Source organism: Paenibacillus protaetiae (genome assembly GCF_004135365.1).
GTDB lineage: Bacteria > Bacillota > Bacilli > Paenibacillales > Paenibacillaceae > Paenibacillus_AP > Paenibacillus_AP protaetiae.
Window position 1 is genome coordinate 2,340,001 of record NZ_CP035492.1, and the last position, 57,671, is coordinate 2,397,671.

Here is a 57,671-nt window from a genome sequence, read left to right on the forward strand (position 1 = left end):
TTTTTGCTTGCCAATATATCGAGCAGCAGTGCACAACATGATTTCATTTTATTCATCACCGAAAATTCGCAGGCCAGCATAACCAGTTCCACTCTAAGCTGCAACGACTCCGGACTTGCGGTGAGCTCTTCATACAACTTGTAGATGCCGGGATGCACCCTGCGCAATTGAACCCATAACGCATCGTCCGCTGTTAATCCCTCTTCAATCAGTATAAGATGCGCCCAATGATGCAAGGCATGAACCACATGTGCGTGCGCATCTAAAATGTGATGTTCCCCCAAATGATGTTTGGCCAGCAAATATTCCGATAAAAAGCCGGAAAACCGAGAAAGGAGCCTCCGCTCCTTCAAACAGTCTGCATTTATTGTTAATTGCTTTTGTGCGTTATGAATAAAACCTTCCGCGTCCAACCATATCTCCCCCTGAACTAGCCATTGAATAAAATCGCGATTTTCTCCTGTAAGTAGCTGATGCTGTATGCTTGCCCAGACAACCGATCGGATCAAAATGCGCTTCCCATTTATCATGACTAGCTCAGTAGCTAAAGCTGAATCGTTGTCTTCCTTTATAACAAGCAAAATTGAATCAAAACCGTTTATAGCGGTGGTACTCTGAGACTTCGGATGCTCCCAAAAAACAAGACCGATACAAACCGGGTAAGCCTTAAATCTGCTGATCAAATAATCCCTTGTTTGTTCCATGGTGCCTCCATATAGCTTTCAGTCCAAGCATTAAGCTATAATAATGATCTGTGGGATATGTTTTCGACAATAGCATATGAATTTCCTGCTTGTACAGGAGAAATACCGCCTCAACCAATTACTGCCATACATATGGAAAGGACTGGGACGAAGTGAACAAATTCTTTTTTAAATCGGCGAAGATTAACGAATTTCGTTTGTGGGGTTTAGTGTTTACTCTCATTGGAATGGGCGTTATGATTCTAGGAACAGCAGGCATTGTTTTTTGGGGGCAGGCAGGCAAAATTATGGCCGCCATCTTTATGGTTATCGGCATGATATCCCTGCTTATCAGCGTAGCCGTCTACTTCTGGGCCGGAATGATGTCCACAAGCGCCACGATGCTGGAATGCCCGGAATGCGGCAAGCCAACCAAAATGCTTGGCCAAACCGACCGTTGCATGTTCTGCAAAACGATATTGACGCTTGACCCTGCACAGGCAACCCACGGGCATACCCATACGACAACCAAGTAACTACATAAGATTATAAAAAAGAGGCCGTTCCGGAAAGAACGGCCTCTTTTTTTCTGTTCATCGGTTTATTGTGAACCGAGCAGCGCCGGCAGTCCGTCAATGCTCCGCATACCGCCTTCATTTCAAATCCCCCGATCGCTATATAGAAGGAGTACAAATGCTGCATGCAAAATGATGTATCCTTACGGATTATGAAGGGCTTGATTAATGGTATTCCAAATCGACTGCGTCTGGAAGTTTCTCTGCCAAGTGGCTACTCCGGCGATTCCGTATTTATGGGCGATCGCTATGCGTGCCTTGATGGAAGTATCATCTTCAATCCAAATCCGGTTTAACGAACCGTTTTCCGTGTATTCCACATAGTTTTGGCCGGTTTCTTCATTAAAAACGGGCTTAAGCTTTTTGTCGGCGATAATGTTTTTCACTTTATCCATGCCTGCCGGCTTGGATGAAACTTTAATACCGCCTTTAGCATCTTTGACTTCTGTCCAAATCCGGGTATATAGCGGCATGCTTAAAATCAGTTTGTCCGGCGGCACTTCATCTTCTTGAATAATCCGCGCTAATGATTGCTCCGTCCAGCTCAGCGATGCAACTGATCCTGAAGTTGGACTGGATGCCCAATGTTCATCGTAGGCCATCACCATCATATAATCCACCGCTTTGCCGAGCGCCTTCCGGTCAAGGAACAGCGACCACATTTCGCTGGTTGATTTCGGCGTAACATCAATAGAAACGACAAGGCCTTGCTCATGAAGCAGCGGGGTTAGCTCTTTTACAAACTGAACCAGATTGGCTTTATCCGCAGTAGCGACGTTCTCAAAATCAATGTTGATCCCTTGTAAATCATACAGCTGAGCGAACGCAATGAGCTGCTGGATCATTGAAAATCGGGTATCGGCATTCGCCAGCGCTGCAGTGGTCCTGGCCGGTTCAAAGCCGTTGCTGAACAAAGCCCACACCTGCATCCCTTGACTGTGCGCCCAGCGCACATACGCCGGATCAGCTTTGCCTTTGATCGTTCCTTTGCCGTCCTGAAGCTCAAACCAGGTTGGGCTGACAACATTCACGCCTTCCAGCTTGCCGATTTTGTTCGGGTCAGGTTTTACGTCGTAAACGGCTTCCCAAGTCAAATTAATCGGTTTGCCGGCTGTTTTCCAAGCAACAAACGGTTTATCTTTCTGAGGAGCGGCAACCTGCTCGATCCGGGTCAATACCGCGTCCGGCTTGGCCATATATCCGGGATGCCCGTCGGGGCCTTGTACGTAAAGCCAGCCTTGTTTTTCACCCCATATCCGGACTGTTTCGCCTTGCGGAACCTTCTCCACCATCGGCTTGCGGATACTCGGACCGGTCCGGATAGCCGATCCTTTGGTTTTGCCCGCTTCGGCAAGCTGAACGCTTTGCCCCGCAAGCAGCAGCGTTACAACCCCTGTATGCTCGGCATATTCGGCTTTGACGCCATATAGCTCTTGCACAGGAGTAATCGGCACATAAACTATTCCGTCTTTTTTCTCAGCGGCAACCGTCAGCTTGTACGGCTTCTGATTAATCGTTGCAGTCAGCGACTCTGTCCGCAAATGAAGCACCTTGCTCGCTGTCGTCATCACGATGGAACCGGTAGCTTCTTCATAGTAGATAGGCTTGTCCGGCCCCAGCACGGTATTCAGCACATCAATCGGGAGCAGAATCTCCTCATTCTCCAGCAGCGCGCCTTCCGAAGCGGTTTCCCCTTGAACCATAATGGGATGCTGAAAACCATATTGAGGAAAAATTAGCTGCCCATTCGGAATAAACTTCAAATATCCAAACCAGCAAACAGCAAGCAGCATGCCGACCATAAAGAAAAAAGCAAAATACCTCCCGGTTCGTCTGCGCCTTCGGCGTGGCGGCATCCGGGTGTACATCGTCTCCAATCCTTCACTCTCCCGTATGTTTACTTGTTCGATCAAATTCTGCTTGCGCAACGCCCATAATGAAAAACGCGCAGACTAGCGATGATGACTTGATCGCTTTCCTGCGCGTTTACTTCAGGTTACCGCCATATCCTTAATGCTGGTGTACACCGCTGCAGGATTTGCACAAACCGTATATTTCCATGCGATGCCCTTGTACAACAAAACCGGTTTCGGCTGACGCCGCATACTCCACTTCAACAAGCGGCGGATAATCAAAATCAACAATGGACCCGCATTTTTTGCAGATCGCGTGATAGTGATTCGTTAAATCAGCATCAAACCGGCTGGAATCATCTCCAAACGTCAATTCTCTAACTAGTCCCGCATCTACAAATAACCTCAGGTTATTATAAATAGTTGCCACGCTCATACTCGGAAAATTAGGCGACAGTGCTTTATATATTTCATCTGCTGTCGGATGTGTCATCGAGTCCATCAAATAGCTTAAGATGGCGTGACGTTGCGGGGTCATTCGGACGCCACTCATTTTCAATTGCTCCAATGCTTCGTTAACGTTGGCTCCCATTCCCCTCACGCCTTTCCAAATATTATTTAAGAATTGTTCTAATTTAGTTCTCATTTACTATTGTACGTGTTTTCAAAAGAATTTGTCAATGAAAGCGCCTCACTTCTACTATACGACTTTTAGGAGCCGCTCATGTTATATTGTTTTGTCCACGATTTCCGGCCCTGTTACTCTAGGCTAACGCGGCTAACGCCTTCCAGCTGCTTGATTTCGTCTAATACAACCCAATCCCCATCCGGCTTCGGGCTGCGTATATAAAATTGCAGCATCATCTGGGCGGGGCTGTCCCGCTCCGAATCATCTTCAATAATAAGCTTTTTTACAATAATTTGCCGGTCGCTTAGCATGGCATGAATTGTTTTTAAAATAAACGGCCGGTCCGTTAATTGAACCTTCAGCAGCTTCTCCGTACGGGAAGCGATATACTTGCGCTCCAGCTTATTAAAGGTGTACAACACAAGCAGCATGATCAGCGTCACAGAAATAGAGGCGAAATAAAAACCTGCGCCGGTCGATAAACCGATTGCCGCAACGACCCACAGCGAAGCGGCTGTGGTCAAACCGGTAATTGACTTCCCTGTAAATAAAATGGTGCCAGCACCTAAAAAACCGACTCCTGTCACAACGGCAGACGCCAGTCGGGCAGGATCTACACGAACATTCGTCTCGTTCACAAACTCCGAGAATCCGTACATAGAAAGCAGCATCAGCAAACAGGAGCCGAGGCAAACCAAAATATTGGTGCGCAGGCCGGCTGCATGATTGGACTGCTCCCGTTCAAATCCGATTAATCCGCCCAATACGACGGCAAGCAAGAGGCGCAATAAAATATGCCAGTCACTGATTTGCCATGGCGTAGCAGTCATAACGTCCATTGTTACCGCTCATCCGCCCCTTCATCCAAATGATCATTGTTACATCATATGCAGGCGATGATCGCAATCGCCCTTTATTTGCATTAACGAAAATAAAAAAATAGCGCGGGCTTGTCCAATTTCAGTTAGCCGGCCTGTAAAAAAAGCCGCTCAGAACTGTTCTGACCGGCCATATACATCAAAAGCCTCCCGGGTGGGAGGCTTCAGATCCTTTCGCCGGCTGTCCAGGCCGGCTTCATACGCAGCTGTAGTAAACTAAGCGTTTAGTATAGCTGCATGCGTTATGGATGACAAGGCGATAAGCAGGGATGCTGCCGCTACGGCGTTCAGCCGTTCAGCTTATCCATGAGCAGCTTATTAACGATAGCCGGATTGGCTTTGCCGCGTGTTTCTTTCATGATTTGGCCAACGAGGAATCCAATCGCCTTTTCTTTGCCGGCACGGTAATCTTCCACCGATTGCGGGTTCGCTTCGACGATTTTGTCGACGATGGCAAGAATTGCGCCTTCATCGCTGATTTGCACGAGGCCTTGCTCTTCGACGATTTGCTGCGGGCGTTTGCCGGATTCCAGCATCGCTTTGAATACCGTCTTCGCAATTTTGCTGCTGATTGTGCCTTTCTCAAGCAAGCCAATCATTTCGCCGAGGCCTTGGCCGGTCAGCTTCACTTCCGCCAGCTCCAGACCGTTTGTGTTCAGATAGCCGAGCAGGTCGCCCATGATCCAGTTGGAGACGGCTTTGGCGTCCTTCGTGTAGTTCAAGCTTTCCTCGAACAGGTCCGCCAGCTTGATGGACGAAGTGATGACTTCGGCATCGTAGGACGGCAGCCCGTATTCGGAAGTATAACGCGCTTTGCGGGCGTCCGGAAGCTCCGGAATTGATGCGCGCACGCGTTCTTTCCATTCTGCATCAATATGCAGCTGAACAAGGTCAGGGTCCGGGAAGTAGCGGTAATCATGCGCTTCTTCTTTGCCGCGCATCGAGAACGTTTTGCCTTGGGCTTCGTCCCAGCGGCGCGTCTCCTGCACGACTTCTCCGCCTTCGTCCAAAATTTGCGCCTGGCGGAACTGCTCGTACTCCAAGCCGCGCTGTACGCCGCGGAAGGAGTTCATGTTTTTCAGCTCGGCGCGGATGCCGAACTTCTCCTGGCCCCAAGGGCGCAGGCTGATGTTGGCGTCGCAGCGCAAGCTGCCTTCTTCCATTTTGACATCGGAAACGTCGCAATAGAGCATGATCGCTTTCAGCTTCTCAAGGTATGCCTTCGCTTCCTCCGGCGTACGGATGTCCGGCTCGGACACGATCTCGACAAGCGGCGTCCCGACACGGTTAAAGTCAACAAGCGATGCGTATCCGCCGTCTACGTGCGTCAGCTTACCCGCATCTTCTTCGAGGTGAAGGCGCGTAATGCCAATCCGCTTCGTCTGGCCGTTCACTTCGATGTCGATATAGCCGTTCTCGCCGATCGGCTTGTCGTATTGCGAGATTTGATATGCTTTTGGCGAATCGGGGTAAAAATAGTTTTTGCGGTCGAACTTCGTAACATCCGCAATTTCACAGTTCAAAGCCATAGCCGCTTTCATGGCAAATTCTACGGCTTGCTTGTTTAATACCGGCAGGACGCCGGGATGCCCAAGGCAGATCGGGCATGTATGCGTATTAGCCGGCGCGCCGAAGGACGTCGAGCAGCCGCAAAAGATTTTGCTTTTGGTATGCAGCTCCACGTGCACTTCGAGGCCAACTACGGTTTCGTATTTGGTCGCTTCAGACATTGCTATCGTTCCTTTCGTTCGCTTCGCTTTGTAGGGGACTACGCCATAGGCCTTCTACAGCTGCGGGCGCTGCTTATGGTAATCGGTATGCTGCTCGAAAGCATGCGCCGCGCGCAGCACGGTCCGTTCGTCGAACGCTTTGCCGATAATTTGAAGACCGATCGGCAAGCCGTCCGCAAAGCCGCAAGGGACGCTGATCGCCGGAACGCCTGCAAGGCTGACCGGAATCGTACAAATATCGTTCAAGTACATCGTAAGCGGATCGCCCACTTGCTCGCCGATACGGAATGCCGGCGTCGGAGCCGTTGGCCCGATCAGCACGTCATATTGCTGGAACGCCTGGTCAAAGTCCTGCTTGATGAGCGTGCGGACTTTTTGCGCTTTCAAGTAATAAGCATCGTAATAACCCGAGCTAAGCGCATAAGTGCCAAGCATGATCCGGCGTTTTACTTCCGGGCCAAAGCCTTGACTGCGCGATTTGCGGTACAGGTCAATCAGGTTGTCCGGATTTTCAGCGCGAACGCCGTAACGTACGCCGTCAAAGCGCGCAAGGTTGGACGATGCTTCCGAGGAAGCAAGCAAGTAGTAAGTTGCAATCGCATAGTCGGTATGCGGCAGCGATACTTCCTCCCAAGTTGCGCCAAGGCTTTCGTATACTTGAAGCGCAGCCATGACGGATTCTTTGACGCGCGGGTCGATGCCTTGCCCCAAATATTCCTTCGGCACGCCGATGCGCAGCCCTTTGACGTCGCCGGTCAATGCGCTTGTGTAATCCGGGATGTCCACGTTCGCAGAAGTGGAATCCATGTTGTCGTAGCCGGCAATCGCTTGCAGCACATAAGCGGAATCCTCGACGTTTTTGGTGAGTGGTCCGATCTGGTCCAGCGAGGACGCAAACGCAACCAGGCCAAAACGGGATACAAGGCCGTAGGTCGGTTTCAAGCCAACAATGCCGCAATAAGCGGCCGGCTGGCGAATCGAGCCGCCGGTATCCGAGCCTAGCGAGAAATACACTTGTCCCGCTGCAACGGATGCAGCGGAGCCGCCGCTGGAGCCGCCCGGTACATGCTCCGTGTTCCACGGGTTGCGGGTTGGGTAAAAGCTGGAGTTTTCGTTCGAGCCGCCCATGGCGAACTCGTCCATGTTGAGCTTGCCGATCGTGACCGACTGGGCCGCGTTCAGCTTGCGGACAGCCGTCGCGTTATAAATCGGGTTATAGTTGCTCAGAAACTGGCTTGCACACGTTGTAAGCAAGCCTTCCGTTACAATGTTGTCTTTGATGCCGGCCGGCAGGCCAAACAGCAGGCCGCGCTCCGCGCCGTCCTGAAGCTGCTTGTCCAGCTCTTCTGCTTGTGCGCGCGCACCGTCTTCATTTAAAGTCAAAAACGCCTTAATGGAAGGCTCCGTTTCCGCGATACGGCGGTATGAAGCATCCACCAATTCTTGTACCGACAGCTCTTTGCTGTTCAGCTTGTTATGTACTTCCTGAAGGCGCATATCAAACAATGCCAACAGAAGCCCCTCCCTTCCTTCGTTCCAATCCGTTATTCGAGTACCGCAGGCACTTTAATCTGGCCATCTTCATCATCCGGCGCATTCAGAAGCACCTTGTCGATCGGCAATGACGGACGAACCTCGTCCTCGCGCATCACGTTGATGACCGGCAGCACATGGCTGGTTGGTTCAATATTATCGGTTTGAAGCTCATTCAGCTTCTCCGCATATTTTAAAATCGCATTTAGTTGTCCGTTGAACGTCTCTTTCTCTTCTTCCGTCAGTTCAAGCCGAGCGAGCTTCGCAACATGCTCTACGTCCTGCATCGAAATGCTCATTTGCATAAACCTCCTTCATCATGCCAAAAATCATTCTTCCTATTATAGCGTAGAAGCTATGCTTATGACAAAGACAATTGTTCGCCAATCGCCAGTACTTGTCCGCGCATGCCGCGCTCTTTCAGTTTGTTTACAAAGCTTTCCGCATCCTGGCGGATAACGTCAAACGTATCGTAATGAACCGGCACGACCAGCTTCGCTTGATACCACTCCGCAGCCTGCAGCGCATCTTCCGGACCCATTGTAAATTTGTCGCCGATTGGCAGGAATACAACGTCGATGTCGTTGCGGTCGCCGATCATTTTCATATCCCCGTAAAGCGCCGTATCGCCGGTATGCAAAATCGTCAGCCCTTCCGCTTTTACCAGGTAGCCGCCGGGCTGCCCGCCATAAATGACGCTGCCGTCCTCAAGCGTAATGCCGGAGCTGTGAAAAGCCTGTACCATTTTCACTTGTGCAAAACCAAGGTCGACCGTACCGCCTGTATTGATCTGAACCGTCTGCAGCCCTTTTTTCTCAAAATGGCCCGCAAGCTCAACCGCCGCTACAATCGGGGCATTGTTCTGCTTGGCAATCGGCTCGGCATCCAAAATATGGTCCATGTGCGCATGTGTAAGCAGCACGTAGTCCGCTTGAATATCTTCGGGTTTCGCAACCGCCTGCGGATTGCCGCGAAGGAACGGGTCAATGACAAGCGCCTTGTCGCCGATTTGAATATGAATGCTGGAATGGCCGTGATATGTAATTTTCATTTAGAACTTCCTCCTTATATTCCGCTCCGGTATCGTGGAGAACGGTAATGATCTCATTGCTTTATTGTACCTTTTTTTCATGCTCAACACCAAGCGCATCCGCCAGCGTTTTCCTTCGTATACAGATTGCCGGGATGCAAACAATACGAACAGGCTGGCCGCAGCTTCAATTCTATACATGAGCACGAATGAAAGGAGGCTGAACATCTTGTCCAAACAGCAGGGACATGGCCGTAAAAATACGCAAAGCAAAACATCGGACAAAAAAAGCAACGGCTCAGGCAACAACCATTAATCTTCGCTCCCTCATCCACAGCAGTGCCTGGCAGGCCAGCTGTGGATAAAATAAAAAGGGCGGCCCGTTACCGCGGGCGCCCTTGCCATATCGCTTATATCCAAGCTTTCAAGTTAATTTGGCGGATAAAATCTTCCCGGCTTTGCCCTTCTTTGCTGCTGCTTTCAGCTTCCGGCTCTTCTTCCGTCTCCCCGTTCATAATCCGGTTAAACAGTTCTTCATTATAAGTTGCCAGCGCGTAATCAATAAGCGCTTCACGTTCAATCCGGTCGACCTCCTGCTGAATAAGCAGATGCTCAAGTTCGATATCATCCTCCGGAACAAGAAAATTCCGATTCGCTCCCGGAATACGCACAACATAATCAAATACGTTATCCTGATTGCGGTCATAAGCAATTATATAGCCATATTCCCCTACGGGAAGATTTTGTTCATATTGGTCTGCCACAATGACGATCTTAGACCCTAGCTTCAGCATGTCTATTCACTCCTGTCTGTCAGCCGCTATTCTATTAATCTTATCCTACTAAAAAATGATAGCGGTGTCCATTCCAAGCGGCGCTCGTCAGATTGGATACCGATAAATCGAGTATCCGTATACCATTCTTATGTATGGAAGGAGAGGAATAGTACGGCTTCAGATCATCCATTTGCGAACAGCTTAAATCGCCAAAACCAGCTCGGCTACTCCTTTTATTTCCCATGAAATGGGGTCCAGTACATGAAACGCCCGCGGATATGTCACCTTGGCAATCATGACAACGCCCGGATGTTTAAGCACAGTCTCATAATGGTACGTTTCATTAGTATAGAAATAAGGAAACGCATTGTCTTCATTAATAACGTCAAACAAAAGCACCTGAACAGCTTCCTTGAACGGAGATCCCGGAAGCGGTTCCCCCGTCTCGTCCAGCATTAAATTGCTTTGCAAATAAGCCTTTGCATATGCATAAGCCGCTTCCGGATCAATACGGGCATATCCGTCTCCCAGCGCTTCAAGATCAATTTGCTGAGCGCCTGCATGGGTAGCCCGGTTAACCGCAGATTTGCTTTGATTCAGCAGCTGAAGCGCCTGTTCCTCATCAGTTTGCAATGCGATCAGCGTTATCCAAAGCCCGGACATTACAATTAGGATCAACAGCTTAGCCATTAAGCACACCCTCGCATCTTAACGTACATACTCGCTCATTCGGATGCCGAAAGCATGAAGCTTCGCGCCTTTCTGAGGTTTATCAAACCCGATCAGCTGGTCAATCCGCAGCAAATCTTCGTAAGGGTATTCCGCTTCCAGACGCAGTCCCGTCCCTCTCGGGAGCGGATCGGCTGCGTCTGATGCATCAGCGCCGCTCGTTGATGATACACGGAACACAATGTCTTCCGGCTTCAAGCCGAATTGGCGCAGCCTGTCTTTGGAAGCCGTCAGCATCCCATTATCAATATATCCATAAGCGCCGCTCGCTCCCACCTCTAGCAAATAATCTACCTCCTGCTGAAGCACGGCTTGCCGGACAATAAGAACGTGCCTGTAAACAGGCGAAAACATCATCCAGCAAACGATTCCCGAAAACAAAACAAACACTAGAATGCTCTTCATGGGTTCATGCGGCGTATATAGCTTCCGACAGCTTCTCCGGTTCCTTTCACCTGCTGCTTCATGCCATGATCGCCTTCCGCTACGCTGTTATAAATCGCAATAACAGTAATAAGCAGCAATACTGTCACAAGCAAGCCGCGCATAGGTTCACCTCCGCCCTTTCGATAAATCGCATGGATTATTTGTCGTCATCCTCCAACAGCTCGCCGATCCGGGTGTTGGCGTTGCTTCCCTGCTCTTTAATGCGTGCCTGCGTTCCGGTTGAGTCTGCAGCAATGACGCTGTTGAACAAAAGGACCACAACCACAATCATCATGACCGTTATTAAAATATTGCGCATATTTTCACCTCCTTCATAGCCGGATGTTCCGCCGGCGGGATGTTCCGCGCTCGCATGCGGATGTTTTCTGCGCGCAGCAGGTGCTGGCAGCATAAGCCTCAGCTTATTAAAGCCGCTTACAGCAGGCGCTGGCATGTGGCGGCTTATTAAGCTGCTTGCAGCCGTCTGCCCGCTGTTCAGCCAAGCGCGTCAAACAGCCTTTGCCCTTCCTGTACCCAAGGATAAATAAACACATCAAACGTATATAGAATCGGAATTCCTGCCAGTACAAAAAGCACATAAGAGCTTGATTCCTTACGGCTCTCCTTCTCCAGCTCCAGCTTCTCCTTATAATCCTGGATCCGTTCGCGAAGCAGCTCGTAATATTCGCGGCTTTCATGCTGGCGTATGGCGTCAATCGTTTCCGTAAAGCTCATTCCTTCATCCGTGCCAACTTTTCGCTTAAAGGAGCGCAGTGCTTCTTCCGGGTCGTGATACCACTCCGCGAGCAGCCGCTCCAGGTCGCTCCGGAGCAGCCTTGAAAAAGGAACGCAGCGCATAAGCTTGGCATGAATATGGAGCGAGGAATCCGCCAAATAAAGCAGCTGGCTGCTGATGATATAAATTTCTTTCGTGATTTGATGGGCGCGAAGCTTTCGGACAGCGCGAAGCCAAGACATATCGAAAGATGCAGCCGCTATTAATAGAAGAAACGCGCCGCAGCAATAGGCGCTGGCTCCAGCGGCCAGCAGCCCTTGCGAATTTGCCCAAAGCGCCAGCAGCAATAACGCCGGCAGCAGGAGCAGCATAAGCCTCCTGCCCAGCATGTACCAAGCCGGATCGGCGGTTACCCCGCAGCCGGACAGCAAAGCCTGGCGCTCTAAAAACGCGTGCTGCTTCCGGTTAAGATGCGCCAGCTTCAGCCATTTGTCCGGTAATTCACGGCTTCTCATCCGCTTAAGCGGAATATGGAGCCACCTTGGCCTTTTGCCAGGGAGCAGACGGAGCAGTAAAAACAAAGCAGCAAAACAAAATCCGAATTGGCCGGTTAAAGCGGCCGCATCGACCAATGAGCCAACCGATAAATGAATGTGCACAACCTCCTTCCGAGAAGCAGCGAGGCTTTTACATCTTTTTGCGGGACAGCCACAAGCCCATCAGAAACGATATAAAAATAAGCAATCCCGCATTCAGCAGCATGTTCCGCCCTTGCGGGTCAACGACGTAATAGTAATAAGCGTTGGAACCGTCATAATGAATGTTGATGCCGATAAATAAGGCGAGAAAAAAAACCGGCGTAAAATTGGCGATCCGGATTTCCAGCAGCTTGCTCCTCTCCTGTTCATTAGCCCGCCGCGCTTTGCGCATGTCGGTAATGAGCTCCTTGAGCCCCTCGGTAATCGGCACGCCTTCGGTCAAGGCAACCCGCAGCAAATTTACAAAATAATCAGCCCAAACGCTGCCGATGGCGGAGGCGAATAAACGCAAGCTTTTCTCATCGTCATCCCGGACGGATAAATTCCGGTACAGCTGTTCAAATACAGGCTGCATTGGGCCGATCAGCCGCCTTTCGTCAATGGTCCGCTGCAAAGCAAGACGCAGCTGCTTGCCGCCCGTAATCAAATAACATTGATAAAACAGCTCTACAGAGGGCAAAAAATCATTTTGCGTCTGAAGCCGGCGTTGTATTAAAATGGCGCGAAGCGTCATATACGGCAGCAGCGCAAAAACGCCGCCCATTAATATAACGCCTTTGGCGCTTTGAAAAAACAGCCCGCCGACCGCAATTCCTGCGATCATCAGCATTAAAGACAAGGCCACTAAGCGCACCGGCTGCGCATTCATCTGCAATGTCTCCAGCAGCTCCGACAAATGATTATAAGCCCGGCCGGCCCGCTGAAGCCGGCGGTCCAGCTTTTTGCTTAAAGAACGGTCTGCCCGGTAGGTCAGCCTGCTTTGCCTGCTGTGCGTATTCATAACCCCATGCAGCAGCTGGTACCATACATAACCAAGCAATAAAAACAGCAGCGCAGTTGCAGCATAAATGGATACGTCCAGCCTCATTCCATCACCATCCTGCTTCGCTGCCGCAGCCGAGCGGTCAGTTCCGGAACGTCCGGGTCCGGGTACTGCCAGTCATCCGCCGTCTCATCGTATACCGCCCAATTGCGGACAACCGTCTCTCCGCCTTCCCAAGCCAGCTTGCCGATTCGGGAGATGACCCGCCTCCCGTCCCCGATATTGCGCATTTCAATGCCCACTTGCGTTACATATTGGGCAATGCGTTTCACGAGCCGGTCCGGATTAATGCCTCTGCCGTCCAGCATGCACATATCGGTTATCGCTTCCGGCACATCCTCCAGCGTGTTGGCGTGAACGGTCGTCATACTTCCCGAATGCCCCCGGGTACAAGCCCGCACATAAATATTGGCATCTTCATCGCGAATCTCCGCATGAACGATCCGCTGCGGCGACTGGCGAAGCGCAAGCTTAAACGCCTGAGACGCTTTATGCAGCTGATCATCCTCATCCGCTTCATATTCGATTATGTTTCTGGAAGGAAAATCGCGGCTGAGCATCATTTCATGCCTGCCTTCGATCGTAATAATGCGCTCTTGTTCCGGCAGTTCCGCAATCAATGCTTTCATTAAATTGGTTTTGCCGGAGTTTGTCGGGCCGATAATGACGATATTCAGCCGTGCGGCAAGCACTTGCCGAAGCAGCCCGGCTATACGGCTGTTAATTGTGCGGTAGGCAGGCTGGCACAGCTCATCCAGGCTAAATGATTTAACCGTATAAAAACGAATGGTCAACGTCGGCTTGGACGTATAGCCGTAACCGGTCATCGTCACCCTGGAGCCGTCTCGAAGCATTACTTCCGCCCAGCGTTTGCGCGGATTAATCCGGTCATTGTTAAACAACACCAGATTTTGCTGAATCCGCTCCACCTCGCGTTCATGCTCAAACCGGTAAACGGAAGGAACAGCCGTACCGCCGCGCACTTCAAAAATAGCCGTACCGACAACCTGAATTTCCTCCAGCCCTTCTTTATGGCGAAGTACAAGCTCAAGTACGTTAAGGCCGATAACCTCGGCAAACAGCGCTTCGGCAAGCGTCTCGTAAGGCGAATTGTATCCGTCCAGCTGGTGAATGCGCAGCCGGATGAGACGATCTGCAATCATCGCTAAAATGCGGTCTCTTTCCCGGCTGAAGCCAAGAACCGCCCGGTTCAGCGTCTCGTTATATTCCCGGCGCGCTTCCTCGTTTAACCCTTGCGGCGATGCTAAATAAGACCGGATATCCTCGGCTAATTGCTTGAAGTCCCGCGCCTCGGCGCCTGCAACCGGCCGGACAGATCCAGCGCCATCCGTCCCATCTTGCTGCCGAAGCTGCGCCGAATAACCGGCTGGAGAAAATTTATGCTCCGAGGGCTTCAAGACCCTACCCCTCCCCGATGCTCCAGCAGCTTGCGGAACCACGGCTGGGCCGTAATGGCGCGTTTTCGTGTTTGAGCAAGGCCGTACCGGTTCACAATCGCTGCCGCCGGCTCCAGCATCGCTTTTTTGCCCGCCGGGTCGCTGCTCAGCCACTGCTCATAATCGCCCTTGTCCAGCGCCGAAAACATTCCGGCTGAAGTTTGAAATTCCCCCAGCTTCGCAGTCCCAATTTCTTTGCAAATCTCTTTCACACGATAACCTCCGTTCCAATAAGGCGAATGAATGATCACAGCTTCAAAATGATCCGGTGTAATGCCAAACGTAGGCGCAACTGCGGCAATCCATTGCTGCGCATCTTCTTGAAAATGGGACAATACCGTCGTAGTTACCAGCACTTTCATATCAGCCATACGCATCCCGACTACCGTCGCCGCGTTATCCCAATACGCGCCGACATCAAGCACAATAACCGGAAACGCTTCCGCTGCGCAGGCGATTAAATGTTCCGCTTCTTCCGGCGTAAAAAACTCCGCTTGCTCCCGCTCCATGTTGCCAAATAAGACGGACAGCTTGGGCATGCTGCCGATGCGGTGCATCGAGCGAAGCAGCTTGTCCGGAGCCAGACTTTGCGAACGCAGCTCCGGTCTAAGGCGGTCCAGCGAATCGGAAGGCTTGTCTATACCGATATAGCGATGGATTTTGGCGCTTTTTAAATGAAGGCAGAAATAGCCGACGCCTTGCCCCGTTGCTTCCGCCAGCCGGTAAGCCGCGGCAAAGGAAGCTGAAGTGGTGCCGATATTCGGCGTCGTTCCAACAAAGGCGATAATTAACGGGGACGTTTCGCTCAAGGCCCATTCTCCTCCCCGAGTCCGTCCGCCTGCATCGTCTCCGGGCTGTACGCTATGACGAGCTGCTGTGTTCCATCCTTGCAAGCGGCATCCACCTCCAGCCACTGCTCCTCGGTTAAATTCAAGTTGATGTAATCAATCATGCCGTTTGCATCCCTCCGCGAAGCATACATTTTCTCCTTGTCCCCGTCTGCAAGCGCCAGCAGGTTCGGATCCTCCTTATCGTCAATTTCAACATTGCTGGAGGATTTGACGGATGCCACCTTAACGGTTTGCTCAAACAGTCTTCTTGGCTCAGCTCCGGACAAATAAAGAACAACTTTATCGCCGGCCCGAATTCCGTTAGAGATGGAACGGATATACGATTTAGGGATTTGAAAGGTCGACTCCGCCGGCCCGGGCTGCAAAGTATAGCGGCTTACCTTCCAGTCATACAGCGGCTCGCCTTGTCCAAGCGGAATAAGCGTCTCCATTCCTTCAGCCGTTTCCTTGCGTGTCAGCATCTCCTTCGTAACCATATTGCCGGGAACCGGCTTATAGCTTAAATCCGACAGCTTGAGCCGTTCCCCCGCCCCGATGAAACGGTTTGGCACAACAACGTTGACCATGCCTTTCCTTTCCTGCTCCTTCGTCTGCATCCAGCCGATGCCATAAACAAGCAGGCCGGATAAGATGGCTGCAAGGAGCGAAAGCAGCACATTTCTTCTTCGGTTCATCGCCTCTCCTTCCCTAAGCAGAGCCGCAAAAAAAAAGAACGCAGCTTCAGCCAAATGGCCAAGGCATGCGTTCTTCGCATAGCACCGCTCAATATGTGTTGTTGGTAAATTTAAACATCTAATTGACGTAATAATAGCAAATCAATAATAGAGTTGTCTACATCTTTTTTATAAAAAAATACAGCTTTATCCTTTGTATGTAACTTGCCGGTAACTCTCTAACATTAAAGTGCGTACTTCCGCAATGTGAGATCCGGGATTACGATAGAGCCATAATATGAATTCCCCAAACAAAGGAGAGAGTTGAATGAAATTACAGTTAGCGCTTGATCTGGTCGATATTCCGGCAGCAAAGCTGGTGGTCAAAGAAGTAGCGGATTACATTGATATTGTGGAAATCGGTACGCCGGTCGTCATTAACGAAGGTCTTCGCGCAGTGAAAGAATTGAAAGCCGAGTTCCCTTCTCTTGAGGTGCTTGCCGATCTGAAAATTATGGATGCAGGCGGTTATGAAGTGATTAAAGCTTCCGAGGCAGGCGCGGATATAATTACTGTGCTGGCCGTATCCGATAATGACACAATCCGCGGAGCGGTGGAACAAGCACGCAAATTAAATAAAAAAATTATGGTCGATATGATCAATGTGCCGGATATCGCCGCCAGGGCACAGGAAGTCGATTCACTGGGCGTCGATTATATTTGTGTGCATTCCGGTTACGATCACCAAGCCGCGGGCAAAAATTCATTCGAAGATCTTGCGGTTATTAAAAGCGTTGTCCGGAACGCCCAAACGGCTATTGCCGGCGGCATCAAGCTTGGCACGTTGCCCGAGGTGATCAAGGCCGCTCCCGATCTCGTTATCGTAGGCGGAGGGATCACCAGCCAAGATGATAAAAAAGCAGTCGCCGCACAAATGCGCCAGTTAATCGCACAAGGGCAATAAGGCCATGAGCGCCGTTGCCGTATCTGCTATCGTTGACGAGCTTAGCCGGGTTTTGCAAGCTGTCCAGCCGCAGCAAACCAGCCAGCTTACCCGTTTAATTCTGGAGGCGAATGCCGTGTTTGTCGCAGGCGCCGGCCGCTCCGGCTTGATGATGAAAGCTTTTGCAATGCGGCTTATGCATGCCGGCATTCCCGCTTATGTAGTAGGAGAAACGATTACACCCGGAATCGGGTCTAATGATCTGCTGCTCATCGGCTCCGGCTCCGGAGAAACGAAAAATCTGGCCGCAATGGCTGCGAAAGCGCAGAGCACCGGCGCGAGTGTAGCTGCCATCACCATTAAGCGGGACTCAACCATCAGCCGCTCCGCCAGCGTCACCGTTGAAATCCCGGCAGTAGCCAAGCATGCCGAAACCGCCTCATCGGTTTCCATCCAGCCGATGGGCAGTCTATTCGAGCAAAGCCTGCTGCTTGTGCTGGATTCAGTGGTGTTAGCCATCATGGAAAGTAAAAACCTGTACGCTGGAATGATGTACTCCCGGCATGCCAACCTGGAATAATGGACTCCCCCAAAACGTCAAGCGGCAAGCAACGCTTCAACCCGGGGCGCCGCAGGGGAGCAAAAAGCCGGCTGGCGCTTAGAACTAAGCGCCAGCCGGCTTTGTACGGTTCAGGTCATTCGCAAGGTCCGGGCTCAATTTTCAGCGAGGCGATGCAGGCAGATGTCGCGGTTAATCCCGTACGCGGTACAGGCTCCGGTAACCCAACTCTTTGGAAATCTGTTCGGCGTATTTTTTGACGAAATAGCTGTACTTCTCAATTTTTTCCGGTGTAAACCGAATGGATGGGCCGGAACAGTTCAAAGAGCCGATTACAGTATTCTCAAATGAAAAGATCGGAGCTCCAATCCCTGTCGTGCCGTCCGTAGCTTCGCCGTTAGATATGGCATAACCAAGCTTCTGCGTTTGCTCCAGATCAGCTTCGATAACCTCGCGCGACAACGGCTTTAGGGAAGGAATGCTGGACCAGTCGGCCTGCTCCAGAATCGTATCCCTGGCGCTGCGCGGCATATGAGCGAGTATCGCCCGGTTGGAGGCACCGATATACAGCGGAAGCCGAAGTCCAATCGGCTCGGAAATTCTTAAAATTTGCGGCGATTCGATACAATCAATATAGACGCCTTCGGTATTTTCACGGGCGGACAAATAAATGGTTTCCTTCGTCTGGCGAAGCAGTTCCTCCATAAACGGCCGGGCGATGGATCGCAGCATTAAGCTGTCCCACATCAGAAAACCGTATTTCATAATAGATAATCCAAGCTTATATTTTTTCGTTTTATTATTTTGCGAAACAAAGCCATGCTCGGATAACGAATTTAATATCCGGTGAACACTTTGGACGGGCATATCCAGCTCTCTGCTTAGCTCCGTGACGCTGATTTCCTTCTCACTGCCTTGCGGGACTAAATAATCCAGTATAACAATTGCTTTCGAGATGACGGACATGAGCTGCACCCCCGTGCACAATAGTTCAACTCGCATGTTAGATTTCTTTACATTTGTTCTTTTCTCTATTTTGTACACATCGCCGGCAATTGGCAATACTTTATTTGGAAAAAGCCCTGTTTATTTGTGCAGCAGCACATTTCTGCGGTAGTTCCGCCCCCATTCAAACATTTCAGACAGCAGCGGCATTAAGCTTCTTCCATGCTCCGAAAGGGAATATTCCACTTTAGGGGGACAACAGGATAAACAGTCCGTTCCACGATCTGATCCTCCTCCAGCTGCCTTAACTGGCTTGTCAGCGTCTTGTGGGACACTTGCGGAATAATCCGCTTCAGGTCGCTGAACCGTAATGTTCCTTCGTTGCCCAAGCTCCAGAGCAGCATCAGCTTCCACTTCCCGCCGACGACTGCCATCGTCAGTTCCTTATCGCAGTTGATCTCGTTCAAATTGATCCGGTCTTTCACTTCCGTCACGACGGCACCTCTTTCCTGCAAAGTGATAAGAAAAGCTGATGCCAAAAGACATCAGCCCCGAAGGTTACATCTTAAACATCAAATAAACGGTCATCGCAAGCACCAGCACGGAGCTTCCGGAGCATGCAAGCTTATGCAGGCTGTATCCGCCTTTCTGCCGATAAGCGGCAACAAGCTGCCTTACTGCAAAATAAACGCTGATTACATTCACGATAAACAGCAGCATCATTAATGTGCTTTGCAGCAGGGAGCTCCCCGGCTCCGCTCCGCCATGCTGATGATGAGCATGCATTTCCATTCCCGTCATGCTCTCCATTAGGGCCGGCGCTGCCAGCCAGTGAAGGAGATGCAGCGCCACAACTCCTGACAATGACAGCAGCGACAAAACTGAATATTTCGTTTCCATGCCCATATGGCGAACTTTGAATAATGACATGGCGAACAACTCCTTCGCTTCAAGCTGGGCGATTAATGGCAGCTGTCAGCCGGTTTTACGCTGCTGCTGCAGCTGTTCTTTTTCGGCTGCGGAGGCAAATTGATGGCCGGGCTTTGGTTAAAGAAGCTGACCGGCTTCAGCATGAAGCCGATATACGCTGCCGGCATGACCGGCCAATCTTCCGGACGCGGTACATGTGTATGGCCCATCGTATACCAAACGACCACATCGGTATTTTTAATATTCCGGTCCTGTTCGGCCCATGCGGACAAGCCATCGCCGCCCTTATGCTGATTCGGATATTTGCCGGATGCGTACAGTTCATCTTCGTTATACGGCGTGACCCACAGATGATGTTTAATGAATCCGGCGCGTTTCAGGAGGCTCGAATTGTCCGAAGCAAACGGGAAACAGTTTTCGCCGGTAACGATTTTATAGCCAACCGATTGGCCTAGTTCGTTTTTGACATTATCGTTCACAAATTTCCAATACCGCGCCGTCTCCAGCTTAATGTCGCGTCTCGCCTGAAGCTCGCTTTCCAGCAGCGTCGATTTGGCGTAAAACGCGTTTTCCCTCGGATTGTCTTCGCCCGTCTCCTCGGATACAACGTTCACTTCATAGACGGAATTGTCGTTGCCGTCGATTTGCATGTCCATGCGGACGTTAAAGAAATGCTGATGATTAGGCGCATACAAATCCGGCCCTACCAGGTTTCCGTATTTTGGCGTTTCGCCTGGATGAAGCCCTGCCGTCGACAAGATTCCGGTCAACTTTACTTCAAATTGAATATTGCCATCTTGGTACAAATACCAGAAAAACCCATACTCATAGTTGGCTACCGTCGAAATAGAGGAGATAACAAGTCTGCGGGAACGCCTTACCTCCACTTCGTTGGTGCGCCAGTCTGTATGCTTCCATAAAATGCCAAAATCTTCTTCATGCATGCAGATCGCATTTTTAATGACAAACAAGTCGCCTTTGCTGTCGGTCATAACGCCGTCAAAATAACGGATATAACCTACGCAATCACAGCCAAGCTCCAGGCTGTTAGCCAGCTGGCCAATTCCGTATTCGCCGCTGTCAAACGCATTTTTCCGGTTTTGAATCGGACCCGGGTCGCCATACGGCACAACCATCTCGGACAAAGCGGCGCGGTACATAATCGGGCGTTCGCGGCCCTCATCCAAATAGGAAATGGTATGCAGCGTCAATCCTTCGCGGGAATTGAAGCCGATGCGGAACTTCCAGTTCTGCCATTCCACTTCATGTCCATTTACCGTAAAGCTCGGCCCTTCCGGCTGTGTAATCTCCACTGGTTTAATGCCGGTGCGCAGTTCACCGACACGATCCGGCGTATAGTTAAACGATTTGGTTGGAAGCTTGGTATATTCATATTCTTCCACACGCAGCACTTCCATCGAGTTCAAATCAACAATCGGAACGAGAGGCAGCGGACGCGCGTAGCCGTTATCTTTTTCATCGCTGCGCAAAAAGCAGAGCGGACGAGCCAGCCGCCGTTCCTGATCTTCTTCCGTCCCCCAGTTGCCCGGCGACCATAAATCGACCATAACAAGCTCCGGCGTTTCGATGCCGAGACGCTCCAGCGCTTCAATAAACAGCGGGCTTTGGCGGACAGCCGTTTCACATTCCGACTGCTCATCAAGCATAATGGTCGGCTGAACGCCCGGAATATGCTCCCATGAGACAACCTGCTGTTTATTCAAGGAAACAACGGCTTCATAAGTTGCATTCTCTTTGTTGTTCAAAATAATGATGAACGCTTCCCGTTCAAATGGCTGCGTCCCGTCAAACCCGACGACCGTTTCTTTTTTAGGCTCTTTCAATGATACAGATACGAAACGATCCGCTCCGGTTAGTTTCTTTTGCTCTTTCAAAATATGTACAGCTGCGGTTATCTCTTCTTTGGACAGCGGCTCCAGCGGGTGATTGGCAAGCGTAATCAGGTGTGTCATTATCGTTCCCTCACTTTGTTTTAGTGTTAGATTATATGACATATGATAGGGCGTATTTTTGGGGATCAAAATGCAATTTTCCCGAATAACGAGAAAATGAGAAAGTTATTGTACATTTTTCCGTTATTCGGGAATGATCTGAGTCATTTTCACGAGCGAAAATAGGAGAAATCTCGAATAGTGGGATGGAAGCATTTGTTGGATTTCTAATATAAGCCATAATTATGTCAAGAAATCTAACAATTAAACAGGAGAGTGAACGCATGCGAACGAAATTATCAGCTGTAAAACGTTATTTATCGGTTGCATCTCTTCTTGCTTTGGGCTTAACGGTGCTCCCCTTCTCTGCGCTAGCCGACGGCGATACCGCCGTGGCAGCGGTAGATACCGGCGACACGACCTGGCTGCTGGTCTCTACCGTGCTCGTCATGTTTATGTTCATGCCCGGACTTGCTTTGTTCTACGGCGGCATGGTCAGCCAGCGGAACATCTTGTCCACCGTCATGCACAGCTTAAGCGCATTTGTGATCGTTACCTTAGTCTGGGTGCTGTGGGGCTACAGCTTTGCGTTTGGCCCCGGCGTTGGCGGCGTGTTTGGCGGGTTCGACTTCGCAGGGTTCCATCATGTCGGGGTAGAAGCCAAAGACGGCTTAACGATCCCACACCTGCTGTTCGCCGTGTACCAGGGCATGTTTGCTTCGATTACGACGGCGCTCATTTCCGGAGGCGTTGCTGAACGGATTCGCTTCTCAGCCTGGATCCCCTTCACCGTCTTATGGGTGTCTCTCGTCTATGCGCCTATGGCTTATTGGGCGTGGGGCGGCGGCTGGCTGTCCAAACTGGGCGGACTGGACTTTGCCGGCGGTACCGTCGTCCACATTCTTTCCGGCGTGAGTGCACTCGTCGCCGCCCTCGTTGTCGGCAAGCGCCGTACATATCCGCATCAAACGACACCTCCGCATAATCTGATCTTCTTTATGATCGGCGGGATGTGCCTCTGGTTCGGCTGGTTTGGTTTTAATGCCGGCAGCGCATTAGCATCAGGCAGTCTGGCCAGCTTAGCAGTCGTCACAACACAGGTTGCCGCCGCAGCCGGCGGTGTCGTATGGATGGCAATGGAATGGAAACTTCGCGGCAAACCGACGCTGGTTGGCGCTGTAACGGGCGTTATTGCCGGACTCGTTGCTATTACGCCGGCAGCCGGCTTCGTATCCGTTCTGTCGTCTATTCCGATCGGAGCACTGGCAAGCGTAATCTGCTATTGGGGACTTCATGCCGTCAAAGCTAAGCTGCAGTACGACGATTCGCTTGATGTATTTGGCATCCACGGCATCGGCGGTATCTGGGGGGCGATTGCGACGGGCATTTTCTCCAGCACGAAAGTAAATGCGGCCGGCGCCGACGGCCTCCTTCACGGCAACCCGGAGCAGGTCGTTATTCAAATCATCGACGTGCTTGTTGCAGTAGGCTTGGCAGCCGTCGGCACTTTCGTTATTTTGAAGGTAATCGGGTTGTTCGTTCCGCTTCGCGTAAGCGCCGAGCATGAGCTGACCGGCCTTGATCTCAGCCTTCATGGCGAAAATGCGTATAACACTTTTGAAGCGGCAAGCAGCGGGCTGCTCCGTGCTCAGCCGGAAGAGACCCATTCGGCCATTGCCAAAATCAAGCCTGAAATAACGGGGGTATAACAACGATGAAACATTTGACGATTATCGTCCGGCCGGAGAGAGTGAGCAGCGTTACAGCCGCCCTGCAGGCCATTGGCGTGACCGGCATGACCATCAGCGATGTGCGGGGGCAAGGAACGCAAAAAGGAACCCGGACGTTATACCGGGGCGTGGAATATCAAACCGATTTTATAGTAAAAAACAAAATCGAGACGATTATTAGCGACGGATTGTACGATCAGGCTGTCGAAGCCATTATTGAAGCTGCACGGACCGGATCGATCGGGGACGGCAAAATTTTCGTTTCGGAGATATCTGAAGTTATCCGCATCCGGACCGGAGAAACAGGGGAACACGCGCTTGGCAGCTGAGCCGACCGGCTCAAGGCAGGATCAGCATATCGTTCCGTTTATCTGATCTGTATAAAAAAAGAATGCTTTGGCTCCCTTGCCGGGGGCTAAAGCATTCTTTGCGTATGCGCAATCCGAAACAGGAAGCGCCATAATTAAAAATCAATTAATCCAACGCTGATTTGCAAGGCGTCATCCACTTTACGCATCGACTCATCGTCGAGATGCGTAATTTTATCGGTTAAGCGCTGCTTATCAATCGTACGAATTTGTTCTAACAGAACAACAGAATCTCTGTCGAAGCCATGTGTCGCCGCATCCATCTCCACGTGGGTCGGAAGTTTGGCTTTCTGAATTTGTGCGGTGATTGCCGCTACAATAACGGTCGGGCTGAAACGGTTGCCGATGTCGTTCTGGATGACCAATACAGGTCTGACGCCTCCTTGCTCCGATCCAACAACCGGGGACAAATCAGCAAAAAAAACATCGCCGCGTTTAACGATCAAGATCTACACCCCGCTTACAAGACGGCCGAGTGTATGATCGGCCTCTTCCTCCGCTTGAAATGCTTCCGAAGCCATGTTCAAATTAATCTTGGCCATTTCCAGATACCCTCTTTGCATCGATTCACGGATTTGACGTTTTTTGCGTTCAACCAAGTATAATTTCATAGCTTGACGAATAAATTCGCTGCGGTTGGAATTCTCTTTTGCGACAATTCCGTCTACCTCTTCCAGCAATTGATCCGGTAAGCTAATCATAATTCGCTTGGTATTCTGTATATTGGCCACCGAACAAGCACCTCCAAAACTTTTCCAACCTCATGGTATCATTATGACTTAATTAAGCTGCCTCTATACTCCAACATATCTATGTGGAGCGTATATCAATTATGCTGTATCGCCATCCGCTTCCTGAAAGCAGGTCCTGTCGAAAGCGGAAATAGCCTGTACTCATCATTTCGTTGTAAATCGGGGAAATCCTCTATGCCTCGCAAAAAAAGCCGCTGTTAAAAATAGGCAGCAGCTATTGCTGTCGAACAATCGGATTGTCGACAGCAACAATCTGGCCATTCTTGCGGTATACGCGCGGCACGCGCGCGCTGATCATGCAGGTCACCTCGTAATTAATCGTGCCCAGTTGGTCTGCAATATCATCCGCCGTAATAACGGAATCGCCCTGCCGCCCGATCAGCACGACCTCTTCCCCGTTACGCACCGGATCATCTCCGCCGGCTTTATCGAGCGCGACCATACACTGATCCATGCAAATCGCGCCGAGAACCGGCGCCTTTACGCCGCGGATCAGCACCTGCGCTTTACCGGTAAGCATACGGCTGTAGCCGTCCGCATACCCCACAGGAAGGGTGCCGATCCGTTCCGTGCCTTGCGTAAAATAACGGGTGCCATAGCTGATCCCCCAGCCTTCCGGCGCATCCTTGACATGGACAACCTCTGTCTTCAGCGACATGACCGGCTCAAGCTGGATCGTCTCCCGGCCAACCTCAGCTGACGGGTATAAGCCGTACATGGCGATGCCAAGGCGAACCATGCTATATGCAAACTCCGGCGTTTCCATTCCCGCCGCGCTGTTTGCGGCATGAATAAGCGGAATCGGCAGCTGATGCCGTTTCACATAATCCGCTACTTCGCTAAACCGGCGGTATTGCAGCTCGGTATAGCTTTTGTCGGCTTCGTCCGCCCGCGCGTAGTGAGTGAACAAGCCTTCCACTTCAAGACCGGGCACCTGCATAGCCCGCTCGATAAATACGGAAGCTTCCTCGACGCCAAGCAAGCCAAGCCGGCCCATGCCGGAATCGATTTTGATATGCGCCTTCAGCCTTTTGCCTTCGGCGTCCGGCGGAAGCGCCGCTATTGCGTCCAATATATCATTCCGGTACAACGCAATCGTAATGTTATGCTCGCGCGCGAGCAGCAGCCCTTCGGCCGGCACAAAACCAAGGACAAGGATCGGCTTGCGGACGCCGGCATTCCTTAATTGCAGCGCTTCGTCCAAAAAAGCGACCCCAAAATAATCAATGCCAAACGCTTCTGCTTCCTTGGCAATTTCCACGGATCCATGACCATACGCATTTGCTTTCACCGAAGCAAGAATAAACATTCCTTCGGGCAACGCGGCGCGAAATGCGCTCAGATTATGTCTGAGCGCATCCAGCGATATTTCAGCTCTTGTTGGGCGATAATGCCGTTCCACTTGCTTCACCTTCTCCTTATTGCGGAAGCCGGTTCAATCCCGATCTGCAAACATGAATAGATTAATGTTATACGTTGCAGCATGGGCTGTCAATGAAATGGCCGCTTTCAAAAGCTGGAAGCTTATGGGCATTGTCCTGTTTTTTTGTTATTTACCCAATTCGCCTTGAACGGATTGAGCGATTTTGATCATTTCCGTCTCCGGCAAATCTTCGCTTGTCAGACGGAACAAGTTGCCTTCATACGTCCAGGTTAACGTCTGCTGCTCTGTTCCGCTCAGTTCGCCCAGCGTAAATCCAAGGTCAACCGGGATACCCGTGACAGCCGATACAGCTACGTCCGCAGGTTCCGTTTGAATCAGCGTGTAATGATAGGATCCTGTATAGCGGGTCATGACACCCGGATTGTCGCCATACACAATATCGAGCATGCCTTCATTTTGCTCAACGCCTGCCGGTGTATAAGACGGTTCAAACGGCTGCAGCACATTCGCTGCCGCATTGCCGGCATCTGCCGATGTTTCGCCAGCTGCGGATTGACCGTCCGAATCCTTGCCGTCAGACTTGCCATTATCCGCTTTCGTATCTTTGCCGTTGTCTTTCGAAGCATCCCCGTTCGCCGCTGCCGAAGGATCGCCTTGCGCATTGTCGCTGCCGGCCGGCGCCACCGTAGTTGGCTGATCCGATCCGGAATCCGGCGAAGCCGAGGATTTCATATTGGCTTCCGTATCAAATGCGCTTTTGTCAAAATTGACGCCAAAATCAAATTTATCGAAGTTCACTTCAACCATCACCGCGGCATTGGTATCGCTGACTTCTACATGAACAGGATGGAAGTCCGATTTGTTCAGCCAAATTTTTTGACGGGCGAAGGAACCGGTGTTATAGTTGGCCATCACGTCAAACACATAGGCATCCTTTTTCTCATCCACCGTAAACTGGCGGGAGTTGTCAACCAGAATGCTTTGCGCCAGCGTTTGGTACAAGTATACTTGCCCTTGGTTTTGCGGCCAGTCGCTTTGGAAACGGAACACTTTGTTCAGACGCGGTGTCAACACAAATACGCCTTCATCGTTACGAAGCACGATCTGCGAGATGTCTTTCTCGGCATTCGTAATTTTAATGCGGTAGTTCGTCGGTTTCAAATACGAAACCTCCACATTGTAGGTGAGCGGCTGCGTGCCGGTGTGAAGCGTCATCGTACCGCTCGCTTGGTAGCTTTGCATGTTGTTGACAACCTTGTCCAGTTCCTTAACCACGGACTCGGCGTCCTTCGTTCCGCATGCGGACAATAAGAGTGAGAAACATAGCAGAATTACCGCTGTCCATGTAAAGCGACGCATGAATAATCATCCCCTCTTGTACATTGTTTTTCCAACTTGTACATGTGTATGAAGGGACTTGGACATTTATGCGGACTGGCAATGGCTTGGACGATTAAAAAGTTTCAATCCGAATTATACACAAAAAAACGCCCCTGCCAGCCCTCCAGCCCGTAAACGGCTGGACCCGGCTTTTGCAAGGGGCGCTTTTTTTTTATTGAGGGGGTTCTGCCGTACTGAGGTTACGGCGTAATTTCCGAGACGCTTAAGGAGATGTCCGAGAAAGGCCCGACGATCCCGCCAAGCTGGTCGACACGAAGCTGAAGAATGCTGTTCGGCACGGTTACGCTGAAGATGCAGTTGCCCGAAGCATGAGAAGCCCCATTAACTTCCGGGCCGCCTGCAAAGCTTTCCGAAAGAAACAGCCCGTTCAGAAACAACATCATTTTACATTGGGAAACGCCGTTAAATGGCTTCATATTCCATGCCGACACGGAATAATTCACCAAATATCTCCCTGGCGCCAATACAATGTTGGTTGGTGCAAGGTTGGAGAATGTAATATTGGCCCCGACAATGTTGGAGGTTGCAAAAGGTACGGATGCCGTAGGGAACAAATCTCCTGAAGTAATGACCTGAAACTCACCGCTGCTTGCCATCTTAAACTCACTTCGCTTTCTATAAAACTAGTAAAACTTCTCTATCAGCATATTCCAGCAGATTCATATTGTTATCAGCATTCCCCCTTTTTCCCCGAATGCCGCGCCCGGCCAGCATAAATGTGCTTTCACCCTTCCTCGCTTTGCCTACAAGTTTTATAGTCTTTTGCATATGATGATTCGGAATGATGAAGAAAGGAGAGAAGCCATTTGTTAATCGGAACGGCGGTAACGAACAGCCATCTGGCTCGGGCTAAAGTTCTGGCACAGTCGGTGAAGCTGCATCATCCGGAAGCCAAGTTTGTTGTCAGCCTTGTTGAGCGGGCGCTTGATCCGGATATACCTGAATTCCCTTGTTTTGATGAAGTGGTGCTGGCTAAAGATACCTGGAGCGGAAATTTCGATCAGCTCATCTTTAAATACGACACTTGGGAAGCCTGCTGCTTTGCAAAGGCGCCTCTGCTTGATTACGTTATGAACAAATATAAAGACGAGGACCAGGTGCTGTTTTTAGACAGCGACATGGAGGTTCTTGCACCGCTTTATGATCTTGACCATCGTTTTAAGCAAAGCTCCGTAATCCTCACGCCGCAGCATATATACAGAGGCTCGGAATATGACGACTTCAAGTACGGCGTGTTTAATGCCGGTTTTGTTGGCGTCTCCCGAAATGAAGAAGGGTTAAGCTTCATTAAATGGTGGCTGAAAAGACTGGAGAGGCATGCTTATTTCGGCGATAACGATACATTATTCGCAGAGCAGAAATGGCTGAACCTCGTCCCGTCTTTTTTTGACCATACCGAAATCATTAGACATCCGGGCTACAATGTGGCCGGCTGGAATTTCGGCGAAAGAAAGATTACCCGCTCGGACAGCGGGCAATATTTGTCCAACGGCGAACCGTTGTACATTTTGCATCACCATAGCATAAGCGAATTAGAAAAACAGATTGAAGACGAGTCCTTCCGGGGAGAACATCCGGTACTGTCCGAGCTCATCCAAAGTTATGCGGCCAAGCTTGACCGGGTCGGACGGCGCAACACGGGGCTGATCCCATGGAGCTACCGTTTCTTCACAAGCGGAGAGATGATCCTTCGAGAATCGAGGCTTGTCTACCGCAACAATTTATATTTGGAACAAAAATATCCGAATCCGTTTTTATTAAGCAATGCTTTTTTTGCAAATTATCCGCATGAAGAGCATGACGATGACGAAGCGGCGCTCCGTACGGCACCGCGTAAACGGAGACCGGTCCGGAGAGCGAAGCGGAAAGCTAGACGATCGAAAAAGAGGATATCGAAACAGCGCCTTAGGAAAGTGAAGCGGCCCGTCAAAAAAAGCCGCTCCCATGCGCCGCATAAGCCTGTAAACAACTTTTTGACGAAACCAACGCTGTTTATTCCGCAGCAGCAACGGGTCCGGCAAGCGCATCCGCAAATCCTTATCCGGCTGAACCTCAATCTGTCCCTCCGCTTGGCGCTAAACATCCAAATAAACGGCCGCGCCCGGCGGTCCCGAACGGTAAAACTGGCGGCTAAAGGGGGATTCCAATGATTATTTGCTCCACAGCCACATTCGCAACCGTTCCTTATGTATTGGAGATGGCGCGCTCGGCTAAGCAGCACTATCCGCACGCCAAAATCGTGCTTGCGCTTATTGAAGAAGAAATCCCGGATATGCTTACGCATTCTCCCTGGATTGACACCGTCCTTCTTGCCAAACAATTGCCTATCCCTGACTTCAACCGCTTCATCTTTAAAATGACATCAACGATGAGCCTCAATACGATCAAAGCCCAGCTGCTTCAGCATTTGATTCATACGGATGAACAAGCGGACATTCTTGTCTTCGCAGACTGCTATACGCAGTTTTTCGGACCGCTTCCCGAAGTGATGGAGCTGCTGGAGTCCCGCCCGATCGTACTCATTCCCCATCTCGTAGACGTACACGCCACGGATGACTACGAGCGTGAATTAATGCTGCTGAACGACGGCACTTTTTTCGCCGGTTTTATCGCTTTGAAGCGAACCGATGAATCCAAACATTTTCTGGACTGGTGGTCCGACAAGTTAAACCGCGATATCCGCGATCCGTACGCCAGCGATTTTTTTGACCAAAAATGGCTTAACTTTGCCAATGTGTTTTTTAACGCAGCCATATTGAAGCATCCCGGCTATCAGCTTGCTTTCTGGAATTTCCACGAACCGTCGAGGCGAATTACGCACGCGGACGATCAAAGCGTTCAGCTGGCGGCAAACCCGCTGCGGCTGGTCAACTTCGGCAACGAAAACAACCAAATGGATTATTATTTAAAGTTGCTTCCCGGCAAACAGCACGAAGCATTCCTCCGCTTGCGGGACCGGTACGCCGCCAATGTAAAGAAACAAGACCTGCATGGCTATTTAAAGCATGTCGAGTGGAGTTACGACCGCTATACCAATAAAGAAAAAATCGCACTGGATATCCGGCTGAACTTCCGGTCGCTGCCGGATCAGCCTGCTAACCCTTTTGAGTACAGCAATGCGCAGTTTAATCAAATGTTCGGGCGGGAGGAAAACGAGCGGTGAGAATTGTGGTCGTCGCCCCAAATACAACGATATTGCCCCCTCCAAAGGACGGGGGAACCGAACGCGTCGTTTACGAGCTTAGCGAGCAATACGCGAAAAGAGGCCATGACGTTTTTTTATACGGGCGGGGCGGCAGCAGAAGCAGCGGAACGCTATTCAGCTATCCGTTTGACGGATTCGGAGATGCGGAGATCCGCCGGTTTGTCGAGCATACGCTCCCGCCGGATGTCGATATTATTCACGATCATACGTTTGAATCCGCAGTCTCGTCCTTGGAGCTGGATATCCCCGTCATCAGCACCCGCCATATTCCGCGCCAAACAAGCGCCAGCCATCCGGTATATGTGAGCCGCGACGCGCTCATGTCCATTGGCGGCGGAAACGGGATCTACATCCACAACGGCCTTGTTCCGGAGCACTATGATTTCCGTACGCAGAAACAAAATTATTTGCTGTTTATGGGCCGGATTGTACCCGAAAAAGGCGTCAGCGAAGCCATCGATATTGCGGAAAAAACGAACAGCCAGCTTATTATTGCAGGTCCCATTCACAATGCCGGTTACTTTAATACCCGAATTAAACCCCGGCTGCGAAAAAACAAAATCACGTATGTCGGCCCGGTTGGCGCCCAGCAGCGCCAAGATTTGCTGAGCAACGCCCGCTGTCTGCTGTTTCCCATCCAATGGCGCGAGCCGTTCGGGCTCGTAATGATTGAGGCCTTAGCGTGCGGCACTCCTGTTCTGGCCTTAAACCGGGGCGCTGCTGCCGAAGTGTTGAACGGGCTGCCGGATTTCGTCTGCCATTCGCTCAAAGAGATGGAGCGGAAAGTGGCAAATGTCCACTTGCGGCATGCCCCGGCGCAGTTACGCGAATATGTAGTCCACAATTTCAATCAAAATTCAACTGCGGACCAATACATTCAATATTTTAACGAGGTTATTGCGCAAAAAGCATAAGCCTTGCCCGGCAAATTTTCGGCAGCAGTTGTATTTTATTGGAGGTTATTATGAAAGGCTTAATCTTATGTGCAGGCAAAGGGACCCGGCTTCAGCCGTTTACGTATACAAGGCCAAAATGCCTGGTCCCCATCAATGGCGAACCTATCCTGGTGTTAATTATAAAAAAAATGGCCGGCCTGGGCGTGGAGCATATCGGAATTGTCGTGAATGAAGCCACGTTTGATACAATCCGTGCCGTCATTGGCCGCGGAGAACAATGGGGCGTCACAGTCACTTATATTAGGCAGACGTCCGCTCTTGGCATTGCCGATGCCGTCAAAAGCGGCTACAGCTTCATTCAAGAGGAGCCTTTTTTGCTTATGCTGGGAGACAATCTGATCCAAGGGGATTTGCTGCCGTTTGTAAACGTCTTTCAAACGGAAGCTGCCGCAGCCACCATTCTGCTTGCGCCTGTAGCTGATCCGAGCCAATACGGCATCGCAACGATCGAAGGTGACCAAATTGTTCAGCTGGAGGAGAAACCGAAGCAGCCGGCGTCCAATCTGGCCATTGTAGGCGCGTATTTGTTCCAAGACGCAATCTGGGATGCGATTGACCAGCTGGTGCCTTCGGCAAGAGGCGAATACGAAATTACCGATGCGCTGCAAGCGATGATGAATCAAGGCGGCCGCTTGACGTACCATATTTTAACAGATCCATTTTTTGACGTCGGCACGTTCAACGGCTGGCTGGAAGCCAACCGTTATCAAATGAATGCCGCTCCGGCACCGGTAACCAGCGCAGAATGGCTGGGCCGTACCGATGTGCGGATCATTCCTCCTGTATATATTCATCCTTCAGCCAAAATCTATCAAAGCGTCATCGGTCCTTACGCATGCATCGGCTCCGGCTCCGTTATTAACCATTGCAAAATCGAAAACAGCATCATTATGGACCAGGTGAAACTATCCCATCTGCACGCCGCGGACAGCATTATCGGCGACCGTGTCTATTTGTCCGGGACCGGTGTGCAAAAAGGGGCCGGGCAATATTTTCTTGGCGATCAGTCCGTTATCGACTTGAAAAATAACGATCTCCGCACATGGTGACCGTTTCATTCATGCACGGCCTAACCGAGAGATAACCCGCCTTTCGCTGTACGAGGCGGGTTTTTTTCCGTTTTCAAATGTGTACAACTGTTCACAATTTATGAATCAGGATCCGGAAACTTCACGTATAATAGAAATAGGTCTTTTGACCAAGGAAGGTGTGGCCTGCACAAATGTTTCAAGACTTTCTCGATTTTCTCATGAAGTTTGGCCCTTGGGGGCTGTTTTTTCATGCGATGATAGACGCTATTATATTTCCGATCCCCGCTTTGTTCCTGCAAATCCCTCTCAGTCTGGTCAATCCGTCTAACGCGCTTGTGCTCGCTACGGTTGGTTATATCGGCTGCCTGATCGGCACCCCGATCGGCTATACGATTGGGTCGGTGCTCGGCAACAAAGTATTGTATAAATGGCTGAAAAAAAGCTGGGTCGATTCTGCGACCCGCATGTTCCAAAAAAACGGGGAAGCCGCCATTCTGATCGGATCGTTTACGCCGATTCCTTTTAAAGTGTTTACGATTTTATCCGGCGCGCTGAAATTTCCGCTCTGGCGGCTGATGCTGTATGCGGCTGTCGGCCGCGCGGCAAAATTTTATCTCGTGGGAACATTATTTTACTTATACGGCCGTGCGGCAGAGGATATGGTAGAACATGTATCCGTCTATCTGCTGGCGATCGGCGTGCCGCTTGTAGTACTCTTCCTGTTTATCCGCGCACGGCTCCGCAAGAAACGCCGCTCGGCGGCGGCAGCGGCTGAAGCTTCGGCAGCGGCCGAAGCTGCTGAAGCGGCCGAAGCCGCGGCGGCGGCGGAAAGCGCAGCGCCCGAACAGGCATAAGCTACAGCATCCCTTTGTATATGCCCGGCACGGAATCCGGAATTTCGATCGCACCGGCGGCTTTCTTATAGAAATCAACCGGGCCGGCACCTCCGATGATCGCGTAGCCATACCCGTCATTGCGCATCGCGCTGAGGCATGCGAGAAGCAACGCTTTGCCCGCTCCCTTGCCGCGCGCCTGCTCACTGACGCCGGTAGGGCCAAAAAAACCGCGGCATGTGGCGTCATAGCAGCCAAAGCCGATCAGTTCGCCTTTTTCGATCGCCAAATAAATACTGACCGGCACCCGGGCAAAAGCGGTTTCGCATTCATCCGCCCATCCTTCATTAAAATGCTGGCGCACCCATCGGAGAACCTTATGTTTCTCCGGAGCGATCGCCCTTCTAATTTCTATGGATTGTTCTTGCAGCGTATCCGGCAGCGCCTTGTATTCCGGCAGCTTGTACAACGGCACCAGCATATCGCTCATCGTTATTCCTCCTTGGATGTTGCACGGATTTATGAAATAACTATTTCGCCGCCGGCCGGCGATTTCCTCGAAAGGCGCGTATAAATGCGATCCAACCGAAAAAAAACGGCTTTGGCTGTTAGAGGACTGATTCCTGTCTACGAGACAGGACATGCAGTTCCGGCAGCCAAAGCCGTTTTTGGTTTCGTTAATGCCGTTTGCGCCGTGAAGGTTCCGCCTTCCGGAGCGTTCACAGCGCCAAACTCATTCCACTGCCCGGAAACGGTACACGGAACTTTGGAAATCTCCGTAAAAACCCGGAACCGGAAGCCCTGCGTACATGAGCTCATCCCCTCCGTAAATGAGGCCGTTCTGCTCCAGCTTGTAATCTCTAGCCGGGTCAAGCCCTTTCAAGCGGAACCGGTCAAGCGGCGGATTAGGCTCCTGAAGCACGGCGGCATACATCACAAACGCCTCGCTCCGGTCTTTCGCTACAAACATCCATGCTGTACTATTGCCCTCAAACGGGCTAAGCAGACGGTAAAAATCGCCGAATTGCACGAGACGGCGAATCTCCTTGTACAATGCGATCTGGCCTCTGACCGTCTCTTTCTCTTCTTCCGTAAATGCCGTCAAATCGAGCTCGTAGCCGAAGTTGCCGGACAACGCGACGTTGCCGCGCGTCTCCAGCGGCGTTATCCGGTTCACCTGGTGGTTCGGAACGGCCGATACGTGGGCGCCCATACTGCTGGCCGGGTAAACTAAACTTGTGCCGTATTGGATTTGCAGGCGTGAAATCGCATCCGTATTGTCGCTCGTCCATGTCTGCGGCATGTAATACAACATGCCGGGGTCAAACCGGCCGCCGCCGCCCGAGCAGCTTTCAAACAGCACCTCCGGGAAAGCGGAAGTCATATGCTCCAGCACATGATATAAGCCAAGCATATAGCGATGGGCCGTCTCCCGCTGGCGCTCGGCCGGCAGCAGGGCGGAACCGATTTCCGTCATATTGCGGTTCATATCCCATTTCACATACGAAATCGGCGCATTTTGCAGTATCGAGCTTACAGCATCAATGATATATGCCTGCACATCGGGCCGCGACAGATCCAGCACCAGCTGCTGGCGGGCAGCCGTCCGGCGGCGGTCCGGCACATGCAGGCACCAGTCCGGGTGGGTGCGGTACAATTCGCTGTCCGGCGACACCATCTCCGGCTCGAACCAAAGGCCAAATTTCATCCCAAGCTTGTTGACGCGGGCGGCGAGATCTTCCAGCCCGTCCGGAAGCTTATGACGGTCTACGTACCAGTCGCCAAGCGAAGTGGTATCATCGTTCCGCTCGCCGAACCACCCATCGTCCAATACAAACAGCTCGATGCCTAGCGCTTGGCCCGCCGCGGCGATTTGCTCGATTTTATCGGCATTAAAGCCAAAATACGTCGCTTCCCAGTTATTGATCAGAACCGGGCGCTCACGGTCGCGGTACACGCCTCTTGCAAGGCGTGTGCGATACAGGTCATGATAGGTACGCGACATGCCGCCAAGCCCGTCCGTCGAATAGACAAGCACCGCCTCCGGCGTTTGGAACTGTTCACCCGGTTCCAGCAGCCAGCTGAAGTCAAATGGATTGATGCCGATAAACAGGCGCGAAGCATGGAATTGATCCACCTCGACGCCGGCAATAAAGCTGCCGCTGTACACCAGGCTGACGCCATAGACGTCGCCGGCATCTTCCGTTGCCGTCTCGCCGAGCAGCGCAATAAACGGATTTTGCATATGGCTGCTTGAGCCGCGCCGGCTTTCCACCGACTGCATGCCTGGCGCCAGCTTGCGTGTATGCACGTAACGCTCGCGCGCCCAAGCGCCGGACAACTGCAGCATGCGATAACGGTCATGCGCCAGATCAAGGCTCATGCTCAGCGCACGGTTCAGACGAAGCGGCGCCGTTCCATCGTTCACCATACGCGCGGAACGGGTAATGGCGTTATTATGCTCAAACACGGTATACAACAACTTGACTGTCAAGCCGGCGGCAGCGTCTTTCAGCGTCAGCTCCAGCGTCTGCGCTTCGTCATCCGATTCGGCATAAACGGCGGGAAGCCCGTCCAAAGCCGGTTTGCCGTTTAGAATCCGGTAGGAATCATACAACAGCTCCGCTACGCTTGTTCCATCCGGCAAAGATACCTCGAATGCGGGAGAGCGGAAATCCGAGCTTCCGTAGCCCGGGAATTCTTGCGGCAGCGTATCCAGCGATATAGCCGGGCAGCTGGCATCGGTCGTCGGCGAGAAAGACGCCCGCGCCTTCAGCTCAAGCAGACGCTCCGCCGGATTGCCGCGGATTTTGCGGCCCCAATAAACATGCGCCAGGTATCCGGCCCCAATTACTTGAATGACATAACTCGTATCCTTTGCCTGCAGATGAAAACATCTCGAAACTTCGTCCGCATGAATCGGCATAAACAGCAAACCTCCTCCACCATGTTAGCCAAGTGTGGCTTCAGTTATCGCAGATCTAGCCGGCCGGGAAGGCTTCAACTGCTGTAACCGGACTATTGCCGGCCGTCGGCGCTTTTCGACGGAGCGCCGCTGCTCTCCCGGACGACCAGCACGGGATCAAGCATGACATGCATAGCGGCCTCCCGTCCTTCAAGCCGTTCGGCCAGCAGCTGCACGGCAGTCCGTCCCAGCTGCTCCGCGTATACTTTGACCGTTGTCAGAGACGGCTGGGCAAAAGCCGCCAGCTCGATATCGTCGAAGCCGGCCAGCGCCATCCCATCCGGCACCGGCACTCCTGCTTCATGCAAGGCGCGAAGCGCGCCAATAGCCATCGGATCGCTGCCGGCAAAACAAGCGGTTGGCGGATTAGCTTGCTGCAGCAAACGCTGCATTAATCGGTACCCGCCATCCGGCCCCCAATCGCCGGTCTGCAGCAGCTCCGGCTCAAACCGGCCTAACCGCTCCATATAAGCCTGGTACAAAGCCGGGCGTGTGCCGGGTGCAAACCGCCCTTGCGCTTCCTCCGCTTCTCCCCGCCGATATAAGCAATCCGCTTATGTCCAAGCTCTGTGAAATGGTCCAGCACATCCTTCACTGCGCGGGCAAAATTCAAATTAACCGTATCGCTGCTGCCGATTGGTTCCGCCCGGTCAATCAGCACCAGGCTGCCGGTCCGGTTAAATACAGCCAGCACATCTTGATCGGGTATAAAACCTACCGCAATAAGGCCGTCCAAATGATGCAGCGGCTGCTTCTCCAGTCCGCTTCCCATCCGGATTGAAGCGGCGATGGAAATGCCCAGCTCTGCGCAATGCGCTTCAATCCCTTTGCGGATCGAACGGAAATAAGGATCTCCCTCTTCCATATCAAGCGTAGCGCAGAGCAGCATGCCCACTTGCTTGCGCGACAGCTCTGTATCCCGCTTCATCCGCTTAAGCCTCGGAAGCTTATATTCAAGCTGCTCGGCCGCTGCAAATATTCGCTCCCTTGTCTCTTCAGCTATGGAGATGCCCCGGTCATTGTTTAATACGCGCGAAACCGCCGCTGGCGAAACACCGGCAAGCCGGGCAATGTCTTTAATCGTTGCGATTGTAATCACCATGTTTAGTTCATATTTTTAGTAAAATTATTCGATTTCATTGTAACAATGGAAGATTGCTCCTGCAATACCAAATTTGCATGTTTACCTGCTTGTCAGCGGCTCCCTTAAAAACGCCGAACGCTAAAAAATCCGGCATTCTCTTCCGCAAACGGCGTAAGTAGCGCCATAAGCGGCTGCGAAGCCGGATCAGCTTCGAAACCTGTTCTTCTATTCCCGACAAATTCAGAAATCTTTCCGGCGGATGACGAACAAGCCCGCAGCCAAAAAAAATAATAAATAACAAACCGAATAATAAATAAACGCGTTCGAAGGCGGGCTTACGATCGAGAAATACCCTAAAGAAGATGCAGCGTCAAACGTACCGGCAAGCTCCTTGACGGAAAGCAGCTCCGCCAGCATCCGCTGCTGCAGCGCATCGGTCGGAATGAGAAGCCGGATCAGGCCCGAGACCGTCTCCAGCGTCTTGGAAGTTTGAGCCGCCTCCTCCGTATCGAACATGCCCGACTGGATGACCCGGTCCAGCATCGTGCCAAGCCAGCCCATGCCAAACAGCATCACCATGGCAATACCGTTGCCTAACGGCGCAAGCCAGCAGGAAACAAGCATCGTCAGCGTCACCATCAGCAGCACCGGGGTTGTAAAAAACGCAAATCCCGCGCACATGGCGGACCAATCCGGCCGAAGGCCTGTCGCTTCATGAACAATGGCGATAATCGACACAAACAGCATAAGCGTGTACAGCAGCCCGTATGTTACAAACCCGAGCCATCTTCCCAAGTACCAGCGCGTACGCGGAATCGGCCTGGCCAATACGGACTGCAGCACGCCGTGCTCCGCTTCACCGCTGACAGCGGAAACCGAGCTGAAGATCGCCAGAAAGCCTGTCGCAAACGAGCCGAAAAAAAAGCCGATCCACAACAAAACTGCGCTGTTCTCAAAACCGCGCAGCAAATCGTTTATGTTCGCAAGCGTGCTTGCCGTACCTGCCGGCGCGCTGCCCGCGCTTTGCGCAATGAAATAATAAGCAATCCAAAATATGACCGTCATCAGCAAGGTCATTAAAGTGACTCTTTTGCGGATCAGTTCCTTCCATGTCAGCATCCAAACGGCAATCACCGGTTCTCCCCCCTGTGTTCCAAACCCGATACCGCCTGCAGAAACCATTCGTCGAGGCTTGATTTTACTTTGTGCGATTCGTACAGCGTTACGCCCTGCTCCATAATCAGGCGGTTGAAGTACCCGACTTGTTCGTCATCCTCCAGCTCCGCCTCCAGCCATAGCTCTCCCCAGGCCGGCGTTTCGCCTTCCTTCCAGGGTACCGTATGAACCGGGGCGGCGAATGCCTCCCGAAGCCAGTCAAGAAGTTCCGGAGCCATTCCGCCCACCCGGAAGCGCCAGCGCGACGCAGATGCCCGGAGAACATCCGATACACGGCCATCCGCCAATATGCGCCCGTTATTCAGCAGCGCGACATGATCGCACAACTGCTCCACGTCCTCCAGCAAATGCGAGTTCAGGAATATTGTTTTCCCTTCCCGGCGCAAACGCTGCAGCAGCTCGCGCACTTCGTGGCGGCCGACGGGATCGAGCGCGGAAGCCGGTTCATCGAGGAAAACGATGTCGGGGTCGGACAATAACGCGCAGGCAAGGCCAAGCCGCTGCTGCATCCCTTTCGAGTAGCCTTTAATGCGGTCGCGGCCTCTGTGCCCGATACCGACTTCATCCAGAAGCGTGTCGATGCGGCGTTTCGCATCCCTGCCGCGAAGACCGCATAGTTTGGCATGAAACCGGAGCGCTTCTTCTCCGCTCAGCCATCCGGGGTAGCGGAACAACTCCGGCAAATAGCCGATGCGGCGCCTCGCTTCCACGGATCCCGCAGGCTTCCCGAACAATAAAGCACGCCCGTCCGTCGGCGCCGTCAAGCCGACAAGCATTTTGACAATCGTACTTTTGCCTGCCCCGTTAGGGCCAAGGAAGCCAAAGGCTTCCCCGGCGGGAATACGGAGCGTGACGTCATGGCAGCCGCGCCCGTTCCCGTAATTTTTCGATAAGCTAAACGTTTCGATCGCATCGCTCATACGCCAATCAATTCCTTCACGATCGTTTCGGCGTCCTCGCGGGTTTTCACATCATACATGGACACTTGCTTAATGACACCGCGCTCCAGCCAAGTGGCGCTCCAGCCGCGCCAACTGTCATTGTTCTCGAAATAGACATCGGCGCCCTTCAATTCCGTCTTGGTCACATGTCCGCCTACTACAAGCGGCAAAGGCAGCTCGCCTTCCGATATCCGGGTGCTCTTCATCAGCACGGATTTCAGATTATCCGGCATGACCGGAAAACGGATTAAAGCTTCATATGCGTCCTTCGCATCGATGGACGGGTCCATGTCAAGCACAGGAACCGGCATGTAGCTTACGCCCACATAGTGGTTCACGTCAGCCGCTTCCGCAAACTGGTATTCGGCATAAACGCCGCTGCCGATCCGCAGTGAAATCGGCTTGCCGTCTACAGACGCGGGCAGCAGTTTCGCTGCGCCGAGTTTTTTCATGACGGTGTTAACCGCATCGACATTCAAGCGGAACGTCAGCGCTTCAGCCTGCTGTCCATGGATCCGAAGCTCGGTCTGCTCTCCTAACGGCGTTTCCAGCTTCTCCGGCACACGGATGCCGTATTGCTCGTAAGCTTGTGCGGCCGTTAATTCCGGATAAGCTTCTCCGCTGACCGTACGCTCGAATTCACCGTATTTGTTCACAGATTCCGCGGATTCATCCGATCCGAAAAAACTTTGGAGTACGGTGTTAAAGTCGTCTTCCTGCACGACCGCCACCTGATTCATTTTGAATTTGCCCAAAATGGATGCCAGTGCATCGTTTGTGGACGGGATTGCGATCACCGCGCAAATGAGTACGGCAGCCGCGGCAACGCCGGTTTTTACGCCGTATTTATTCAGCCAGCGGCGGCTTGCTGAAGCAGATCTTATCGTTTTAAGCTGCTCCGCGCTTGCGAAAGCCGCTTTATGCGGTTCGTAAAGCTCTCCTTGCAGCTGAGCTGCTCCGGCAGCAAGCAGTTCCGTATCCTGTGCGGTAATCCCTTGGCGGCTCCACTCCGCCCAAACCGGAGAAGCTTCCTCGCTATTCAGTTTGAGCTGCAGTTTTGCCCATGCTTCACTTGTTCCCTTTTCGGCAGACGGCAAGCCTGTCTGCTCCCGCTCCGTCCAATCATCCGGTTGATTTGCCATATGCTTCCCCTCCTTATTCATGCGACCATTGGCTTTCGTTCTTATAAGCTTGTTTCCTTAACCGCTCGCCTGCCCGTTTCAGCAGCATCCCTACCTGGGGCTGCTGAACCTGCAGCTCCTGCGCGATTTCGGAGTAACTGTACCCGGAATAACGGAGCAGCAGCATCTCCCTGTCCCTCTCCGGCAGCGAGCTCAGCCAGCTGTGTACCTGCTGCTCTTCGTCCTGCTTGATAGCAGCATGCTCGCCGGACTGGGAAGACTGCGGCTCCGTCATCAGTTGCCGCTCCTGCTTCTGCACAAGCTGGCGCTCGCGGTTTTTTCCATCCAGATAGTCATAGGCGCTTCTTGTAAGCACCCGGTGCAGCCATGCCCCAACGGCTTCCGGCCGCGACGGCGGGTATTTGTACAGCTTCAGGAATACCTCCTGTGCCAAATCCTCGGCTGCTGCTTCGTCGCGCAGCAGCGCTGCCAGCTTCCGAAGGACGGACGGATAATACTTGTGGAATATATCTTTAAACAAATCCGGCGCCGGATCGTAATTGTCCATGTCCTTTGCCTCCCTTATAATCATTGCCGTAACGCTTGCCCCGGGCTTAACGTTGACATCTATAAGACGGGGCACAGCCGTATTTTGTAACACATTCCGTTCAAATTATGAGCAAGCAGCGCGGAAAAATCCAAAATAAAAACCTTTCTCTATGGGAGAAAGGTTTGGCAGAGAAAGGTTTGCTGTTATGCGATTTGCTGTTTGTAAAGCTCCTCGAACCGGTCGGGCGGAACAGGCGGGCTATACAGGTAGCCTTGCACGGAGTCGCATTGATGGCTTTTGATAATGGCTAACTCCTCCGCCGTTTCCACCCCTTCGGTTACGACTTCCATATTTAAATTATGGGCGATGACGATTAATGATTTAAATATCATCTGCTTCCGGTAATCGTTCACAATATCATGAATAAACGTTTTATCGAGCTTCAAATATTGGATTGGAATGCTTTGCAAATAACTGAGCGAAGAATACCCCGTCCCGAAATCGTCAAGCGAAAGCCGGACCCCAAGCAGCCTTAGCGCATGCAATATGCGAAGTGTATCGCCCGGATTGTCCATAAAAATACTTTCCGTCAGCTCCAGCTCGATACGCCGGGGATCAACTCCCTCCTCGGAAATGATTTGTTCGATCGTATGGACAAGATGCTTCTGCTGGAACTGGATCATCGACAAATTAACGCTGACTGTCAAATCGTGAAGGCCCTGCCCGTCCCACTGCTTCAGCTGTTTGCAAGCCGCGCGCAGCACCCATTCGCCCAGCGGGATTATAAACCCGGTCTTCTCCGCCAGCGGAATAAAATCAAGCGGAGATACGATGCCGAACTCCGGATGTTTCCAGCGGATAAGCGCTTCGGCTCCGTATATTTTGCCCGATTGAATATTGACCTTCGGCTGGTAGTACAGCAGGAACTGCCCGTTCTCGAGCGCAGGCAGCAGGCCGGCTTCCAGTGCGGTTTCCTTGTAAGGCATTTCATTCATGGAAGGCGAATACAGCCGGCTGGTGTTGCGGTGTTTTTTGGCCATATACATCGCAACATCGGCTTCTTTCAGCAGCCTCTCGCCCATCTCCGCAGTAAGAGCCGGCTGCATGCTCATTCCGATGCTGGCCGTCACATAAAACATCCGGTCCTGCAGCTTGATCGGCCGCGCAATTTCGAGCAGCAAATCTTCCGCCATCCGGTTGATTTGATGCAAATGCCCGATATTTTCAATCAGCACCACAAATTCATCGCTTCCGAAACGGAACACTTTGCCTTTGTCGTTCATGGTCTGGACAATACGGCGGGCAACCCGCTTCAGCAATAAATCGCCCATCGTATAATCCATCTTGTCATTAACATATTTGAACCGGTCCAGATCAATGTAAAGCAAAGCAGCGGGACGCGCAGCTCCCGGGCTCGCGGCCTGGCTTTCAACATACCGGTTATAGCCGTAACGGTTCGGCAGGGAGGTAAGCAGATCATGGGTGGCCTGATGGCGTACCAGATCTTCTGCTTCTTTGCGGTAATCTACCATTCGGTTAAAGTGGACGGCCAGTACTTCAAACTCGTCTTTCGTCCGGATGTCGAGTTTATGATGGCCGCCCCCTTTAGCTAAAGCCGAAGAGACATGTACCACCTTCATAATATTTTGAACAACTACTTTTTTAATAAGCAAAACCATAAGCGCCGTTAAAGCAGCCAAAGCTGCGATTGCCAGCACAACCGTCGTCCGCAAGCTGGCGTAAAAATCGTTCAGCGTGCTCGACTTGGAAACATGCAATTCAAACTGCCATCGGTTTGATCCGATCTCAAGCGGATAGAAATAATGGAAGTAACGGCCGCTGTCCCTTACCGGCTTCAGCTGTTCATTCGTGCCGTTTAACGCATAGACGGCACTGCCGGATGTGATCGCCGCATAGCTGCCAGGAGCACTTTTCCCCTGCGGGTAGTGCAGCTGCAGCTCCGTGCCGATGACGCCGGCCGCCTGTCCGTCTCTGCCCTTCCTGACCGGCATCAGCACGGATAGAGACGGCGTATCGACACCGCCTTGCTTGACTTCATAAGGACCCAGCACGACAGGTTCGCCGGATGGCTGCTGCTGCAGAAGGCTGAATCCTTCGCTTGCATTGCTGCGGCGTTCCTCCTCTTGTCCGGCATCTCCACCGTCCCCATCCTTTTGCAGATATATATAGTAGGGCTCCGGCTGCTGATCCATCAAACCGGGCTGCCACATTGTAAATACATTGTGGATGCTTGCGCTTGAAGCCAGCAGTCCGGCCAAGCTATCCGACAGTTGCTGCTTGCTTTCCGGCCGGCTGCCGCTGCCTAACAGGGCATTGGAAGAACCGTACGCGTCCAGCACTGTTTCCAGCAAGGTGATTTTCGATTTCAGCGCACCCATATAAGCCAATGATTCGTGATCGGCAATCAGCTGCCCTTCACGAATTGCCATATGGTATTGCTTGGTCAGCTGCAAAGCCGTAAGCCCGATGAAGGAACAGGTCATTAATAGTGCCAGCGCAAAAACCAGCTTTTGTGCAATCGTCAATCTCATGTTCAAAAAGTTCAATAGAAGTCCCTCATCATTAAAATATATATTTTTCGACTTTTTCTGCCAAAATTTGATATTGCCTTTAGTATACTTGACCAGTTGAAATAGATTCAATCAATATTTTTACAAATCATAGAAGCCATCTATCCAATTAAACAGGAAAGAGCCTCTCAGCTCCTTCACGCCATGGCATTCTGTTGCAGCAACAGAATGCCATGGCGGTACAAGCTGCGAGGCTCTTTATGATGAAATTGCGTTTATTTTTTTTCCTTGCCTTTATCTTTACCGCCTTTATCCTTGCCTTTTGGCTCTGGAGTAGGCGCAGGCGTTGGCGCTGCCGTAGGCGCAGGCTTTTCCGTCTCAATTGGCGCAACTGTTGGCGCTGGAGTCGGGGCAGGCGTTGGCGTTGGCGCAGGTGTCGGCTCAACAGCGCTTTCCGCCTGTGTACGCTTTTCTCCTTTTTCCGCTTGCTCTTTATGAAGCTTGCGGAGCTCATCGCGCAGCTGCTCGGCCGTTTTGCCTTCCGTTTCGATACCATGCATCGAAGCGATGCGGCGCAGCGTCTCCAGCCGTTTTGCTTTATGTTCAGCGACAAACGCATCCCATTTGGCCTTATCTTTTTCGCGTGCAACTTCAAGCTCCTGCTTCAGCTGGTCGGCGTTTTTGCCATCGGTTTGAATGCCGAAATATTGCGCCATTTCGCGGAGCCGCTCAAGCCGGTGTGCTTCGCGCTGCTCTTGCGTCAGCTGTTTATTCCCTTCGCCATGCCAGTTCCTTTGTTCACCAGGGGCTTGCTCCGGGTTGCCTGGATGCGAACCTTGCGCATATGCGCCTGGGACCGCGGCGGAAGTGAGCAGCATAGCCGTCAGGCCCGCTGTCATCAACCATTTTTTGTTCATCTCATTGCCACACCTTTCCATTCCACCTTGATAAGAGGACAGGACATGCCCTTCACTGGATTATTTTACCCACCCATCAAACGGAATAGACATGGTCCGGCAACTTCATTCTGATGCGGCTGTTGCGGATTCAAGCAATGCCAGTTCGTCCAGCAGCTTGTTTTTGTCAAAATGCTCGCCGATAAATACCGCTACATCCGCCACATTGCCCTGCGGCGTGATGCGCAAATAATCGGATTCCCGGTACGCATATTGGAATAAAAACCGGCTGGCGGTATCCGTAAACGTCAAGATTCCTTTCGCTCTATATACATTATCCGGCAGCCGCTGCAGGAGCGCCTCGAACGCTTCGCTGTCGACCGGGCCGCTCATATAGTGGGTCAGCACCATAACATGCTCATGGGAATGATGCACATGCCCCTGCTTATGGCTATGCTCTTCTGCCGTATGCTCCCCGGCCGCTTCATGATGACCGCCGTCATGCGGATGCAGGCAATCCGGCCCGCAAACATGTTCCTGTACAGGAACATCCTGCAGCGCTGCGCCGCTCCCTATGCCACCGGTCACAGAGCGCTCGCCTGCAAGCCAGCTCCAGTCCCCGATCATGGAACGGACGGCTGGCGTGACAGGCGCATGCGCATTCAGCTCATGCAGCAGCTGCTGCGCCTCTACAAGCTCCTCCGGCCCCAGCTTGTCTGTTTTGTTCAGCAGCAGCTTCGTCGCGCAGCGGATTTGTTCCTTCATCAGCTTGTACGTCTGGCTGCGGCTCTCCCGGCTGCGCCGCAGCAGTTCGGGACCGTCAACGACCGTGAGCACGGTGCGCAAATCAATGGGCGTATACATCGCGGCTTCCGTTACGCCGTCCATCATTTCCAGCGGATGCGCGGCTCCCGTCGATTCGATCAAGATGACATCAGGCTGATGCTCCTGCACGAGATTATAGATTTGCATGCCCAGATCCGCCCGGATCGTGCAGCAAATGCAGCCGCCCAGCATTTCGGCCATCGGCACGCCGGCATCTACCATCTCCCCGTCCAAATTCACTTCGCCCAGCTCATTCATAATAACAGCGGCCTTCAGCCCTTCCTCCCGGCATCGGGCAATGATCCGCGTAAGCAGCGTTGTTTTACCGCTTCCAAGGAAACCGGCCAGCAGATGGACCGGAACCAGCTTGGACAGCGCGTCTTTCTGTTCCATTTCATATCCTCCATTACGCTTTGCCAATCCATCGACATGATGCAGATCAGCTTGTTTCTTCCCTTCATTATAACGTGAAATTGCCGGCATTGCCTTATCGTCACGATTGAATCGTCGAAGCTTGGAGCATAGTAAAAAGGAAAATGCATAAATTTGAGGTGACCCTATGAACGTAATGAAAGGCGTGTTAGCCCAGATGCTGGCCGTCAGTATGCTCGTGTCCGCATTATGGCTTGTCTCAGCCTGCGGAAATAAACATGCGGAGCCAAACAACGGGCCGGCAGCATCTTCCGGTGCTGCGGCGGGAGCGGATGCCGGCGGAGGCACTGACTCCGGAGCAACAGGGTCCATACCCCGGCAGAGGCGGAAGAGGGCAGCAATGCCGGAGGCGCGCCCGGCACGGGCAAACAAGGAGCCATTCCCGGCATCTCCGCCTCTGATGCGGCAGTTAATATTATGTTTGCGATCCGGAGGCAGGACTTTGGCAATCTCGGCGCTTACATCGACCCGAAAAAAAACGTATTGCTATATCCCCATATTCAAATCGACAAGAAAAAAGCAGTTACGTTTCAAGCCGGCAAACTGCCCGATCTGACCGACGCCAAAACGTATACTTGGGGCTCATCGCCGGACGGGAAAACAGTGAAAGCCACCTTCGGCGACTACTATTCGCATTATATCTATGATCAGGATTATGCCGCTGCCGGCCAAATCGGCAGAAATGAGCTGATTCAGCCGGATCAAGGCAAATCGAACATTGCTACAGTGTTTCCGGGCGCTTCTTATTTTGACTACTATATAAAAGATGCCAAAACGGGCGCTTGGAGCAGCCTGATTCTGGTGCTGGAGCAAACAGGCGATACCTGGTATTTAACCGGCATTTTGCACGACGAAGGAAAGTGATCCGGAACCATATTTTCGTACAGCCAAGTTTCGCGCAAATCAAAAAGGAGGTTCGGCAAAAGCCGCACCTCCTATACGTTCCACTCGCTTTACTTCACTTCAAAACTTAAATGAATGGCGGGGATCCGGGATCCGGGATGATCCTGCTTGTACGTTAATTGCGGAGCCAGGTATATATCGGGAGTCGTTTTTTGTCCTCTATATATCCCGGGGTAAAGGTCAATAATATGATAGCCCGTTCCGCCTGTAGCATTAAACGTAAACTTGACCGTGCCCTGGCTGTTAAAACCGCATACATAACCTAAATAATTGTTGTCGTAGGTCACATAATAGGCGTTATCAAACTCGGTCCAGCCGACGCCTTTCACTTCCAAAGTCACTTCCGTCCCGTTCGGCCCGGAAACCGGCGTCATACTGGCGATAGACGGATCAATGCGCAAATAAACTTGGCCGTATACGTCATTGCCGACTGCAAGGTCTAGCCGGTGCGGAATTCCCCCAAGATCATCAGGCACTTTAAAGCTGTAATTCAGCTTGCCGCCCGAATCCGTTGTGACAGTGCCAAGCGTTACCTGCTTTTCTTCGAATCCTTTGCCCGAAACACGGCTGCCCACCATTGTATTCCAAACGAGGCTTATGTCTTGGCCAGCAGGCAGTCCTGCAGCGGCAAGAACGACATCTTCCCCTACAATGCCGGATTCCTTGTTCAACTTTGCCGTTACGCCCTTCTTAAACTTCGCATCCGGAAGCACAACGCCGCCGTTTGCAGCAGAAGCGGGAGCTTGCTCCACAACATTTTTCAGCTCTGGTTTTTCATTGGTAACTTCAAAGGAATAAGTGGGAACGGGCAAATATGAATTTGGCGCTTGCTGATGGTTTAAATAGGGAATCCCCAAATAACCGTGCCATACGGTAATCGAATGTTTCCCGACCGGCCCAGCCGCACGGAACGTAGCTTTTGCTGTGCCGTTAGTCGATACGGCCGAAATAAGCCCGGTTAATTTATTATCATAACTGACCTGCCAATTGCTTTCCATCGATGTCCAGCCGATTCCTTCTGCTTCGATCGTAATTTCAGTTCCGATCGGACCGGATGCCGGGGACATGGAAAAGGTGGTCTCTACAAAAAAGTTGGATTGCGCGACAAACTGGTTATTTTGACGGATGTAGACTGTGTGATCGCCGCCAAAATCAACCGGCACATGAAAGGTGCCTTCCCAGTTCCCGTTGGCATCGGTCGTCCCTTGAACAACAATGAGCTGCTTCTGTGTATATTCCGGCTGCACAAATGTATAAATGCCATCCAGCTTATAGCTGCCTTCAACATCCATCCAAACGGCTTTAACCGGCTTGCCAGGCGCAAGCCCGGAAGCTTGAAAGTGAACTTCTGAACGGACCGGACCGGCATCCTGCTCCAAAACAAGCTTCCCGGTCATTACGGGAAAGCTGCTCCCGTTCTCCGCAGCAGACAGCGAAGGTGCGGCCAAGGCATATACACCCGCCACAAAAGTAAAAATAAGCGCATATTTGATCAAGAGGTTTGGCAGTTTCATAGATTGGTTCATTCCCCGTTTCAGCTTAATAGGTCGCATGTGTCATGGATTCCGGCATACCGGAATGAAATAAATAAAAAACGGCCGGAGCGCGCTCATCCTCTATCTCGATGCACGTTCTCTCGGCCGCCGTTTATCATGCAATATGATTTACGAATCGTGATGAAAGTTCATCTTTAGTTCGCCGGTGCAGCTGTTTGGTCTGCAGCAACAATTGTAATCAACGAAGGCATAACGTTAAACGGTTTATACTCGCCTTTCAGCGTATCCGTCTCTGCCGTCACGGAATAATTCAGCGTACCGGTAGGCGTATCGCCCGTAATTTTGTAAGCGACTGTCCAAAACTTCTCTGCTCCCGGCGTTTCAGGCGGATGTTCGCCAAGCGTCATGTCCAGCACTTCACCGGTCGACAGATGCAATTGAAGTTTTGCATTTTCAGCTAATTGTCCGGTTTCAGAGTTAACAGCTTTCATGCGGAAAATGATGGTGTCTCCCACGACAAAGCGGTTTTGCACAATGCAGCCTCCGAGTTGGGATACGGTATCCCCATAGACGACCAGCTTAGCGTTATACGTAATTTCAACGCTTTTTGTTTTGTTGTTCCAGTTCACTTTGGATGCTCCTGCAGCTTGTGCCAAATCGCGGGCAAGCGCCACCGGCACGCCGTTGTTCAGCAGAACCTGAATCGTTGTGCCGTTGATTACAGCCGTTTTCTTGTCTGCACTAAGCGTGTACGATACGCCTGCCACACTGCTAAAAGCGGCGATATCCACATACGTTTGCCCGGCAGATGTTATGTAAGTACTAGATGATTGTACGGCTCTTCCGTTTACAGATACGTTAACGGATGCAGAACTGCTTGCCATTGCCACCGCAGGCACTGCCAGTGCAATAGCCCCTGCCACGATCATGGCTTTTGTCAACTTGCCGGCTTTTAACATCGTTTTTCCCCCAATGAAATAATATGGCTGTTGAAGAAAGCAATTTCCGATAATTAAGAATATTTGGTTGATTCTTCCACATCCACGAAACATTGTACCAGAAAAATTTAAAACTGAGAAGGACTAAAGTCTTATGTTTTTGATAAAATATTCCCTTGCAAAGTTTATGAAAATAAAATAAAATACCCCGCACGCCAGGCGGCATCTCTTACGCGAGACCCAGCCTCCGGCAGTGCGGGGCTATCCTTGTTTACGGTTCAATAAGCCCGTATTTCGTTTTTATTCTTTCCAGCTTCTCCAGCATCGGCCTCGCGAGCACGAGCAGAAATAGAACAGTGGAAATCGCGTGCACCATATCAAACCAGAAGCCTGAAGCATACGCCGCCCATAAAGCTTCACGGGAAAAACGGGGCGTAAACATCATCACTGAGCCGATATTAATGATGCCGCCATAAATAAAAAAGGCAGCCAGCCCCCAAACAAAGCAAGCACAAGCCTGCTGCGCGGCAGCTTGCTCTTATGGAACAGCAAGCCTGCAGCAAAACCGATAATGCCAAAGCAAAACATTTGCCAAGGCGTCCACGGCCCTTGCCCGAAAAAAAAGTTGGATACAAACCCGGCCGTCGCTCCGACCAAAAAACCGGCTTCCGCTCCCAGGCTGACCCCGGCAATCATAACAATAGCGACAACCGGCTTAAACTGCGGCAGCATGAAAAAGGCCGCCCGGCCCGCCACGGCAATAGCTGCCAGCACGGCTATCACAATCAGCTCGCGCGCCTGCGGCTTTCGTCGTTCGAATACAAGCGCAAACGGCAGTATCGTGTACAAAATAATGAGCAGGCTTATAAAATAATATTTACGGTCGTTCAGCACAAATATGCCGAGCAAAATCGTGGCCGGAATTACAATTAGAATTAATAGCGCCGCTACAAGCGTCCGGCGGTTTATACCGGCTCGTGCTGTTTGCTGCCTATGCATAACCGGATCACATCCTCTACCGTTATTCCGCCTGGCCACTTGTGCCGGCTCATCCGGTTGGCGGCCGTCGTATAAAAGCTGTTGCCGGCAAAAAATGGCTTTGCGGTATCCGTCGCGATGATGCTTCCGTCAAAAAACAAGGAGCATACATCCCCGTATTCCGCGCAAAATTCAATGTCATGCGACACCATAATGATCGTAACGCCTTTATGTTTCAGCCTGCGGAGCAGCGCTGCCAGCTTCGCTTTAAAAAACGCGTCCAGCCCCTTCGTCGGTTCATCCAGCAGTAAAATAGCCGGTTCCGTCAGCATAACTTTCGCCAGCGCCGCCCGCTGCTGCTCTCCGCCGCTTAAATCGTACGGGTGGCTGTCCAGCAGCTGCTCCAGCTCGGTAAAACGGACCATGTCCGCAACCTTCGCCGCCCGCTCTTCCTTGGACAACTTCGATTGAGACAACATTTCGAGCAAATCCTGCCTGACTGTTTTTTTCACAAATAACGTTTGCGGGTTTTGCGGCAGCAGGCTGATGATGGGCAGAGGCGAGCGCGTTCCCTTGCCTGACTTCAGCAGGTTCGTTCCCCCGGCCGTGATTTTCCCCCTGTACGGGTGAAGCAGGCTGCCTATCAATGAAAGCATAGTCGATTTGCCCGTGCCGTTGCCTCCAACGATGCAGTACAGCTCTCCTTTGCCTGCCTGGAACGACAAGCCTTTAATAATATCTGCGCCATGTTTGTCATAGCGGAACCAGACATCTTTAAACGATACAACCGTTTCCCTCCCGCTTTCCTTTGGGCGGCCCGCTGTCCCGTTCCCGGCTGCTTCACCGGCGTTAAGGGCAGCGCCGGCATACGCGCTGCCGGATAGACTGCTCTGCCGGACATCCGATTGCTCCGGCTGCCCGCCCGCTGCGGTCCGGTTCAGCCATGCCCGCCCTTCCTTGACTGTAAGCGGAAGAGCAAAGCCTTCCCCTTCGCCAGCGCCGGCATATATCCGCATCGGGGAAGGCATAGCCGCAAACATCGGATGATTCATGCGGAGCAGCTTGCCGCCCGCTTCGCGGGGCGTATCGCTGGCGATGATACGCCCTTCATCCATGACGATCAGCCGGTCGGCAAGCGGAATCGCCTCCTCCAGCCGGTGCTCCGTCATCAAGATGGTAGTCCCAAGCTCCCGGTTGATTTTCCCCAATGTTGCCAGAAAATCAGCTGCCGCGATTGGATCAAGCTGAGAGGTAGGCTCATCTAATATAAGGACCCGCGGCTGCATCGCCATAACGGACGCCAGATTCAGCAGCTGCTTTTGACCGCCTGACAGCTCGCTGACATTGTGGAGAAACCAGGTCTGAATGCCAAAAAAATGAGCCATTTCCGCTACCCGGAGGCGAATTTGCGGTGTGCCCCACCCCAGGCTCTCGAGCCCGAACGCAAGCTCATGCCAAACTTTGTCAGTGACGATGCCATTGTCCGGATTTTGCTGCACAAAGCCGATTTCCGCCGCTTGCGTGCGGAAGCCGATATCTTCGATCGGCTTCCCGGCATAAAGGATGCGGCCTTCCCGTTTGCCATGCGGAGCAAGCACGGATTTGAGCTGGCGCAGCAATGTGCTTTTGCCGCTTCCCGATCTGCCGCAAATGACGGCAAATTGTCCCTGCGGAATGGAAAGATTTATGCCGGATAGAACCGCATTCTTTTGGCCGGGATAAGTAAAGGTTACATTTTGGATTGAATAGATTTCCATTTCCGTTCCTCCGCGAGTTGAATACATACGGGCAGCAGGCAAAACACCGCATAAGCCGCGTACAGGATGATGCTGACTCCATCCGTTTCCGGCGTTTTCACCGACGGGAAAAACCGGATTCGTGTCCGTCCAGCCGCCGCGCCTGCCGCCATAACAAGCAGCAGAACGGCCATGAACAAACCGGTGATTTTATCCCGGGAATCAAACCGGAACAGTGAGAAGCTGCTTCTGCCCGGCAACCCGTACCCGCGGGATTTCATCGAATCGGCCGTTTCGATCGCATTTTCAAGCGCCCAGGTGGTCAAAATCGAGACCATGGTCAGTCCGTTACGTGCCCGCTGCAGCAGATGGCCTTGTGTCATGTCTCTGCCGATTCCGCGCTGTGCTTTCGAAATGACAGCAAGCTGGCTGCGGTACCGCGGCACAAACCGGAGCGCCATTGATAACATTAAAGATAAGGCAGGCATAAGCCGGCCAAACAAATAAACGAATTTATCCGATGTCATAACAGCGTTATAGCATGAAAACCAGATCAGCACGGTTACAAACATAAACCCTGCCGCCGCGCCGTACAATATGGATTCCAGCGTCACCGGATTGCCGCTGTGCAAATAAAACAATATCGTTACGCCGGCATGGTTAAATGCCGGATTCATCAAGGCTGTCGCAAACCATAACGGCAGCATGTAGAGCAGCAGGAAGCGGACTGCCCGCCTCCTGTTTAACAGGATGGAATAACTAGCCGCACTGCAAAACGAGATGATTTGAAGCACGGGATGCATAAACAGCATGGCAAACGCCAAGACGGCGGCAAAATAAACGAAGTTAACGGCCGGATGGAACGATGAGAAGCTGTCTCTTCTCACTGCTGACCGCCTGCCATGCTGTTATCGCCTACATCCCGGCCAAGGTCGCAAGTATACACCCACTCCACGACGTCCCCGTCCTTCAGCTTATACCGGCTGCTGCCGTAATTCGGGAACCATCCGTTTACTTTGTACATCCATCCGCTCAGCTCGCCGCAGTCAAATTCATAGATGTTGTTGATCCCTTCCACATAGTTGCTGTTGTAAATAGGAGTCATCTCGAACTCCATATGGATTTTGTTGTTTTTCATTTCCCGCAGCAGCACGTCAAATACCGATTCCCCTTCGTAAAAGGTCACCTTTTGCGCTTTATAAATGACGCCGTCCTTCGGCAGCACCTCTAGCTTATCTTTATTGAGCTGGTCCATATGGTTCAATATGGTTGCCGCCGATACGGAAAGCGTAGCCGTCAACGCCTTTTTATGGTTAATCTTCGTATCTTGCGGCTCTACCGGCTTTGGTTTGCCCTCCGGCACCGGATCGGTCAAGTACTGATACTTGCCCTCGTCCTTGTCCGGTTTGGCGGTTGAAGCGCCGCCGGAGCCGGGCTTTGCAGATCGGCTGCCCGTTCCAGGCTGGGCAGCGGCTTTATCCGGCGTGGAAGCTGCCGGCTTGCTGCCGGGCTTCAAGGCTGGCAGTGCGGAGGGCGGGCTTTCTTCGGAAGCAGCGCTAGGAGAAGCGGCAGCTGCACCAGACGGGCCAGCTTTCCCGGACTGTGTGGGCTGAGCGGACTGTCCGGACTGCTCTGCAGCAGTACCGCCGCCGCTGGCAACCGCGTTGGCTTCCCCTTGTTGCAAGCCCGGCAAGCTTTCCGCTGGCGGCGAATACGGAGACGCGGCTGGCAGATCCGCCGCTGTACCGATACCGCCCGGCTCCGCAGACGCGGCGGCATTGCCCTGAACAGCGCCGGGAGCAGCGGAATTCCCCTGCTGCTCCGTGTCCGCCGCAGCCGTTGATACCGGCTTGCCGCTGCCGCTTTGTCCCCGCTGCCGCCCCAGAAAAAGGCGGCTGCCAAAACAGCGGCAACTGCAAGGCAGACCAGCCCTATTTTAAATTCCGAACGATTAATCATGGCAAGTCTCCTTATGCAGCTTTAGGAGCTGCCGTTTGCACGACCACATCCGTCATATCATAGAGACGGTTAAGCCCGTTCAAATAACGGTCATAAGCGACAAGCGCGTACATGGCCTGATCGGTCGCCATCAGGTCTACCATGCCCGGCTCCGCGCCGCCATTGCCGCTTTGGCCCGGCTTGATGTGATAGAAACCTCCGCTGCCGGCTGCATAACTAAGCAGGACGCTGATCGCGGAATGCCCGTTTTTAATGAACCGTGCATCTTTCCCCGGATCGATACCGAGTCCGGCTAACGCTACAACCACTTGTGCGGTGCTTTCCGAATTTATGGAACCGCCGCTTGCAAATTCGCCGTTCTCGTCCTGCGCGGCAGATAACCAGGCAATTGCCAGGTCTACCGCTTGCTTCACCTTAACATCACTGTTGTAATACGGCGTAAGCGATTGGACGGCCATTGCCGTCACATCCGGATCAGGTACGGTTGCCGCACCATCCAGTGACCAGCCGCCCCCGGCAATTTCGCGGTTTAACATAAAGTCCATCAGAAGTTCTCTTGTCGTTTGGGTCTTGACGCCATTAACAACAGGAATATCATAATGACCGCTATCCAGTGCCAATAGCGCAAAAATCGGGCCGTTAATCCCTTGCTTGATTACAGTCTCAAAGTCGGCAAGCGGCGCCGACAGGTCGTAACCTGCAACGTTATGAATGTTGCCGCCCAAAGCCGTTAAAGCCAAAATGACTCTGTCATATTCCGTGTATTTGACATTGTGCAGCTTGCCGCCCTTTTCCTTCACTGTATTGACTAAATTGGCCTCATACTTGGCATAATAGCCGGCCGGTACCGGAATGCCGGAACGGCTTAATCCCAGCACGGTCCACTCGCCGCCAACGCTGGCTACAACCGGATTCGTTACGCTGTGCTGTAAAAATGCTGCGGTTTGGGCAATTTGCGCCTCCACTTGCGGCTTTGCAGGATCTGCCGCATTTTGATGGGTCAGAAGGTACTCATACGACCGCATCGCGACAACCGCCGCCATCTCTCTCGTCACCGGATCTTTTGGCGCGAAACGATCGCCATAGCCGGACATGATGCCGGCCGCCGCTGCGGTTTGAACATCTTTCCGGGCCCATTCCGAAACCAGATTCAAATCGCTCAGGCCCGTTGCTGCTTCGGCCAGCGTCAGGCCAAGCGCTCTCACAATTGTTGCGGCCATTTGTTCCCTCGTCATCAGTGCATAAGGACGGAAGTATCCTCCATCGCCCTCCACAATGCCGTTCACATAAGCCGCATTGACATAAGGGGCATACCAGCTGTTTGCCGCCACATCTTTAAACGCACTGTCGCCAGCCGTTGTCTGCTTCAATCCTGATGCTTCAACGAGCAACTTCGTAAATTCGGCGCGCGTAACCGAAGCTTTCGGGCGAAACTCGCCATTGCTGCCTTGAACAAAACCAAGCTGCGCCGCTTTGCCAATCGCAGAGTACGCCCAATCCGAAATAGAGCCGCCGTCTTTATACAACTGCTCCAGCTTCACCGGAGGTTTCGTACCGTCTTGACCGCCGGTTCCTTGATCCGCTCCGGTGCCTCCGCCATCGGGATCTTCCGTTCCCCACTGGCTGTTGTCTGCTCCTAAATCTGTACCCAAATTAGTCGTATACCGCCATTGCACCGTATCGCCGTCCTCCAGCTCATACAAAGACGCGCCAAACCCCGGATAATCGCCGTTTACGTTATACATCCAGCCGCTGCCGGTGCCATGGTCAAACTCGCCGTCACCATCAATGGATTCCACATATACGCTGTTATATTGTTCAGACCAGGAATAGTCGTAATGGATTCCCGGCCATCCAGCACTCTTTGGAAAACAGTCCATACCGTATCGCCTGGCTGAAGCTCGACTTTAACTGGCGAGACCGTGTATCCGAGCTTAATTGTCTTTTTATCGACGGAAAAAGTGACATACGCTTTGGAGTCTGGCGGTGTTGCGGAACCTCCGCCTTCTTGGTTATCTTCTTTATCGCTTGCCGTGAATGCGGCATAGTCCGTAAAATGCTTGGTTTTGATAATAAGGTCAGTGCCGTTGTCATAGGCGTATTCCGGCTTGCCGGCAGCCTCCCCTTCGGAGTCATTCGCATATTTCTGAATAAGATGCGGAATGCCTTGTTCCAAATAAGCCGCTTGCTTGCCGGCCATGCCTGCCAGCGTTAACGTGACGTACCGGTCGAATTCGGCGCGGTCATTGCCGCCCATCGCAAATGCTGCTGCAACGCTATCCAGCTGTTTGCTGCTGCCTAGCAGCGATTGAAGCGTTGTTTTCAAGCTGGCATCGGCCGCATCTAGCGATGTTATTAGCTGCAAATCCAATCCGCTGCCGCTTGTCAGCTGCGTTCCTTGGGCAATAACAGCGGTAACGCCGCCTTTATGGGCTTCCAATTGCGGCAGTGCCGACAGTTCCGGCAGCGTTACGCGAACCGCACCCGTGCTCTCTTCCGGAATGGTGATCTGATACGTTTGATTGGAGTCCGATGCGTTTACCGTAAAGCTGTAATTCTCGTTGGCAGCCGGTTCGATAACAACCGGGCCGTCATTGCCCGGCTGTTCTGGCTGCTCCGGAGTGGCTCCCCTTCAAGCTCAACATCCGTCATGTCGTACAAATTCGTGCCGCCGTTCAAGAAACGGTCATATGCGACCAGCGCATAAGTGCCTTGGTCCGTCGCCATGCCATTTACACCGCCGGTTGCGGTATGTTTGAAACCGCCGGCAGGAACGGCATAAATGAGCATTCCATCTACTGCTGATTTGCCGTTTTTCATAAATCGCGGATCCGTTCCGGGATCAATGCCAAGCGAAGCAAGCGCTAATACAACCTGCGCCGTACTTTCGCAGTTGCTTAAATAATCGCCGGCTGCGCTTTGATTGTCCGATAACCAGACCAAAGCACGGTCAACGGCTTCTTTTACATCCGTACGGGTTGTATAGTATGGCGCCAAGCTTTGAATCGTCATAGCCGTCATATCAACGTCCGGCTTGCTTCCGAATAACGTCCAGCCTGCCGCGTTGGCAGTTGTGCGGTTGTACTCCAATATTTTGTCTATTAATTTGTCGCGGGTCGTTTGATTAACCCCATCCGCTTGCGGGATATCGTAGTTGTGCGAGTCCAAAGCAATCAGGGCAAATACCGGGCCGTTTAGCCCTTGTTTAAGCACATAATCAAAATCAGCAAGCGCGGTCAGCAAATTGAACCCTGCTACATCGGCCACATCTTTGCCGATTGACGTAAGTCCCAATATAGCGCGGGAATGCTCTGTGCTTTTTGTGGAATGAAGCTTCCCGTTGTAAGTCGCCATCAGCTGCGTAACGGCTTGCTCCACATTGGCGTAATAACTATCGTAATAATTAGCGGGTACCTCGTACCCCGCCCTTGCCAGCGATAAAATCGTCCATTCTCCGCTGCCGGTTCCAAATACAGGGTTGGCGACCGTCTTCACCATGTAAGCCAAACTGCTTTGCAGCTGCTGGCGAGCCTGCTCCACAACCGGATTCTGCTCCAGCTCTGTCCGGCTGCCGGCAGAAGACTGCCCGCTTAAAATTTGCGTGCCGTCCGCTTCGTCCGCAAATGCCGTATGTATGTTCGTTGAGCCAATCGAAATAAACAGGCTGACCATTATCAGCCAAATGAATCCTTTATTTAATTTCATTCCTTCTTCCCCTTGTCTTTAATTTGAAATAAACCTCTCCGCAACAAAAAAACTTCTTAACCCGAAAGTTAAGAAGTTTAATAAGCGCATCGCAAATAAGCATGCACGAACAAACACCCTCCTATCCATCGTAGAATTTGCGGTGTAACGAATCAGGCAGGTATTCTGGCTCAAGCGTCATCGCTTCCGCGTCCTTCCCGGTTTCCCAGTGGTTTATCGCAGCAGCTCTTCTTATACAGCGGCGGGACCGCGCGAGATTTTCACTCGCTTCCCTTTTAACCGGCCTGCAATTGGCAGCAATTGCTTCCGGCACCTGACCGTTGCTAT

58 protein-coding genes, 1 pseudogene and 1 riboswitch (2 of these 60 only partly in view) are annotated in these 57,671 nt (G+C 52.0%); of the genes and pseudogenes, 11 read left to right on the forward strand and 48 right to left on the reverse strand.

Annotated elements, in window-relative coordinates; all coding sequences use genetic code 11:
• Positions 1-704 carry the 5' portion of a nucleotidyltransferase-like protein gene (locus ET464_RS10875; protein WP_129440787.1) on the reverse strand. 181 nt of this gene lie to the left of the window's left edge, so the window shows 704 of its 885 coding nt (coding positions 1-704); it begins with the start codon at positions 702-704; the stop codon falls past the left edge of the window.
• A gap of 152 nt (positions 705-856) precedes the next feature.
• Here ET464_RS10875 and ET464_RS10880 point away from each other — a divergent pair, with 152 nt between their 5' ends.
• A complete protein-coding gene (locus ET464_RS10880) occupies positions 857-1,219 on the forward strand; it encodes a YgzB family protein (protein ID WP_129440789.1) in 363 nt (120 codons plus the stop codon).
• Positions 1,220-1,401: 182 nt separating this feature from the next.
• Here the strand turns inward: ET464_RS10880 and ET464_RS10885 are convergent, their stop codons facing one another.
• From ET464_RS10885 to ET464_RS10960, 17 genes are all read right to left on the reverse strand, one after another.
• Positions 1,402-3,126, reverse strand: coding sequence for a glycosyl hydrolase family 18 protein (locus tag ET464_RS10885; protein ID WP_244226764.1), 1,725 nt, complete (start codon positions 3,124-3,126; stop codon positions 1,402-1,404).
• A gap of 142 nt (positions 3,127-3,268) precedes the next feature.
• Positions 3,269-3,703 (reverse strand): Fur family transcriptional regulator, encoded by a 435-nt coding sequence (locus tag ET464_RS10890; RefSeq protein ID WP_129444290.1) that lies wholly within the window; start codon positions 3,701-3,703, stop codon positions 3,269-3,271.
• Positions 3,704-3,870: 167 nt separating this feature from the next.
• Positions 3,871-4,578 (reverse strand): MgtC/SapB family protein, encoded by a 708-nt coding sequence (locus ET464_RS10895; RefSeq protein WP_129440791.1) that lies wholly within the window; start codon positions 4,576-4,578, stop codon positions 3,871-3,873.
• Positions 4,579-4,904: 326 nt separating this feature from the next.
• A complete protein-coding gene (gene gatB / locus ET464_RS10900; RefSeq protein ID WP_129440793.1) occupies positions 4,905-6,347 on the reverse strand; it encodes an Asp-tRNA(Asn)/Glu-tRNA(Gln) amidotransferase subunit GatB in 1,443 nt (480 codons plus the stop codon).
• A gap of 54 nt (positions 6,348-6,401) precedes the next feature.
• On the reverse strand, positions 6,402-7,859 hold the full coding sequence (gene gatA / locus ET464_RS10905; RefSeq protein ID WP_129440796.1) for an Asp-tRNA(Asn)/Glu-tRNA(Gln) amidotransferase subunit GatA: 1,458 nt from the start codon (positions 7,857-7,859) through the stop codon (positions 6,402-6,404).
• Positions 7,860-7,891: 32 nt separating this feature from the next.
• Entirely contained in the window at positions 7,892-8,179 is a 288-nt protein-coding gene (gene gatC, locus ET464_RS10910; RefSeq protein WP_129440798.1) for an Asp-tRNA(Asn)/Glu-tRNA(Gln) amidotransferase subunit GatC, read from the reverse strand.
• Between the two features lie 62 nt (positions 8,180-8,241).
• Positions 8,242-8,931: a metal-dependent hydrolase gene (locus ET464_RS10915; RefSeq protein ID WP_129440800.1), complete on the reverse strand. Its 690-nt coding sequence runs from the start codon at positions 8,929-8,931 to the stop codon at positions 8,242-8,244.
• 389 nt (positions 8,932-9,320) lie between these two features.
• Complete coding sequence (locus tag ET464_RS10920) at positions 9,321-9,704, reverse strand: ATPase (protein ID WP_129440802.1); 384 nt, start codon at positions 9,702-9,704, stop codon at positions 9,321-9,323.
• A 183-nt stretch (positions 9,705-9,887) separates the two neighbouring features.
• Positions 9,888-10,376, reverse strand: a complete 489-nt coding sequence (locus ET464_RS10925; protein WP_129440804.1) for a hypothetical protein — start codon at positions 10,374-10,376, stop codon at positions 9,888-9,890.
• An 18-nt stretch (positions 10,377-10,394) separates the two neighbouring features.
• Positions 10,395-10,772 carry a hypothetical protein gene (locus ET464_RS10930; RefSeq protein WP_244226501.1) on the reverse strand — a complete coding sequence of 126 codons (378 nt, stop codon included), beginning with the start codon at positions 10,770-10,772 and terminating at the stop codon, positions 10,395-10,397.
• Between the two features lie 44 nt (positions 10,773-10,816).
• On the reverse strand, positions 10,817-10,963 hold the full coding sequence (locus tag ET464_RS19820; protein WP_165279974.1) for a hypothetical protein: 147 nt from the start codon (positions 10,961-10,963) through the stop codon (positions 10,817-10,819).
• A gap of 35 nt (positions 10,964-10,998) precedes the next feature.
• A complete protein-coding gene (locus ET464_RS19825) occupies positions 10,999-11,160 on the reverse strand; it encodes a hypothetical protein (RefSeq protein ID WP_165279975.1) in 162 nt (53 codons plus the stop codon).
• Between the two features lie 176 nt (positions 11,161-11,336).
• Positions 11,337-12,236 carry a hypothetical protein gene (locus ET464_RS10940; RefSeq protein ID WP_244226502.1) on the reverse strand — a complete coding sequence of 300 codons (900 nt, stop codon included), beginning with the start codon at positions 12,234-12,236 and terminating at the stop codon, positions 11,337-11,339.
• A 28-nt stretch (positions 12,237-12,264) separates the two neighbouring features.
• Complete coding sequence (locus ET464_RS10945) at positions 12,265-13,203, reverse strand: type II secretion system F family protein (protein WP_129440810.1); 939 nt, start codon at positions 13,201-13,203, stop codon at positions 12,265-12,267.
• Positions 13,200-14,576 carry a CpaF/VirB11 family protein gene (locus ET464_RS10950; protein ID WP_129440812.1) on the reverse strand — a complete coding sequence of 459 codons (1,377 nt, stop codon included), beginning with the start codon at positions 14,574-14,576 and terminating at the stop codon, positions 13,200-13,202. The genes ET464_RS10945 and ET464_RS10950 overlap by 4 nt, the downstream gene beginning before the upstream one ends.
• Positions 14,573-15,424 (reverse strand): CpaE/TadZ family protein, encoded by an 852-nt coding sequence (locus ET464_RS10955; RefSeq protein ID WP_129440814.1) that lies wholly within the window; start codon positions 15,422-15,424, stop codon positions 14,573-14,575. Before ET464_RS10955 ends, ET464_RS10950 begins: the two co-directional genes overlap by 4 nt.
• Complete coding sequence (locus tag ET464_RS10960; RefSeq protein ID WP_129440816.1) at positions 15,421-16,140, reverse strand: CpaB family protein; 720 nt, start codon at positions 16,138-16,140, stop codon at positions 15,421-15,423. Before ET464_RS10960 ends, ET464_RS10955 begins: the two co-directional genes overlap by 4 nt.
• A gap of 307 nt (positions 16,141-16,447) precedes the next feature.
• On the opposite strand from ET464_RS10960, the gene hxlA reads away from it, so the two are divergent.
• Positions 16,448-17,083, forward strand: coding sequence for a 3-hexulose-6-phosphate synthase (hxlA, locus tag ET464_RS10965; protein WP_129440818.1), 636 nt, complete (start codon positions 16,448-16,450; stop codon positions 17,081-17,083).
• A gap of 4 nt (positions 17,084-17,087) precedes the next feature.
• Positions 17,088-17,642 carry a 6-phospho-3-hexuloisomerase gene (hxlB, locus tag ET464_RS10970; RefSeq protein WP_129440820.1) on the forward strand — a complete coding sequence of 185 codons (555 nt, stop codon included), beginning with the start codon at positions 17,088-17,090 and terminating at the stop codon, positions 17,640-17,642.
• Positions 17,643-17,813: 171 nt separating this feature from the next.
• Here hxlB and ET464_RS10975 read toward each other — a convergent pair whose 3' ends face one another.
• From ET464_RS10975 to ET464_RS10990, 4 genes and pseudogenes are all read right to left on the reverse strand, one after another.
• Entirely contained in the window at positions 17,814-18,623 is an 810-nt protein-coding gene (locus ET464_RS10975; RefSeq protein ID WP_244226503.1) for an IclR family transcriptional regulator, read from the reverse strand.
• 84 nt (positions 18,624-18,707) lie between these two features.
• Positions 18,708-19,000: pseudogene (locus tag ET464_RS10980) on the reverse strand (winged helix-turn-helix transcriptional regulator).
• A 124-nt stretch (positions 19,001-19,124) separates the two neighbouring features.
• A complete protein-coding gene (locus ET464_RS10985) occupies positions 19,125-19,496 on the reverse strand; it encodes a hypothetical protein (RefSeq protein WP_129440822.1) in 372 nt (123 codons plus the stop codon).
• A gap of 32 nt (positions 19,497-19,528) precedes the next feature.
• Positions 19,529-21,469: a primary-amine oxidase gene (locus ET464_RS10990; protein WP_129440824.1), complete on the reverse strand. Its 1,941-nt coding sequence runs from the start codon at positions 21,467-21,469 to the stop codon at positions 19,529-19,531.
• A 428-nt stretch (positions 21,470-21,897) separates the two neighbouring features.
• Here ET464_RS10990 and ET464_RS10995 point away from each other — a divergent pair, with 428 nt between their 5' ends.
• Both ET464_RS10995 and ET464_RS11000 read left to right on the forward strand, forming a co-directional pair.
• Positions 21,898-23,157, forward strand: a complete 1,260-nt coding sequence (locus tag ET464_RS10995) for an ammonium transporter (protein ID WP_244226765.1) — start codon at positions 21,898-21,900, stop codon at positions 23,155-23,157.
• 5 nt (positions 23,158-23,162) lie between these two features.
• The gene (locus ET464_RS11000) at positions 23,163-23,507 is read left to right on the forward strand and encodes a P-II family nitrogen regulator (protein ID WP_129440829.1); all 345 of its coding nucleotides are present in this window, start codon (positions 23,163-23,165) and stop codon (positions 23,505-23,507) included.
• Between the two features lie 134 nt (positions 23,508-23,641).
• Here ET464_RS11000 and ET464_RS11005 read toward each other — a convergent pair whose 3' ends face one another.
• The 5 genes from ET464_RS11005 to ET464_RS11025 form a co-directional block, all read right to left on the reverse strand.
• Complete coding sequence (locus ET464_RS11005; protein ID WP_129440831.1) at positions 23,642-23,992, reverse strand: type II toxin-antitoxin system PemK/MazF family toxin; 351 nt, start codon at positions 23,990-23,992, stop codon at positions 23,642-23,644.
• A gap of 3 nt (positions 23,993-23,995) precedes the next feature.
• Positions 23,996-24,277 carry a CopG family ribbon-helix-helix protein gene (locus ET464_RS11010; protein ID WP_129440833.1) on the reverse strand — a complete coding sequence of 94 codons (282 nt, stop codon included), beginning with the start codon at positions 24,275-24,277 and terminating at the stop codon, positions 23,996-23,998.
• Positions 24,278-24,512: 235 nt separating this feature from the next.
• A complete protein-coding gene (gene alr / locus ET464_RS11015; RefSeq protein ID WP_129444296.1) occupies positions 24,513-25,700 on the reverse strand; it encodes an alanine racemase in 1,188 nt (395 codons plus the stop codon).
• Positions 25,701-25,847: 147 nt separating this feature from the next.
• A complete protein-coding gene (locus tag ET464_RS11020) occupies positions 25,848-26,957 on the reverse strand; it encodes an outer membrane lipoprotein-sorting protein (RefSeq protein WP_341869690.1) in 1,110 nt (369 codons plus the stop codon).
• Between the two features lie 305 nt (positions 26,958-27,262).
• On the reverse strand, positions 27,263-27,679 hold the full coding sequence (locus tag ET464_RS11025; RefSeq protein ID WP_129440837.1) for a hypothetical protein: 417 nt from the start codon (positions 27,677-27,679) through the stop codon (positions 27,263-27,265).
• 210 nt (positions 27,680-27,889) lie between these two features.
• Here ET464_RS11025 and ET464_RS11030 point away from each other — a divergent pair, with 210 nt between their 5' ends.
• The 5 genes from ET464_RS11030 (at position 27,890) to ET464_RS11050 (ending at position 33,129) form a co-directional block, all read left to right on the forward strand.
• Positions 27,890-29,233: a hypothetical protein gene (locus ET464_RS11030; protein ID WP_129440839.1), complete on the forward strand. Its 1,344-nt coding sequence runs from the start codon at positions 27,890-27,892 to the stop codon at positions 29,231-29,233.
• Positions 29,230-30,246, forward strand: a complete 1,017-nt coding sequence (locus tag ET464_RS11035; RefSeq protein ID WP_129440841.1) for a hypothetical protein — start codon at positions 29,230-29,232, stop codon at positions 30,244-30,246. Before ET464_RS11030 ends, ET464_RS11035 begins: the two co-directional genes overlap by 4 nt.
• Positions 30,243-31,202 carry a glycosyltransferase family 4 protein gene (locus ET464_RS11040; RefSeq protein WP_129440843.1) on the forward strand — a complete coding sequence of 320 codons (960 nt, stop codon included), beginning with the start codon at positions 30,243-30,245 and terminating at the stop codon, positions 31,200-31,202. Before ET464_RS11035 ends, ET464_RS11040 begins: the two co-directional genes overlap by 4 nt.
• 50 nt (positions 31,203-31,252) lie before the next feature.
• Entirely contained in the window at positions 31,253-32,293 is a 1,041-nt protein-coding gene (locus ET464_RS11045) for a sugar phosphate nucleotidyltransferase (protein WP_129440845.1), read from the forward strand.
• A gap of 173 nt (positions 32,294-32,466) precedes the next feature.
• Positions 32,467-33,129, forward strand: a complete 663-nt coding sequence (locus ET464_RS11050; RefSeq protein ID WP_129440847.1) for a YqaA family protein — start codon at positions 32,467-32,469, stop codon at positions 33,127-33,129.
• 1 nt (position 33,130) lies between these two features.
• Here the strand turns inward: ET464_RS11050 and ET464_RS11055 are convergent, their stop codons facing one another.
• The 11 genes from ET464_RS11055 to ET464_RS11105 form a co-directional block, all read right to left on the reverse strand.
• Positions 33,131-33,598 (reverse strand): GNAT family N-acetyltransferase, encoded by a 468-nt coding sequence (locus ET464_RS11055; protein WP_129440849.1) that lies wholly within the window; start codon positions 33,596-33,598, stop codon positions 33,131-33,133.
• A 243-nt stretch (positions 33,599-33,841) separates the two neighbouring features.
• The gene (locus ET464_RS11060) at positions 33,842-36,034 is read right to left on the reverse strand and encodes an alpha-galactosidase (RefSeq protein WP_129440851.1); all 2,193 of its coding nucleotides are present in this window, start codon (positions 36,032-36,034) and stop codon (positions 33,842-33,844) included.
• Positions 36,035-36,126: 92 nt separating this feature from the next.
• Complete coding sequence (locus ET464_RS11065) at positions 36,127-36,540, reverse strand: substrate-binding domain-containing protein (protein WP_129440853.1); 414 nt, start codon at positions 36,538-36,540, stop codon at positions 36,127-36,129.
• On the reverse strand, positions 36,528-37,175 hold the full coding sequence (locus tag ET464_RS11070) for a LacI family DNA-binding transcriptional regulator (RefSeq protein ID WP_129440855.1): 648 nt from the start codon (positions 37,173-37,175) through the stop codon (positions 36,528-36,530). The genes ET464_RS11065 and ET464_RS11070 overlap by 13 nt, the downstream gene beginning before the upstream one ends.
• Positions 37,176-37,397: 222 nt before the next feature.
• Complete coding sequence (locus ET464_RS11075; protein WP_165279976.1) at positions 37,398-38,291, reverse strand: ABC transporter permease; 894 nt, start codon at positions 38,289-38,291, stop codon at positions 37,398-37,400.
• Positions 38,288-39,253 (reverse strand): ABC transporter ATP-binding protein, encoded by a 966-nt coding sequence (locus ET464_RS11080; protein WP_129440859.1) that lies wholly within the window; start codon positions 39,251-39,253, stop codon positions 38,288-38,290. Before ET464_RS11080 ends, ET464_RS11075 begins: the two co-directional genes overlap by 4 nt.
• Positions 39,250-40,416 (reverse strand): hypothetical protein, encoded by a 1,167-nt coding sequence (locus ET464_RS11085; protein WP_129440861.1) that lies wholly within the window; start codon positions 40,414-40,416, stop codon positions 39,250-39,252. The genes ET464_RS11080 and ET464_RS11085 overlap by 4 nt, the downstream gene beginning before the upstream one ends.
• A gap of 13 nt (positions 40,417-40,429) precedes the next feature.
• Positions 40,430-40,963, reverse strand: coding sequence for a sigma-70 family RNA polymerase sigma factor (locus ET464_RS11090; RefSeq protein WP_129440863.1), 534 nt, complete (start codon positions 40,961-40,963; stop codon positions 40,430-40,432).
• Positions 40,964-41,148: 185 nt separating this feature from the next.
• Entirely contained in the window at positions 41,149-43,512 is a 2,364-nt protein-coding gene (locus ET464_RS11095) for an EAL domain-containing protein (protein WP_165279977.1), read from the reverse strand.
• Between the two features lie 239 nt (positions 43,513-43,751).
• On the reverse strand, positions 43,752-44,393 hold the full coding sequence (locus ET464_RS11100; protein ID WP_129440867.1) for a hypothetical protein: 642 nt from the start codon (positions 44,391-44,393) through the stop codon (positions 43,752-43,754).
• Positions 44,394-44,498: 105 nt separating this feature from the next.
• Positions 44,499-45,590 carry a CobW family GTP-binding protein gene (locus ET464_RS11105; RefSeq protein WP_129440869.1) on the reverse strand — a complete coding sequence of 364 codons (1,092 nt, stop codon included), beginning with the start codon at positions 45,588-45,590 and terminating at the stop codon, positions 44,499-44,501.
• A 456-nt stretch (positions 45,591-46,046) separates the two neighbouring features.
• On the opposite strand from ET464_RS11105, the gene ET464_RS11110 reads away from it, so the two are divergent.
• Positions 46,047-46,493 carry a hypothetical protein gene (locus tag ET464_RS11110; RefSeq protein WP_129440871.1) on the forward strand — a complete coding sequence of 149 codons (447 nt, stop codon included), beginning with the start codon at positions 46,047-46,049 and terminating at the stop codon, positions 46,491-46,493.
• A gap of 89 nt (positions 46,494-46,582) precedes the next feature.
• Here ET464_RS11110 and ET464_RS11115 read toward each other — a convergent pair whose 3' ends face one another.
• From ET464_RS11115 to ET464_RS11145, 10 genes are all read right to left on the reverse strand, one after another.
• Positions 46,583-48,046, reverse strand: coding sequence for a hypothetical protein (locus tag ET464_RS11115; protein ID WP_129440873.1), 1,464 nt, complete (start codon positions 48,044-48,046; stop codon positions 46,583-46,585).
• A 176-nt stretch (positions 48,047-48,222) separates the two neighbouring features.
• Entirely contained in the window at positions 48,223-48,987 is a 765-nt protein-coding gene (locus ET464_RS11120) for a stalk domain-containing protein (RefSeq protein ID WP_129440875.1), read from the reverse strand.
• 250 nt (positions 48,988-49,237) lie between these two features.
• Positions 49,238-49,414: a hypothetical protein gene (locus tag ET464_RS20325; RefSeq protein WP_244226504.1), complete on the reverse strand. Its 177-nt coding sequence runs from the start codon at positions 49,412-49,414 to the stop codon at positions 49,238-49,240.
• Positions 49,411-49,965 (reverse strand): ECF transporter S component, encoded by a 555-nt coding sequence (locus ET464_RS19830; RefSeq protein ID WP_244226505.1) that lies wholly within the window; start codon positions 49,963-49,965, stop codon positions 49,411-49,413. The genes ET464_RS20325 and ET464_RS19830 overlap by 4 nt, the downstream gene beginning before the upstream one ends.
• Complete coding sequence (locus tag ET464_RS11125) at positions 49,932-51,701, reverse strand: ABC transporter ATP-binding protein (RefSeq protein WP_165279978.1); 1,770 nt, start codon at positions 51,699-51,701, stop codon at positions 49,932-49,934. The genes ET464_RS19830 and ET464_RS11125 overlap by 34 nt, the downstream gene beginning before the upstream one ends.
• Positions 51,674-52,567 (reverse strand): energy-coupling factor transporter transmembrane component T, encoded by an 894-nt coding sequence (locus ET464_RS11130; RefSeq protein ID WP_129440877.1) that lies wholly within the window; start codon positions 52,565-52,567, stop codon positions 51,674-51,676. Before ET464_RS11130 ends, ET464_RS11125 begins: the two co-directional genes overlap by 28 nt.
• The gene (locus tag ET464_RS11135) at positions 52,564-53,364 is read right to left on the reverse strand and encodes a DUF4430 domain-containing protein (protein ID WP_244226506.1); all 801 of its coding nucleotides are present in this window, start codon (positions 53,362-53,364) and stop codon (positions 52,564-52,566) included. Before ET464_RS11135 ends, ET464_RS11130 begins: the two co-directional genes overlap by 4 nt.
• Before the next feature lie 286 nt (positions 53,365-53,650).
• Positions 53,651-55,438 (reverse strand): S-layer homology domain-containing protein, encoded by a 1,788-nt coding sequence (locus ET464_RS11140; protein ID WP_165279979.1) that lies wholly within the window; start codon positions 55,436-55,438, stop codon positions 53,651-53,653.
• Positions 55,372-56,079: a hypothetical protein gene (locus ET464_RS19835; protein ID WP_165279980.1), complete on the reverse strand. Its 708-nt coding sequence runs from the start codon at positions 56,077-56,079 to the stop codon at positions 55,372-55,374. Before ET464_RS19835 ends, ET464_RS11140 begins: the two co-directional genes overlap by 67 nt.
• Positions 56,080-56,177: 98 nt before the next feature.
• Positions 56,178-57,344: a prenyltransferase/squalene oxidase repeat-containing protein gene (locus tag ET464_RS11145; protein ID WP_129440883.1), complete on the reverse strand. Its 1,167-nt coding sequence runs from the start codon at positions 57,342-57,344 to the stop codon at positions 56,178-56,180.
• Between the two features lie 138 nt (positions 57,345-57,482).
• Positions 57,483-57,671, reverse strand: a riboswitch (cobalamin riboswitch) (it continues 5 nt past the right edge of the window).

Bases quoted from the DNA above. Each gene is read 5' to 3' on its own strand.
- ET464_RS10975 (WP_244226503.1), bottom strand. From the start codon at position 18,623: ATGCGAGTTGAACTATTGTGCACGGGGGTGCAGCTCATGTCCGTCATC.
- ET464_RS11125 (WP_165279978.1), bottom strand. From the start codon at position 51,701: ATGGAAATCTATTCAATCCAAAATGTAACCTTTACTTATCCCGGCCAA.
- ET464_RS10915 (WP_129440800.1), bottom strand. From the start codon at position 8,931: ATGAAAATTACATATCACGGCCATTCCAGCATTCATATTCAAATCGGC.
- hxlA (WP_129440818.1), top strand. From the start codon at position 16,448: ATGAAATTACAGTTAGCGCTTGATCTGGTCGATATTCCGGCAGCAAAG.
- ET464_RS11035 (WP_129440841.1), top strand. From the start codon at position 29,230: ATGATTATTTGCTCCACAGCCACATTCGCAACCGTTCCTTATGTATTG.
- hxlB (WP_129440820.1), top strand. From the start codon at position 17,088: ATGAGCGCCGTTGCCGTATCTGCTATCGTTGACGAGCTTAGCCGGGTT.
- ET464_RS10945 (WP_129440810.1), bottom strand. From the start codon at position 13,203: ATGAGGCTGGACGTATCCATTTATGCTGCAACTGCGCTGCTGTTTTTA.
- ET464_RS11000 (WP_129440829.1), top strand. From the start codon at position 23,163: ATGAAACATTTGACGATTATCGTCCGGCCGGAGAGAGTGAGCAGCGTT.
- ET464_RS19830 (WP_244226505.1), bottom strand. From the start codon at position 49,965: ATGCATAGGCAGCAAACAGCACGAGCCGGTATAAACCGCCGGACGCTT.
- ET464_RS10985 (WP_129440822.1), bottom strand. From the start codon at position 19,496: ATGTCATTATTCAAAGTTCGCCATATGGGCATGGAAACGAAATATTCA.
- ET464_RS11045 (WP_129440845.1), top strand. From the start codon at position 31,253: ATGAAAGGCTTAATCTTATGTGCAGGCAAAGGGACCCGGCTTCAGCCG.
- ET464_RS19825 (WP_165279975.1), bottom strand. From the start codon at position 11,160: ATGCGCAATATTTTAATAACGGTCATGATGATTGTGGTTGTGGTCCTT.
- ET464_RS11055 (WP_129440849.1), bottom strand. From the start codon at position 33,598: ATGAGCGATATGCTGGTGCCGTTGTACAAGCTGCCGGAATACAAGGCG.
- ET464_RS10990 (WP_129440824.1), bottom strand. From the start codon at position 21,469: ATGACACACCTGATTACGCTTGCCAATCACCCGCTGGAGCCGCTGTCC.
- ET464_RS11110 (WP_129440871.1), top strand. From the start codon at position 46,047: ATGTTTGCGATCCGGAGGCAGGACTTTGGCAATCTCGGCGCTTACATC.
- ET464_RS11080 (WP_129440859.1), bottom strand. From the start codon at position 39,253: ATGAGCGATGCGATCGAAACGTTTAGCTTATCGAAAAATTACGGGAAC.
- ET464_RS10960 (WP_129440816.1), bottom strand. From the start codon at position 16,140: ATGAACCGAAGAAGAAATGTGCTGCTTTCGCTCCTTGCAGCCATCTTA.
- ET464_RS10885 (WP_244226764.1), bottom strand. From the start codon at position 3,126: ATGTACACCCGGATGCCGCCACGCCGAAGGCGCAGACGAACCGGGAGG.
- ET464_RS11120 (WP_129440875.1), bottom strand. From the start codon at position 48,987: ATGTTAAAAGCCGGCAAGTTGACAAAAGCCATGATCGTGGCAGGGGCT.
- ET464_RS11060 (WP_129440851.1), bottom strand. From the start codon at position 36,034: ATGCCGATTCATGCGGACGAAGTTTCGAGATGTTTTCATCTGCAGGCA.
- ET464_RS11115 (WP_129440873.1), bottom strand. From the start codon at position 48,046: ATGAAACTGCCAAACCTCTTGATCAAATATGCGCTTATTTTTACTTTT.
- gatB (WP_129440793.1), bottom strand. From the start codon at position 6,347: ATGTCTGAAGCGACCAAATACGAAACCGTAGTTGGCCTCGAAGTGCAC.
- gatC (WP_129440798.1), bottom strand. From the start codon at position 8,179: ATGAGCATTTCGATGCAGGACGTAGAGCATGTTGCGAAGCTCGCTCGG.
- ET464_RS10895 (WP_129440791.1), bottom strand. From the start codon at position 4,578: ATGGACGTTATGACTGCTACGCCATGGCAAATCAGTGACTGGCATATT.
- ET464_RS11105 (WP_129440869.1), bottom strand. From the start codon at position 45,590: ATGGAACAGAAAGACGCGCTGTCCAAGCTGGTTCCGGTCCATCTGCTG.
- ET464_RS11070 (WP_129440855.1), bottom strand. From the start codon at position 37,175: ATGGTGATTACAATCGCAACGATTAAAGACATTGCCCGGCTTGCCGGT.
- ET464_RS19820 (WP_165279974.1), bottom strand. From the start codon at position 10,963: ATGCGCGGCTTGCTTGTGACAGTATTGCTGCTTATTACTGTTATTGCG.
- ET464_RS11100 (WP_129440867.1), bottom strand. From the start codon at position 44,393: ATGAACAAAAAATGGTTGATGACAGCGGGCCTGACGGCTATGCTGCTC.
- ET464_RS11085 (WP_129440861.1), bottom strand. From the start codon at position 40,416: ATGGCAAATCAACCGGATGATTGGACGGAGCGGGAGCAGACAGGCTTG.
- ET464_RS11025 (WP_129440837.1), bottom strand. From the start codon at position 27,679: ATGGCAAGCAGCGGTGAGTTTCAGGTCATTACTTCAGGAGATTTGTTC.
- ET464_RS11050 (WP_129440847.1), top strand. From the start codon at position 32,467: ATGTTTCAAGACTTTCTCGATTTTCTCATGAAGTTTGGCCCTTGGGGG.
- ET464_RS10890 (WP_129444290.1), bottom strand. From the start codon at position 3,703: ATGGGAGCCAACGTTAACGAAGCATTGGAGCAATTGAAAATGAGTGGC.
- ET464_RS10930 (WP_244226501.1), bottom strand. From the start codon at position 10,772: ATGATGTTTTCGCCTGTTTACAGGCACGTTCTTATTGTCCGGCAAGCC.
- ET464_RS10925 (WP_129440804.1), bottom strand. From the start codon at position 10,376: ATGGCTAAGCTGTTGATCCTAATTGTAATGTCCGGGCTTTGGATAACG.
- ET464_RS10995 (WP_244226765.1), top strand. From the start codon at position 21,898: ATGTTTATGTTCATGCCCGGACTTGCTTTGTTCTACGGCGGCATGGTC.
- ET464_RS10920 (WP_129440802.1), bottom strand. From the start codon at position 9,704: ATGCTGAAGCTAGGGTCTAAGATCGTCATTGTGGCAGACCAATATGAA.
- ET464_RS11145 (WP_129440883.1), bottom strand. From the start codon at position 57,344: ATGAAATTAAATAAAGGATTCATTTGGCTGATAATGGTCAGCCTGTTT.
- ET464_RS11065 (WP_129440853.1), bottom strand. From the start codon at position 36,540: ATGGAGCGGTTAGGCCGGTTTGAGCCGGAGCTGCTGCAGACCGGCGAT.
- ET464_RS11090 (WP_129440863.1), bottom strand. From the start codon at position 40,963: ATGGACAATTACGATCCGGCGCCGGATTTGTTTAAAGATATATTCCAC.